Origin of the sequence: Frankia sp. Mgl5 (genome assembly GCF_023242985.1) — a bacterium.
Lineage (GTDB): Bacteria > Actinomycetota > Actinomycetes > Frankiales > Frankiaceae > Parafrankia > Parafrankia soli.
Genome location: NZ_JALKFY010000685.1, coordinates 1 through 55,107 on the forward strand (window position 1 = coordinate 1; position 55,107 = coordinate 55,107).

Genomic DNA, 55,107 nt, shown 5'->3' on the forward strand with positions numbered 1-55,107 from the left:
CGGCCGGCGGCGGCTGAGCGGCGGCGGACGCCCAGCCGCCGCCCAGCCGCCGGTGCCGGCCGGCGGCCGCTGGCCGTCAGTCAGCCGCGTAGGACGGCGCCCGTCCGGCTGGTGGCCTCGGCGACGGCCGCGTCACGGGCATCGTTGGCCTCGGCCGCCGTCAGTGTCCGGTCCGGGGCTCGCAGGCGCAGGCCGAAGGCCAGCGAGCGGCGGTCGGGGCCGACCTGGTCCCCCTCGTAGACGTCGAACAGCGACAGCGCCTCCAGCAGGTCCCCGGCCCCCGCCCGCAGCGCCTCGGTCACCGTGGCGACGGGGACGTCCACCGCGGTGACCAACGCGACGTCGCGGTCGGCCGGCGGGAAGGTGGAGATCGCGGGAGCCACGACCGGCGGCCGCTCGAGCGCGGCGCCGATCAGCGCGTCCAGGTCCAGCTCCATCGCGCAGGTACGGGCCGGCAGCCCGGCGGACCCGAGGACCCGCGGGTGCAGCTCGCCGGCGTACCCGACGACCCGGCCGTCGACCGACAGCTCGGCGCAGCGGCCGGGGTGCCAGGGCATGGCGTCCCCGGCGGCGACGGCCAGCTCGACGCCGACCGCGGCGGCGGTGGCCTGCGCGGCGGCCAGGGCGTCACCCCAGTCGGCGGCCCGCCCCGGACCCCACCAGCCGGCGGGCTCGCGCAGGCCGGTGAGCACCACCGCGACATGGCGCGGCTGACGGGGCAGGGCCGCGTTCAGCGCGCTGACCTCGTCCTCGCTGGGACGGCGGTCGACCGGCGGCGTGACCACCGCGGCCGGCACGTCAGCCGGCTCCCGGAAGACCAGCCCGCTCTCGAACAGCGCGAGATCGGTCTGGCCGCGGCCGAGGTTGCGCACGGCCGCGGCGATCAGCCCGGACAGCAGCGTGGTGCGCAGGTAGGAGGCGTCCTGGGCGATCGGGTTCGCCACCCGCACCGCCGCCCGGCGCTCGTCGCCGGCGGGCAGGCCGAGCGCGTCGGCGGCGTCCTCGGCGACGAACGGGAGGGTGAGCACCTCGACGTATCCGTCCGCGGCGAGCGCCCGCCCGACGGCCCGCCGCAGCTGCTGGGCGGCGGTGAGACCGCGCCCGGCCGGCAGCAGCGGCAGCGTCACCGGGATGGTGTCGTACCCCTCGAGCCGCACGATCTCCTCGACCAGATCCGCGGGGCGGAGCAGGTCGGGCCGCCAGGACGGCGCCGTCACCAGGAGCTCGCCCGGCTCGCCCGGACTACCCGCCGCCTCGGCGGGCTTCGGGTCGCGCAGCAGGCAGCCGACGTCGGTGAGGCGGCGGCGGATCGCATCCACCGGGTAGGGACGGCCGGCCAGCCGCTCGGGCTCGCCGAGCGGGAACACGATCGGCTCCGGCGCCGCGCGGTGGTCGACGTCGGTGACGCCGGGCTCGGCGGTGGCTCCGGCCAGCTCGCGCAGCAGGTCGACGGCCCGCTGCGCGGCGACCGGCGCGAGCGCCGGGTCGACCCCGCGCTCGAAGCGGCGCGACGCCTCGGAGCCGAGGCGGTGCCGGCGGGCCGTCCGGGCGACGGTCACCGCGTCGAAGTGCGCGGACTCCAGCACGATGTCGGTGGTCGCCGCGGAGATCTCCGTCGCGGCGCCGCCCATCACCCCGGCGAGCGCGATCGGCCCGGAGTCGTCGGCGATGACGAGGTCCTCGGGGTCGAGCTCTCGGTCGACGCCGTCCAGGGTGAGCAGCCGCTCCCCCGCCCGGGCGCGGCGGACGACGATCGGGCCGGTGAGCTTCGCCCGGTCGAACGCGTGCAGGGGCTGCCCCAGACCGAGCATGATGATGTTGGTGACGTCGACCGGCGCGGAGATCGGCCGCATACCGGCCAGCGACAGCCGCCGCGACCAGTCCAGCGGGGTGCGCGCGGCGGGGTCGACACCGCTGACCGTCCGGGCGACGTAGCGATCGCAGGCGGCGGTGTCCTCGACCCGCACCGGGTATCCGGCCGCGTCCCCGGTCCCGGCCCCAGCCCCGGTCGCGGCGGGCTCGTCGGAGCCCCAGGCACCGGGGTCGTCGAACGGCAGGCCGAAGGCCGTCGCCGCTTCCCGGGCGATGCCACGCACCGACAGGCCGTAGCCCCGGTCCGGGGTGACGGCGATGTCGAGCACCTCGTCGCCGAGGCCGAGCAGCTCGGCGACGTCCGTCCCGATCCGGGAGCCCGCGGGCAGGACGAGGATCCCGTTGTGGTCCTCCCCGAGGCCCAGCTCCCGGGCCGAGCAGATCATCCCGTCACTGACGTGCCCGTACGTCTTGCGGGAGCTGATCTCGAACCCGCCGGGCAGCACCGAGCCGGGCAGCGCGACCGGCACCCGGTCGCCGACCTCGAAGTTGAACGCGCCGCAGACGATCCCGCGCACACCGGGCTCCGCCTCCCCCGGCCCGGACGCTACGGGCCCGCCCGGCTCACCGAGCTCGGCGACCCGCACCCGGCAGAAGCGGACGTCCTTCTTCTTCGCCGCGACGACCTCGATCGAGAGCACCTCGCCGACCACCACGCCGGCCAGGTCGCCGCCGACGGTCTCCAGGCCCTCGACCTCGAAACCGGCGCGGATCAGCGCGTCGGCCACGGCCTTCGCCGGCGGCAGGCCGCCGACCTGCTCACGCAGCCACGACATCACGATTCTCACCGGGTCAGCCCTCGCTTCCGAACGGCAGGCCGAAGCGGACGTCCCCGTCGACGAAGTCGCGGATCTCGCGGACGTCGTGCCGGGTCATCGCGGCCCGTTCCAGGCCCATCCCGAAGGCGAAACCGCTGTAGCGCGCAGGGTCGACCCCGCAGGCCCGCAGCACGTTCGGGTCGACCATCCCGCAGCCGCCGGCCTCGATCCAGCCCTCGTCGGAGCAGACCCGACACGGCTGGCGGGCGGCGTCGCCACGGCAGGCGAAACACTGGACGTCCAGCTCGGCGGACGGCTCGGTGAACGGGAAGAACGACGGCCGCAGCCGGGTGGACAGTCCGGAACCGAACAGCGCCTGAGCGAACACCTCGAGGGTGCCGCGCAGGTCGGCCATGGTGATGCCCTCGTCGACGGCGAGGCACTCGAGCTGGCCGAACACCGGCGAGTGCGTCGCGTCGATCGTGTCGTTGCGGTAGGTGCGCCCGGGGCAGACCACGTAGACCGGCAGCGGACGGGACAGCAGCGAGCGGATCTGCACCGGCGAGGTGTGCGTGCGCAGCAGCCGGCCGGACGCGGCCGGCTCGACGTAGAGCGTGTCGTGCTCGCTGCGCGCGGGGTGGTCGGGCGCCATGTTGAGCGCCTCGAAGTTGAACCAGTCGTGCTCCACCTCGGGGCCCTCGGCGACCTCGTAGCCCATGGCCACGAAGACGTCGGTGAGCCGGTCGGAGAGCAGGCTCAGCGGGTGGCGGGCGCCGCGGCGGCGGCGGTCGACCGGCAGGGTCACGTCGACCCGCTCGGCGACCAGGATCTCGGCGTCACGCCGGGCGGTGAGCTCGACCAGCCGGGCCTCGTAGGCGGCCCGGACCTTCGCGGTCGCGGCGTTGTGCGCGCGGCCGGCCTCCGCCCGGTGCTCGCGGGGCAGGGCGCCGAGCTCGCGACGGGCGAGCATCAGCGGCGCCTGCTGTCCGTCCACGTGGGCGGTGCGCACGGCGGACAGCGCGGCCAGGTCGTCGGCCCCGGCGATCGCGGCGAGTGCAGCGGCCGCGGCGCCGTCGAGCCGTCCGGGATCCAGGGCACCGAGATCCACGGGATCAGCGGTCTCGTTGGGGGCGGGCACGATGATCATCCTCATCGACGGTGGGCGGGCTGGCACAGCCCGCCCGAATGGATGGGTCGGTTCTCCGGGGCGCCCGCCGGTGGTTCGTCGTACGCGGCCTCAGCCGAACACGGGCCCACCGGCGGGCACGAAAAATCGGAACTCCGCCCCGCCGCCCGACGCCTTGCCGACCGAGATCGTCCCACCGTGCGCGTCGATCAGCGCCTTGGCGATATACAGCCCGAGACCGGTGCCGTTCCCGCGGCTCGCGCCGCGCCAGAACTTGGCGAACACCCGGGTGGCGTTGGCCTCCGGGACTCCCTCGCCCTCGTCGCCGACCGTCACCTCGGCGCCTGTCCCCGTACCGCTGAGCACGACGGTCACAGTACCCGCGCCGTGGCGCAACGCGTTGTCGACGAGGTTGTGGAGCACCTGTTCGATCTTGTCGGGGTCGACCCACATCTCGGGCAGGTCGCCCTCCATCCGGACGGCGAACCGCTCCGCCGGCGCGGAGCCGGCCGCGATCTTGCCCTCGACCACCCGGCGGACGGCGGTGCGCATGTCCACGATCTGCTTGCGGATCTGCACCCGGCCGGCGTCGATGCGGGAGACGTCGAGCAGCTCGGTCAGCAGCCTGGTGACCCGGTCGGCGTCGGTGTTGACGGTGTTGAGCATGAGCTTCTTCTGCTCGTCGGTGAATCTGTCCCACCGGGCGAGCAGGGTCGCCGTGAACCCCTTCACGCTGGTCAGCGGCGAGCGCAGCTCGTGCGCGACCGTGGCGATGAGATCGGCGCGGTTGCGCTCGATCCGTTCCCGGCTGACCGTGTCACGCAGGCAGACGGCGACCCGCACGAGGGCGCCCTCGACGCGGGTGAACCGCGTGGTGACGTTGAAGTCATGGTCTGAGGCGGGGCCGGCGTACGTCAGCCGGCGCTCGGGCTGGCCGGTGACCCGCGGCAGCTCGCGGCTCGGCTGCGAGCACTCCCACCAGTCGTTGCCCCGCTCGTCGAGCAGCGGCAGGACGTCGGTGACGTGCCGACCGACCGCGTACCCGGCGGACAGCCCGGTCATCTTCGTCGCGGCGGCGTTGAAGAGCTCCACAGTGCCCGTCGCGTCGGTGACGACCACCGGGTCGGGCAGCAGGTCGAGGGCCGCCGGAGAAAGCACGTCCACCGACTCCTCCGCGGTCTCGGTCTCGGTCTCACCAGCCCCGTGCGCCGTGGCGCCGACGTCGGGGACACCGGCGGTTACGGCGTCACCCTCCGTGACACCGACGTCCGGTACACCGACGACCTGGTCGTCGTCCGCGACGTAATGCCCGGAAGTGGACGCGACGATGCGCGTCAATGCGCCCCACCTCCCCCGGCGCCGGACGTAGCGGACCCGACCATTCTCTGCGCCCGCGCCGACGCATACAGACACAGCGCTGACGCAACCGCAAGATTCAGCGACTCGGCCTGACCGTACACCGGTACCCGCACCGCCGCGTCCGCGGACGCCGCCGTCGCCGGCGTGAGGCCTCTCGCCTCGTTGCCGAAGACCCAGGCCGTCGGCCCCGCCAGCGTGCCCACGCCGGCCAGGTCGTCGAGGTCGCGGGCCGCGTGGCCCGAGGCCGCCAGCACCAGGCACCCGGCCCGGCGCAGCGCCCCGACGACCGCGGGGCCGTCCTCTGCGACCACGACCGGCAGGTGGAACAGGCTCCCCGCGGACGCCCGGACGCATTTCCCCCCGAAGGGGTCGACGCTGTTCCCGGTGAACACGACCGCGTCGGCGCCGGCCGCGTCGGCCGAGCGAATCACGGTACCGGCGTTCCCCGGGTCGTTCGCGCCCTCGCAGACCGCGACCAGGCGCGGCCGGCCCAGATCCGCCAGCTCGTGGCGGGGCAGCTCGGCGACGCCGACCAGGCCCTGCGGGGTCACCGTCTCCGACAGCGCCGCGGCGGCGGCGTCCGTCACGAGCCGGACCGGCAGGTCGGCCGCGGCCAGCAGGTCCGCGTGCCGCTCCGCCGCCGACTCGCCGACGAAGAGCTCCACCAGGGCACCCACGGCGAGCGCCGCGGTGACCGCCTGCGCGCCCTCGACGAGGAACAACCCCTCGCCGCGGCGATCCGCCGGCCGCCGCAGCCGGCGGGCGGCGGCGACCCGGGCCGAGCGCAGCCCGTCCACCCGCCCGGGCGACGGGCGGGCGGCCCGGCCGCCGGTCGCCGGCCCGGACCGGCCGCCGGCGAGGGCTGTCGGCCGGCCCGCGGAGCGGCCCTGCGGGTGGCGAGGCGACACCGGTGGAAGCCCGCGGTGCCTCAGGCGGCCGAGGTCTCGGCCGCCGCGGGCAGCGCCGCGCGGGCGACCTCGACGAGGGCGGCGAACGCGGCCGCGTCGTTGACGGCGAGATCGGCGAGGATCTTGCGGTCCACCTCGACACCGGCCAGCCGCAGGCCCTGGACGAAGCGGTTGTAGGTCAGACCGTTCGCCCGCGCCGCGGCGTTGATACGAGTGATCCACAGCTGCCGGAAGTCGCCCTTGCGCGCGCGACGGTCCCGGTAGGAGTAGGTCATCGAGTGGAGCATCTGCTCCTTGGCCTTGCGGTAGAGCCGGGAGCGCTGGCCCCGGTAACCGCTGGCGGCCTCGAGAACCTCGCGGCGCTTCTTCTGGGCGTTGACCGCCCGCTTCACGCGTGCCATGAGGGCACCTGTCTCCTTCGTTCGTTCACTTCCGGCCCCCGGACCCCGCCAGGGAGCGTCGGCGGAGGCGGAACTGTCAGCGAGCCAGCAGGCGCTTGATACGCCGGTTGTCCGCGGAGCTCAGCGGGACCTCGTCGTACAGCCGGCGGGTGCGGCGGCTCGTCTTGTGCTCGAGCAGGTGGGCGCGGTTGGCGCGCCGACGCATGATCTTCCCGGTGCCGGTGACGCGGAACCGCTTCCCGGTACCGGTGTGGGTCTTCATCTTGGGCATGATCGGTCCCTGTGGGTGGATTGCGGGCACGCGCCGCTGGCGCGCCTGTTCGGAGTACCCGTGCTGTGTGCACGTCGTTGCGACTTCGCCCGGTCGTGACCTACACCTGGCTGGCGGACTCCGGGGTCCGCTGGGGCTTGGCGCCCGCCTTGTGCGGGGCCATGACCATCGTCATGTTCCGGCCGTCCTGCTTGGGCTGGGCCTCGACGTAGCCGAGGTCGGCCACGTCGGTGGACAGCCGCTGCAGCAGGCGGATGCCGAGCTCGGGACGGGACTGCTCCCGACCTCGGAACATGATGGTGATCTTGACCTTGTCGCCGGCCTTGAGGAACCGCACTACGTGACCCTTCTTGGTCTCGTAGTCGTGCGGATCGATCTTCGGTCGGAGCTTCATCTCCTTGATGACCGTCTGGACCTGGTTCTTACGAGCCTCGCGACGCTTCTGGTCGGACTCGTACTTGAACTTTCCATAGTCCATCAGCTTGCAGACCGGCGGACGGGCAGTGGGTGCCACCTCGACGAGGTCGAGGTCGGACTCCTGCGCCAGGCGCATGGCCTCCCCGATGGAGACGATGCCGATCTGCTCGCCCTCCGCACCTACGAGGCGAACCTCCGGAACGCGGATCCGGTCATTGATACGTGACTCTGTGCTGATGTGCTTTCCTCCGTGGCTCGACGCGCGGGCACGACCTCACCGCAGCGGAGCACCAAGCCCGGGACATCCCGGGCTCCCGGCCGACAACGCCGTGGGAACGGCTCGGCCGACCGGCGACCCGGCCACCGCGTGCGAGCCGGTCGAATTAACGACCAGCCGGCTGACTGTTCCGCGGCGACGACGGGTGGAGGGCGAACCCCCGCTTTGACCCGATCACGGGCCCGAGCGACGTGCCGTCGGGACGCCTGCCACCGCAGTGACCTTGCCACCTTGGTGACCCTGCCACGTCAGTGGCCTTGCCAACCAAGTGACCTTGCCACCTCAGTGACATGTCGCGCCCAAGCACGACGCCAAGACCCGCCATCAGGCGGTCTACGGTCCAGCGTAGCAGAGATGCCCGGCAGGACCGATCAACGCCGACCCAGGTGGCACGGCCCGACCCCGGCGCCGCGGCCGGCCGGGCACCGCGGCGGAGCGGGTCCGGGCCCGCGGGATGTCCACTCGGACCCGACCGACCTGCGCCGGCCACGCGGCCACAGGTCAGGTGCGGTCGTCCCGACGGCGGAACAGCGAACGCCGCGGGGGGCGCACCCCGCGGCCGAGATGGGCGCGCACCGCTGGCACCTCGGTGGGGTCGACGACGAGCACGGCGGCCTCCGCGCTCCCGCCGCCCGCCGCGGATCCGCCGGACCCGTCCTCGATCAGCAGGCGGAGCCGGCGCACGATCTCGGTGATCATGTCGTCACCCCCGGGAGCGGCGCCCCCGGCCGCCCCGGTGTCCCCGAAATCCCCCGCACCCCCGAAATCGCCGGGGGCGTCCGGATTCTCCGTGTCGCCTGGATTCTCGAGGTGCCCGCGGTCGACGGCGGCAGCGGCGGTGCCGGCGGCGCCGTTCACCGCGACGGCGAGGACCGGGCGGGCCGGCCAGCGCTGCCCGATCGACTCCGCCAGCTCCGCCGGCCAGACCTCCGTCTCCGGCGGCAGGCCGGCGAGCGCGGCGCGGATCCGCCGACGGCCCCGCGCGCCGAGCGGCACCGGGCGCGGGCGGAGCAGACCACCCCCGGAGTCTGCCGCGACGATCAGCTCGTCCGCGTGGCCGTCGGCGCCGGCGGCCGCCGGGCCCGCCGCGCCCCGCACGGCGGCGGACGTCCCCGGCTCGCCCGACGAGATCCACATGCCCTCGCCGCCACCGAAGGGCCGCGGGCCACGCCGGCCGACCCCGCCGCCGACATCCCCGGCGGCGGGCCGGACGTCCAGGGTGACCGGGGCCGGGCCGCCGAGGTCGATCACGACGGCGGCCAGGCCCATCCGGACGGCCTCCGCGCACGCGTCGGGCAGCGTCACGGGAACGGGGCGCACCGAGGGGCGCCAGGCCGCCATCACGTCCACCGCACTGAACACCGGCAGCGCACCGGAGCCGGACGGCGTACGCAAGGTGACCAGGACCATGTCGCTCTTCTTGTCCGCGCCGGTCAGCGCGTCGGTGGCGAGAGCCCGGGCCTCGACCCCGACGAACACCCGGGCGCCAGGAAGCGCCGCGGTGAGCGCGGCACGGTCGCCTGAGCGCAGGGCCGCCAGCAACGCGGAGTCGGCACGGCCGTGGTCACCCTGCCCGGGTGGCGTCAGCAGGTCGGGGGACACCCCATCGACTGTAGTGCGTGAAAGTGGCGCTCCGGGACCACACCCGTCGCCTTTGGAGGGGTAGGCGGCCAGGTGTCCGGCGCCTGCGGCCACGCGGTCGGGGCCGGCTCGGCCGGTCCCACCCCACCCCGCGCGGCCGGCTCAGCCGGTGCCCGGCGGACGGCCGCCCGGACCCGCCACGGACGCCGGGTCGACGGCCGTGGCGAGATCGTCGAACGCGGCCCGGGTGCGCTTGCGCAGGCTCCGCCAGGAGAACGGACGGCTGTCCGTCAGCGCCGGGTCGAACGGGACGACCACCACGAGACGGGCACGGCCGGCCAGGTCGTCCAGGCGCTGCCGGGCGGCGCGGGTCAGCCGGGTGGGGTAGGTCTCGACCACGGCCACAAGCGCCGAGGCTGCGAGGTCGCGGCGGCCGGCCCCGCCGAGCGCGGTGAGCGCGTCGTCCGTCGCGGCCAGTTCGGCCTCGCCGGCCCGGGTGGTGACCACAACGAGATCACTGCGCGCGAGCAGGGTCGCCGGCACCGGCTGACTCCATCCCGACGGCCCGTCCGCGATGACCACCGGGAACCACCGGGCAAGCAGGTCCAGGGCCGCGGCCAGCTCGTCGCCGGCCAGGCCGGGCGCGGTGAGATCGTGCACGCCGGGCAGCACCTCGAGCCCGCCCGGACCGTCGGCGGCCAGGTAGCGCCGCAGCTCGGTCAGCGACGCGACCGGGGGCCGGACCCCCGCCAGCTCGCGCAGCCCGACCCGGCGCGGCCGCAGGCCGACCCGCTGGGTCAGCATGCCGTACTGGTCCGGGCAGGCATCGACGGCGGCGATGCGGGAGTGGGCGCGCGCGGCGAGCGCCATGCCCAGGCCGGCCGCCACCGTCGTGCGGCCGCAGCCGCCACCGAACCCACCGACCAGGACCCGCAGGGCGCGTACCGCCGGACGCCGGTCCGTAGCGGGAACGACTTCGGCCGACGGCCGGGGCGTCTCGGACGCGGCCGGCAGCGGCGCGGCCGGCCGGGGCACGGCGGGTGCCGGAGCCACCCGTTCCACCGCTCGCGACGGCACGGGTACTCGAGGGGCCGGATTCGGCGGCGGCGGCGGTGGTGCCGGGGATGGCGGTGGCGGCGGAGCGGGCGGCAGCGGGACCGACGGCGGCAGGGTGGGCAGTGATCCGAAGGACGCCGCGCGCTCCCACTGGGCCGGGGTCCGCTCGCCGGGCGGTGTGGCGGCGGTCCCGACGTCGGGCGTCCACCCGCCCGCGGACGGCGCCGGGGCGGGACTGGGCAGAGGAGCGGTGGCCTCGCCCTCGATCACCGCCCGCCCGGGCGCCGGAGACCGCGTCGGCGGCGGCTGGGCCGGCGGTAGCTGGGCCGGCGGCGGCGCAGACGGCGGCCGGACAGACGGCGGCGCAGGCGGCGGGACGGCCTGCTGACCGGATGACGGCGCGGGAGCGGGCGCGCCCGGCGGCACCTGCCGGTCGGACGGTGTCTGCCGGTCAGGCGGGGGCGCCTGGTGCCGGTCAGGTGGGGCGGCCGCGGGCGGAGGGACCGCGGGCGGGCCGGCCGGAGCGGGCGAAGCGGGCGTCCGCCGGACGGCCGGCGGAGTCGACGGCGGTGCGCCGCGCCCAGGCTCGGGCCGCGGCGGGCGCGGGCGGCTGCGGGTCTGCCGGCGGCTGACGGTCGCCCGGCCGGGCTGGGTCTCCTGCGACATCCGCATGCCCAGCAGGGAGACCGGGCGGGCGTCGCCCTCGGAGTCGCTCTCGCCGCCCGCCTCGGGCGTCACCGGCTCCGGTTCGGCACCGAACGGGTCGCGGCCCGCTCCCGGGTAGTCGGACCCCTCGGATCCCGAATCGCGCGAGGACGGCCCACCGGCCGCGTCACGTTCAGACCCGTGGCCCGTCACCTGCATGTCCCCACCTCATGTGTGTCGACCGTCCGAAAGGTCGGCACCGGTGGTGAGCCCCCCGCCCACCGCCGGTTCCGACCTGTCGCACCGGAACCTCGCCATGAGGTGACACGGACGCGGCGATCCCCCTCAGACCCGCTCCCGCAACCACCACCGTGCGGCAACCGTACGCCCCGACGGCGACGCACCTGACCAGCCCCTGCCGCACCAGACCCTGCCGCGCGAGGTCACCGATACGGTTCGAAACCACAGTCTCGCGGAACGTGTGACATCACAAGTACGCCGGGCCGTCACCGCCCCGGTGACGACGGCCCGGCGACCGACGGCCCACCGGGGGCCCACACTGGTGGCCGGGCCCCGGCGAGGGCACGGTCGGCGGCTACCCGCGGCCGGCCGCGCCGCGGCGGCCCGTCAGGTGAGGGCGCCGATGCCACGCAGGATGACGGCGGTGTCGAGCGCGGCGAGGGTGGCCTCGCGGCCCTTATCCTCCGCCGAGCCCGGCAGGCCGGCACGGTCCCTGGCCTGCTCGACGGTGTCGCAGGTCAGCAGGCCGAAGCCGACCGGCACCCCGGCGTCGAGGGTGATCCGCACCAGGCCGTCCGTCACGAAGCGGCAGACGTACTCGAAGTGCGGGGTGCCGCCGCGGATCACCGCGCCCAGCGCCACCACCGCGTCGTGGCGCGCCGCCAGGGCGGCGACGACCACGGGCAGCTCGACGGCCCCGGAGACCCGCACGACGGTTGGCGTGGCCGTGACGCCCGAGTCCTTCGCCGCGCGCAGCGCGCCGGCGAGCAGCGCGTCGGTGATCTCCACATGCCACCGGGTGGCCACGATCGCCAGGCGCACCCCGCTGGCGTCGGGCAGCTCCTCGGCGGGTGCTCCGGCGCCGCTCATCGGGCCTCCTCGCAGGCCCGGTCCGCGCGGTCGGCGACCGGGGCCGCCGTCACCGGCCAGCGGTGGGCCTCGTGCGCGCCGACGGTCTCGTCCCCGCCGACGACCTTCGGCAGGTCAGGCAGGTCAGGCAGATCAGGCAGATCAGGCAGGCCGGGGAGGCCGGGGAGGCCGGGGAGGTCGTGGCCCATCCGGTCCCGCTTGGTCGTGAGGTAGCGCAGGTTCTCCGGGGTGTGGGTCACCGGCAGCCCCACCTGCTCGACGATGCGCAGCCCGTAGCCCTCCAGGCCCGCGCGCTTCGTCGGGTTGTTGGACAGCAGCCGCAGCCCGCGCACGCCCAGGTCCACCAGAATCTGGGCGCCGGTGCCGTAGTCGCGGGCGTCGGCCGGCAGCCCGAGGGCGAGGTTCGCGTCGACGGTGTCGTGCCCGGCGTCCTGGAGCTGGTAGGCCTGCAGCTTGTGCATGAGGCCGATGCCGCGGCCCTCGTGACCGCGCACGTAGAGCACCACACCCCGGCCCTCGGCCGCCACCGCGCGCAGCGCCGCGTCGAGCTGGTTGCCGCAGTCGCAGCGCTGGGAGCCGAAGACGTCCCCGGTCAGGCATTCGCTGTGCACCCTGACCAGGACGTTCTCCCCGTCACCGACCTCGCCGCGGATCAGCGCGATGTGCTCGACGCCGTCCAGGGTGCCCCGGTATCCGACGGCCCGGAAGGAGCCGTAGCGGGTCGGGATGCGGGCCTCGGCGACCCGCACGACCTGCTTCTCCGTCCGGCGGCGGTAGGCGATGAGGTCCGCGATCGAGATCAGGGCCAGGCCGTGTTCCCGGGCGAAGGCGGTCAGCTCCGGCAGCCGGGCCATGGAGCCGTCCTCGTTGACGATCTCGCAGATCGCCCCGGCCGGGCGCAGGCCCGCCAGCCGGGCGAGGTCGACGGCGGCCTCGGTGTGGCCGGGCCGGCGCAGCACGCCGCCCTCCTTCGCCCGGAGCGGGAAGATGTGCCCGGGCCGGGTCAGGTCGCCGGGCTGGGTGGCCGGGTCGGCGAGCAGCCGGATGGTCCGGGCACGGTCGGCGGCGGAGATCCCGGTGGTGACGCCGGAGCGGGCGTCCACCGAGATCGTGAACGCGGTGCCCATCCGGTCGGTGTTCTGCGGGACCATCTGGTCGAGGTCGAGCCGGTCGACCTCCGCGGGGTCGAGCGGTACGCAGACGACCCCCGCCGTGTGCCGGACCATGAAGGCGAGCAGCTCCGGCGTTGCCGCCTCGGCCGCGAAGATCAGGTCGCCCTCGTTCTCGCGGTCCGCGTCGTCGACCACGACGACCGGCCGGCCGGCGGCGATCTCGGCGATGGCGGTCTCGATCGTCGCGAAGCTCACCGACGCCTCGGCGGATGCCGTCGGGTGGGAGGTGGCCGAGGAGTCGCCGGCCGGGTTCGTGGTCACCGGGTTCGTGGTCATCAGTGTGATCCGTTCAGGTCGGCGTGGAGCTTCTCGACATACTTGGCCACGACGTCCACCTCGATGTTGACCTTGTCGCCGACGGCGCGGGTGCCCAGCGTCGTCACGGCGAGGGTGGTCGGGATGAGGCTGACGGAGAAACTGGCCGGTTCACCGCCGGCCGCGGCGCGGACGTCGACGACGGTCAGGCTGACCCCGTCCACGGTCACCGAGCCCTTCTCGACGAGGTAGCGGTCCAGCCCCGGCGGCAGGCTGACGCGGACGACCTCCCAGTGCTCGGCCGGCACCCGCTCGAGGACGACGCCGACACCGTCGACGTGCCCCTGCACCAGATGCCCGCCGAGCCGGTCGGAGAGGCGGACGGGGCGCTCAAGGTTCACCCGGTCCCCGACCGAGAGGTCACCGAGGGCGGACCTGCGCAGCGTCTCGAGCATCACGTCCGCGGTGAAGCCGCCGGCCGCCGTCCCGGAGGAACCGGCCGGCCCGGATACGTCCCCGCCGGCGGCGCCGTCCGGGGGGTGGACGAACGAGGTCACCGTGAGACAGACCCCGTTCACGGCGACGGAAGCGCCGTGCGTCACGTCATCGAGTACGCCATGACACTCGACGGTCAGCGACGCGGCGTCATGCCGCGGCTCAATGGCGGTCACCACGCCGAGTTCTTCGACGATGCCGGTGAACATCCGACCCCGCACCTCCGGTCCCGGCACGTCCGGGACATCAGAAGGCGACGCGGGTCAGGGCCGACGCGCCCGCGCCGACCCACGCCGGGACGGCCACGCGCACGTGGCCGGCACAGCGGTGCCCCGCGCGCGTCCTCCCATCCGGACTTTCACCGTCGGTCCCGGAATTCCACCAGGTCAACCGGCCGCCACAAGGGCGGACGGGTCGCGGACTGTCACCGCCGGCTCGGAGTTTCACCGACCCCGGAGCGCGCGTGCTGTTGTTAGTACACGGTTAAGTCTGACATACGGGCGCCGCGAACGCGCGGGGCGCGGACAGTAATCCACGTCATCCCCACCGGGAAACCGCGCGGGACGCCCCCGGCGGTCACCGCAGCAGGTGGTCGTTCACCGCCCGCACACCGTCAGCGAGCTCGGCGAGCTCGAGCACCTCGACACCGGCGGCGGCCAGCCGCTCGGCACCGTCGCAGTCGACGAACAGGGCCGGCTCCCGCCAGGCGAAGACGACCCGGCGGACCCCGGCGGCGAGCAGCAGCTCGGTGCAGGTACGCGGCCGGGACGCGCGGGCGCTGCACGGCTCCAGCGAGCTGTACACGGTCGCGCCCGCGGGCAGGCCGCCCGGCGGCAGCCGGCGCAGCGCCACCTCCTCGGCATGGTCTGCCGGCTCCTCGGCCCGGGAGTAGCCCTCGGCGACCGGCGTCCCGTCCGCGGCGACGACGAGCGCGCCGACGGCGAACGCGGTGACCGACGGCGGGCAGCGCCGGCCCAGCTCGACGGCCCGGCCCAGCCAGTGCCGGTCGCCTTCCGGGGTACCGGGCAGTGGCGGCCCGCCGGCCGCGGCGCGCGCCTCGCTCACGCCGGCACCCCGCCGACGGCGGCCGCCCCGCCACCCGCCTCACGATCAGCGACGGGAGCCTGGGCCGGAGCAGGGGGCGAGACAAAAGCGGCGGCCGGGGCGGTGAGCCTCGGCGCGGCCGCCAGCGCGAGCGCGCGCAGGGACTCGACCGCCGCCGCCGGGTCGTCCAGGCCGAAGACCGCCGTGCCGGCGACGAAGACGTCCACCCCCGCCTCGGCGGAGCGCTCGATGGTCTCCCGGTTGACCCCGCCGTCGATCTGGAGCCACAGGTCAAGGCCGCGCTCGTCGATCAGGCGACGGGCCGCGGCGATCTTGGGCAGGACCTCGTCCATGAACTTCTGGCCGCCGAAGCCCGGCTCGATGGTCATCAGCAGCAGCAGGTCGAAGCGGTGCAGATCGTCCAGGTAGTGCTCGACGGGGGTAGCCGGCTTGACGGCCAGGCCGGTGCGGGCACCGGCCGCGCGGATCGCGTCGGTGGTGCGCGCGATGTCGCCGACCGCCTCGGCGTGGATCGTCACGTTCGCCGCGCCCCGCTCGGCGAAGCCGGGCGCCCAGCGGTCGGGGTTCTCGATCATCAGGTGGCAGTCGAGCGGGGTGTCGGTGACCCGGCGCAGAGCGTCCACCGTGTCCGGGGAGAACGCCAGGTTGGGCACGAAGTGGTAGTCCATGACATCGACGTGCAGCCAGTCCGCGTGCCCGGCCACGGCGCGCGCCGCGTCCGCGATCCGGCCGAAGTCGGCGGCCAGCATGCTGGGATATATCTGCGCGGTTGCCACGCGGCGAGCGTATACAGCCTCGCCGGTCAGCGGTCCGCCCGGCGCAGCAGCGCCAGGAACATCGCGTCGGTGCCGTGCAGGTGCGGCCAGAGCTGGACGAACGGACCGTCCCCGAGGCCGCCCGGCGCACCGTCACCGAACGGCGGGCCGGCGAACGGCGGGCAGCGCCGCGCGTCGAGGATGGCGACGTCCCCCCGCTGCTGGGCGATCGCGGTGACCACCTCGGACGTCTCCTCCGGGTGCGGCGAGCAGGTGACATAGGCCACCGCCCCGCCCGGACGCACCAGATCCAGCGCGGCGACGAGGAGCTGGCGCTGCAGCGGCACCAGCGCGGCGACGTCCGCGGGCGTGCGCCGCCACCGGGCCTCGGGCCGGCGCCGAAGCGCGCCGAGGCCGGAGCACGGGACGTCCACCAGCACCCGGTCCGCCATGCCGGGGCGCACCGGCGGGAACCGCCCGTCGGCGCGCACCGCCAGGGCGGCTGGGAACCCGGCGAGCGAGGCGGCGACCAGGCCGGCGCGAGCCGCGCGCGGTTCGAGCGCGAGCAACCGACCGGCCTGCGCCGGATCGCCGGCGGCCTGCAGCGCGGCCAGCAGGGCGGCCTTGCCACCCGGCCCGGCGCACAGGTCCACGGTCAGCCCGGTGTCCCGGCCGATGGTGGGGACCGAGGCGAGGGCCAGGGTGACCAGCTGGCTGCCCTCGTCCTGCACCGACGCGTCGCCGGCCGCGACGGCCGGCAGCGACCCCGGGTCTCCCCCGTCCAGGTGGACGGCGTAGGGCGAACCGGCGCCGCGCCGCGCCCCCAGGCCGACCGAGGCGGCCTGGGCCACCAGCGCCTCGGCGTCGATCCGGCCGGGCCTGGCGACCAGGTGCACCGCGGGCCGGGTGTCGTTGGCGGCCAGCGCGGCGTGCGCGCCGGCGACGTCCCCGCCCAGGGCGTCGAGCACGACGTCGACGATCCAGCGCGGGTGGGCGGTTACCACCGCGAGGTGGCCGGCCGGGTCCTCGGCGATGTCCGGGGCCGAGAGCAGGACCGCGATGTCACCGGCCGCCGCCTCGATCCGCGCGGCGACCCGGCGCAGCACCGCGTTCGCGAACCGCACCGGGCGTTCCCCGCAGGTGGCGCGGACCAGGTCGACCGTGGACGCGACCGCCGCGCGGGGCGGCACCCGGGTCGACAGGAGCTGGTAGGCGCCCAGCCGCAGCGCGTCGCGCACCGGCGGGTCGACGCTGGCGACGGGGCGGCTGGTCACCGTGTCGAGGACCCCGTCCAGGGTGCCCTGGGCCCGCAGCGATCCGTAGGTCAGCTCGGTGGCGAAGCCGCGGTCGCGCGGGGAGAGCCGGCGCCCGGACAGCAGCGCGGGCAGCAGCAGGTTGGCGTAGGCGCCGCGCTCGTCGACAGCGCGCAGCACCTCCCAGGCGAGCAGGCGCGCCGGGTCTGTCGTGCCGCCCCGGCGGGGCGCGGAGACGCTCACGCGAACGCCTCGTCCGTGCCGGGCCGCAGGCCGCGGATCCAGTCGGCCGCCGGCATCGGCGCCTTTCCCTCGGGACGGACCTCGTCAAGGACCACCGGCGTGGTCGCCGTCCCCACCAGTACGAGCCCGCGCTCGGGCACCGCGAGCCGCCCGGGGGGCAGCGGCGGGTGGCCCGCGGGCGCCGGCCGCACGGGACCGAGCTTGACGCGCCGGTCACGGAAGGTCGTCCAGGCGCCGGGCGCCGGGGTGGCAGCCCGCACCAGCCGGTCAACCGCGGCGGCCGGGGCCGACCAGTCGACGCGGACGTCCTCGACGGTGAGCTTCGGGGCCAGCGAGACACCGTCGGACGGCTGCGGGCGGGCCTGCAGGGTGCCGTCCTCGATGCCGTCCATGACGGCCTCCAGCAGCCGCGCGCCGGCGACGGCGAGGCGGTCGAGGAGATCTCCGGACGTGTCCGTGGGACGGATCCGCTCGGTGAGGACCCCGTAGACCGGGCCGGAGTCCAGGGCGGGCTCGATCTCGAACACGCTGGCGCCGGTCATGTCCTCCCCGGCGAGGACGGCGTGCTGCACGGGCGCCGCGCCCCGGTAGGCCGGCAGCAGCGAGAAGTGCAGGTTGACCCAGCCGTGCTTCGGGATGCCCAGGGCCGGCCGGGGCAGCAGCGCGCCGTAGGCGACCACCGGGCAGCAGTCGGGGGCGATCTCACCGAGCCGGGCGAGGAAGTCGGGGTCACCGGCGCGGGCCGGGGCCAGCACCTCGAGACCACGCTCGTCCGCCAGCTCCCGCACCGGCGAGGACCGCTGGTGCCGGCCCCGGCCGGCGGGCCGGTCGGGACGGGTCACCACCGCGACCACCTGGTGGCGGGGACTGTCGAGCAGCGCGCGCAGGCTGGGCAGCGCGACCGCCGGCGTGCCGGCGAAGACAAGACGCATGACCACAGCTCCCTCAGCGCCGATCCCGGGCCGGATCCCCGGCCGCGGATCCGATCGTCCCGGCCATCATCACGATCATCGACCCGGCGGCGGACCCGATCGCCGACCCTACCGCCGTGCCGATCACCGTTCCGATGGCCATCGTGGCGAGGACGGCCGACGCGATGATCTTTCCCTGGAGGCTCAGCGCCCGCGGCCGAACAGCGGGTGCGGCGATACCTTGACCGCGGGCTTGGGCTCGTTCGACCACTCCGCCTCGCGGATCGCCTTCATGGCCGCCCGCTTCGTCTCCTTGTCGAGACGGTCGATGAACAGGATCCCGTCGAGGTGATCGGTCTCGTGTTGCAGGCATCGGGACAGGATGCCACTGCCCTCGACCGTGACCGGGTCACCGTGGGAGTTCTGGCCGACGGCGAGGACGCGTTCCGGACGGCGCAGGTCGAATGCCAGCCCCGGCAACGACAGGCAGCCCTCCTCGCCGTCCATCATCTCCTCGCTGAAGGGCCCCAGGACCGGGTTGATCAGGTGCCCGACCTCGTCCGAGTCGTCGAGGTAGGTGAAGACACGCAGCGACACCCCCAACTGCGGCGCGGCGAGGCCGACGCCGCTGGCGTCGCGCATGGTGTCGGCGAGATCGTCAACGAGGCGGCGCAGCTCCCGGTCGAAGGTCGCCACCGGGTCGGCGACCGTACGCAGCACCGGATCCCCGAGAAGGCGGATATCACGGACGGACACGGTCACTCCCAGAATGTCGTCACCTGACCGACCTCGGTCCGGCGAGATCGGACGCTTTCATGCTACGGGTCGCGCGGGAACCGGCGCCGGATTGGACCGACGGCCCCGCCCCGGTCCGCCGGCTGACGATCGGCCGGCGGCCGTCAGCCGATCGTCAGCGGGTCGAGCTGGACGCGCACCCGACCCGCACGGCGGGCGTCGAGCACCCCACGGGCGGCCCGCAGCGCGGCGGCGAGGTCCGCGCCCTGCTCCCGGCGCACCCGGATGATCAGACGCTCGGGCTCCTCCGCCGGCTCCGGTGGCTTCACCTGCTCAGGCGGCCCCCGGCGCCCCGGCTCGTTCGGATCTCCGGACCCCGCCCGCACCCGGCCCAGCCCTCTGCCCTGCTCACGCCCCTGCGCGCGGCCCGACCCACGGCCCGGTGCGTGGCCCGGCTCGGGAGCCGGCTCCCCGCCGGCCCCGCGACCCGGTTCCTGCCTCGGGACCGCCTCCCGTCTCGGGACCGGCACCGGGCCCAGGACCTCCGCGCCGGCCGGCAGCGTGGCGGCCGCCAGCAGGTCGTCGAGCGCCGCGGGGGTGCCATCCACCGCCGCCACCCGGCTCACCGGAGGGAAGCCGAGCTCGGCGCGCTCGTCCGACTCCCGGGCGACGAACAGCCCGGGATCCCAGCGCACCAGCGCCTGCACGGGCCCGAGCCCGAGATCCGCCGCCACGACCACCAGCCCACCGGCCGGGGCCGGCCGGGCCAGCGCGGACGCGGCCATCCACCGGCGCAGCGTCTCCTCGCCGGCCCGCAGATCGGGACGCCCGAGCAGCGCCCAGCCGTCGAGGAGCAGTACCGCCCCGTAGCCGGCCTCGGCGACCGGCTCCGCGCCCGGTGTCGCGATCACGAGCGCCGCCTCGGCCGGCACCGTGGCCAGCACCGTGTCGCGCCCGGATGTCCGCACAGGGATGCCGGGAAACGCCCGCCCCAGTTCCTCGGCGGTGCGGCGGTCACCGGTCACCGACGCACGCAGGCGCGTTCCGCCGCAGCCCGTGCACCGCCACCCGCCCACGCCGCCCCCGGAGACCGCGGAACGACCGGAGCCCACACCAGCGCCGAAAGCCCCGACTCGCCCCGGGACGGGCTCCTGCCCAGGCGCCGTCGGATGGCCGGCGGGTCGCGGTACCGGGCGCCCGCACCAGCGGCAGGCCAGCGCGGCCCCGGCGGCGGACCGGCCGAGCGGGCCGGCGCAGCTCCGGCACCGGGCCGGGCGGCGGCAGTCCGCGCAGGCGATGGACGGGTGATATCCCCGCCGCGGCACCTGGACCAGCACCGGCGCGCCACCGGCCAGCGCGGCGCGCGCGGCACGCACGGCGAGCGAGGGCAGCCGGGCCGCCCGCGCGGCCGGGTCGATGGACGCCTCGAAGTCGGAGCCGACCGCCTCCACCCGGGGTGCGAGCCGCCGCACGGCGTCCCGGCCGGCCGCCAGCCGGCCGGCCCAGCCCACCCGGGCCAGGGCCTCGGCGTCCACCGACGGAGAGAACCCGCCGACCAGCACCGCGCAGCCCTCCTCCCGGGCCCGCAGGACCGCCACGTCGCGCGTGTGCGGGTAGGGCGCCCGAGGTTCGGAGTGCAGGTCGTCCCCGTCGTCCCAGACGACGAGCAGGCCGAGGTCGGCCACGGGCGCGAACACCGCGGCGCGGGTCCCCACGACCACCCGTGTCTGCCCGCGGCGGACCGTCAGGAAGCGCCGGTACCGCTCCGCCGGGCCGAGATCGGCCCGCAGCACGGCCGGGACGCCACCCGCCGCCGGCCCGGCCTCGGTCCCGGTCTCGGGAGGTGTCAGCGCCGCGGCGACCCGGTCGGCGTCCCGGTGGTCGGGAACGACGACGAGCGCGCCGCGCCCGGAGGCCACCGTGGCCGCGACCGCCACGGCGATCATCGCCGGCCAGGAGGGCCCCGGCGGCGCCCACCAGACCGCCCGCGGCGAGCGCCCGCTCGACAGCGCCGCCAGGAAGTCGGGGCCGTCGGGATAGATCGACCACCCCGCGCGGCCAGGATCACCGGACCGGCCGCCGCCCAGCTCGGCCGCGCCACCGCTCGCGGTAGCCGTCGGCGCCGCGCCGACGCCGGGACCGGTGACAACCGGCTCAGCCTCGGCGCGGGCATGGCGCGGCGGGACGGCCAGGCGCAGCACGTCGGCCATCGTCCCGGCGTATCTGTCGGCGACGGCGCGGGCGAGGCGGGCGACCGGCTCGGAGAGCACCGGCTCCGCCGACACCGACCTGGCCAGCGGCGCGAGACGCCCGGTGTGATCGGACCGCTCGGACCTCTCGAGGACGAACCCGTCCACCAGGCGCCCGCCGAAGCGGACGCGCACCCGCGAGCCGGGAACCGCGGCGGCGGCCATGGCGGCCGGCACGAGGTAGTCGAACGGGCGGTCAAGGTGGACGAGCGGGGTGTCGACCACGACCCGGGCCACCGGCAGCTCCTCAGCCGGAACCACCGCGCCGGGCTTCTCGGAGCCACCCGGCTTCGCGGCGACGGCACCTCGCTTCGCCGGGGCGACGCCAGACTTCGCCGCGCCGGCGGCGGGCCGCGCCGGGCGCCCGGCCGGTGCCGCGGAGGGCACACCGCCCGCGGGCGTCGGCCCCCCGGTGGAGCGGGAGCCCGCGGCCACCACGGCACCGGCGAGGCCCGGAATCACCGCGCTCTCGTCGTCCATGCCGCATTCGTACCAGTCGCGGCGGACAGGATCGGCCCCCACTGCGCCCGCCCGGCGAACCGGATCACCGAACGGCCACGGACCGCCGGAAAGCAGATCACCGAAAACAAACCGCCCAAAAATGCGCAGGGGCGGAGCCGTCCCCGGTGGGGGGTCGGCTCCGCCCCTGCGGGCGGATCAGGTGGCGTCAGCCCTTGACGGCGGCCGTCAGGGCGTCGGCGCGGGAGGTCGCCTCCCAGGTGAAGTCCAGCTCCGGGCGGCCGAAGTGCCCGTAGGCGGCCGTCTGCGCGTAGATCGGGCGCAGCAGGTCGAGGTCCCGCACGATCGCGGCCGGGCGGAGGTCGAAGACCTGGGTGACGGCGTCCTGGATCTGCGCGTCCGGCACCTTGCCCGTGCCGAAGGTCTCGACGAACAGGCCGACCGGGTGGGCCTTGCCGATCGCGTAGGCGACCTGGACCTCACAGCGGCTGGCCAGGCCCGCGGCCACGACGTTCTTGGCGACCCAGCGCATGGCGTAGGCAGCCGAGCGGTCGACCTTGGACGGGTCCTTACCCGAGAAGGCGCCGCCGCCGTGCCGGGCGTACCCGCCGTAGGTGTCCACGATGATCTTGCGCCCGGTGAGGCCGGCGTCGCCCATCGGGCCACCGATCTCGAAGCGACCGGTCGGGTTCACCAGCAGGCGGCGCCCCTCGGTGCTGATCTCGAGGAGGGCGAGCTCCGGCTCCACGACGTACTCGGCGACGTCGGGCGCGAGCAGGGTGTCGAGGTCGATGTCGGCCGCGTGCTGCGAGGAGACCACAACGGTGTCCAGGCGGACCGGCTTGCCGTCCTCGTACTCGATGGTGACCTGCGTCTTGCCGTCGGGGCGCAGGTAGCCGACCTGGCCGTCCTTGCGGACGGCGGACAGCCGCCGGGCGAGCCGGTGTGCCAGGGCGATCGGCAGCGGCATGAGCTCGGGGGTCTCGTCGCAGGCGAACCCGAACATCAGGCCCTGGTCGCCGGCGCCCTGACGGTCGAGGTCGTCCTCGGTGGAGCCCTCGACGCGCGCCTCGTGGGCGGTGTCGACACCCTGGGCGATGTCGGGCGACTGCGAGCCGATCGAGACGCTCACGCCGCAGGAGGCGCCGTCGAAGCCCTTCTTGGAGGAGTCGTAACCGATCTCCAGGATCCGCTCGCGGACCACCGAGGCGATGTCGACGTAGGTCTTGGTGGTCACCTCGCCGGCCACGTGCACCTGACCAGTGGTGATCATGGTCTCGACGGCGACCCGGCTCTTCGGGTCGTCCTTGAGCATGGCATCGAGGATGGAGTCGCTGACCTGGTCAGCGATCTTGTCCGGGTGTCCTTCCGTGACGGACTCGGACGTGAAAAGGCGCGTCGCCACTGGACTACCCCCTGGGGAGATCAGGACTGATACCGACGCAGTTTACCGAGGTTCACTCAGGGGTATGCGCACCGGCCGGCTTCCGGTCGTGCAGCGCGTCGACGATCCGGTCGAGCACCTGGTGGGCAAGAAGATCCTTACTGGTCAGGGGGATCTCCGCGGCCCCACCCGCACGGTCAAGGAGGACGGCGCTGTTCTGCTCCACCTCGAACCCCAGGCCGGACCCGACCCGGTTCACCACCAGCAGGTCCACCGGCTTGCGGGCGAGCTTCGCCCGGGCGAGGTCGAGGACCCCGGCGTCGGGTCCGCCCGTCTCCGCCGCGAACCCGACCAGCACCTGCCCGGGACGGCGGTTCGCGACAAGCTCGGCCAGGACGTCCGGGTTGCGGATCAGCTCGATCGCGTCCGGCGCCGCGGACTCTTTCTTGATCTTGTACTTGTGCTCGGTGGCGGGCCGGAAATCGGCCACCGCCGCCGCCATGACCACGACGTCGGCGCGGGGGGCCGCGTCGTGCACGGCCGCCCGCAGCTGTTCGGCCGAGCCCACCGGCACCGTGGTCGCGCCGGCCACGTCGGGCAGGGCGACGTTGGCGGCCACGACGGTGACCGCCGCGCCGCGGGCCACCGCCGCGCGGGCCAGCGCGTATCCCTGCCGGCCACTGGAGGCGTTACCGAGGAACCGCACCGGGTCGAGGTACTCGCGGGTGCCACCGGCGCTGACGAGCACGTGGCGGCCGGCGAGGTCGGGCCGCATGCCGTCACGCCCGCGGGCGAGAACCGCCCGGGCGACCGAGGCGATCTCGGTGGGCTCCGGCAGCCGGCCCGGCCCGGAGTCGACGCCGGTCAGCCGGCCGACGGCCGGTTCCAGCACGAGGGCGCCCCGCTCGCGGAGCAGGGCGACGTTGGCGCGGGTCGCCGGGTGCTGCCACATCTCGGTGTGCATGGCTGGGGCGAACAGCACCGGGCAGGTGGCTGTGAGCAACGTGCCGGTGAGCAGGTCGTCCGCCCGGCCCGCCGCGGCCCGCGCCATCAGGTCCGCGGTGGCGGGCACGATCAGCACCAGGTCGGCCTCGCGCCCGACCCGGACGTGCGCCACGTCCTCGGCGTCGGTGAACAGGTCGGTCACCACCGGCTGGCCGGACAGCGCCGCCCAGGTGACCTCGCCGACGAAACGCAGCGCCGCGGCCGTCGGCACGACGCGGACGTCGTGGCCGGACTCGGTCAGCTGGCGCAGCACCTCGACGGCCTTGTACGAGGCGATGCCGCCGGACACGCCGAGCACGACCCGCGGCCGCCGCGCCGCCCCGGCCGAACCACCGCCGCGCATCCCCGCCCCGCCGCCTGTCACGCGGAACAACCGAGGCGGGCAGGACGGGCAGGGCCGGCGAGACGGACGCGAGCCGCGGAGGCCGCGTGGGTCAGGAGATCGGCGGCAGCGGGTCGGTGATCGTCTCGTGCGTGAGCAGACCGGAGTTGATCTCGCGGAGCGCGATCGACAGCGGCTTCTCCTGGGCGCTGGTCGTCTCCACCAGCGGGCCGACGTACTCCAGCAGGCCCTCGCCGAGCTGGGAGTAGTAGGCGTTGATCTGGCGGGCCCGCTTCGCCGCGTAGATGACGAGGCTGTACTTCGAGTCGGTGGCCTCGAGCAGCTCGTCGATCGGCGGGTTCGTGATGCCCTCGGGCTGGGCGACAGTACCGGACACGGTGTCCTTCCGGGGTGGGGCGGTCGGGCGGCTCCAGGCGCGCCGTGGGCGGCCTGGGCCGAGCCCTGTCCCGGACAACAGTACAGCCGCAACCGGTACAGCCCGTCACCGAGCCGTTCACCGCCGGGCCGTGGGTGCCCCGGAGACCGCGCGTCCCCGGGAGGTGGAGCGCCGAGCCGCCGGTCATGGGACGTCCGCAGCGCGGTGCGCGTCCCGCGGGCGACCGGTCATCAGCCCCACCAGCTTCGCGGCGGCGGCCGTGACCTCGTCGTTCACGACGACCTCGTCGAACTCCGTCTCGGCCGCCAGCTCGATGCGGGCCCGGTCGAGGCGCCGGCGGATCACATCAGGTGCCTCCGTGCCCCGACCGGTCAGGCGACGGACGAGCTCGTCCCAGGTAGGCGGGGCCAGGAAGACGAACCGGGCGCCCGGCATTGCCGACCGGACCTGCCGGGCGCCCTGCAGCTCGATCTCCAGCAGGCAGGGAACGCCCTGTGCCAGCCGCTCCTCGAGCGGTCCCCGAGGAGTGCCGTAGGCGTGCCCCGCGAACATCGCGTGCTCGACGAACTCCCCCACTTTGACCATGTGGGCGAACTCCTCCGCGTCGGCGAAGTGGTACTCGACGCCGTCCGTCTCGCCCGGCCGCGGCGCTCGCGTCGTCACGCTCACCGACACCCACACCTCGGGGTGCAGCCGGCGGACGGCGGCGACGACCGTGCCCTTCCCCACTCCGGACGGCCCCGACAACACGGTCAGTCCCATCCCGACACCTTAGAGCCCCTCCACGGGGTCACGCAGGTTCAGGCGGGGCGGGCGGGCCACGCCGGCGACGGCCGGCCCGGCGCCCCCCGGCGCCCGCCGTCCCCTACCGTCAGCCAACGGACCATCGTCATCAAGATGCCATCAAAGGACGGGTTCCCCCGTTCACCCCGATGGTATGCGGCCGTCAATGGGAACCCGGTCGGGTGACCACACGGGTGGCCCCGGCCGGTGCACGCCAAACGGATCGGGATCGCCATCACCGAACCCCTGGGACTTTAGTCCCAGGACATTCGGCGAGAACTCCTCACGGCCCGCCGGCGATTGATCGAGTGACGCGAATCCGCGACGCAATGAACGCCGACGGCACCGGAACGTGTCGACGCCTCGCGGCCTCAACACCTTCCGGCGGCGCCCGTTACGGGCCGTTACCAACGACCCGGCAATCGGAACACCTATGCATCACGCCACACTCAGGCGCTCGCGCCGAACTCCTCGAGGAGCGCGGCACGCTGCTTGGCCCCGAGCCCGCGCAAACGGCGGGTCGGGCTGATACCGAGACGCTCCCGGATCTTCTGGGCCCGAACACGGCCCACTCCGGGAAGCGACTCCAAGACCGCGGAAACCTTCATCTTGCCGACGACCTCATCGCTGTCCGCCAGCTCGAGAACGGCGGTAAGACTGATCTCCCCCTTCTTCAACCGCTCCTTGAGTTCGGCGCGCTGCTTACGGGCCAGCGCGGCTTTCTCGAGGGCGGCGGCCCTCTGCTCGGGCGTCAGGGGCGGCAGGGTCACGGGTACGCCTCCTCAATTCGGTGATCGCGCCGCGCAAACTAGCGAGGAAGAGGCTCCTCGGTCCAGCCGGAGCTGCATCACGGGGGTACCCCGCATTGTCCCCACAAGACACAGCCTTTGCCCGGATGAATGACCTGCGTCGCACGCGCCGGACGCATTCGGTCCGTAGCGGCCCCACCGTACCGGTACTCGGGCACCCAGAGCGGCCCAGATCCACCCGTAGTGGCGTTTGCGCAGGTCAAGGGCCTACCGGAGTGGAGTAACCCTGGTGGCGATAGTGGCGGCGGCCACGGCCCGATCGGCCGCGGAGGTGATCGGACGGCCGATCACGAGGAGGTCCGAACCGTCGGCGAGCGCCCGTTCCGGGGTGGCGACCCGGGCCTGGTCAGCCCGCTCAGACCCCTCTGGACGCACTCCAGGCGTGACCAGAGTCACAGTTTCACCAAGCTCCGCGCGGACCATAGAGACCTCTTTCGGGCTGCAGACGAGCGCCCGCGCACCGGCCTCCACAGCGAGCACCGCGAGCCTGCGGACGGCGTCCGAGGGCGGTCCGGACAGCCCGACGGCGGCGAGCGTGGCGGCGTCCAGCGACGTCAGCACCGTGACCGCGGTTACATGAACATCGGGCCCGGCGTCGACCGCGGCGCGCACCATGGCCGCACCGCCGGCCGCATGCACGGTCACGAAGCGAGGTGCCAGCGTGGCCAGCGAGCGCATCCCGCCGGCCACGGTCGCCGGGATGTCGTGGAGCTTCAGGTCGAGGAAGAGCTCGGGCGCCGCGGAGCCGTGCGGCTCACCCCAGCCGTCCGCCACATCACCCCCCGTGACGGAACTCACCACCCGAGCGGGCGCCGCGGGCGCCGCCGACCGAGCCGGAGCGAGCAGCCCTTCGTCACGCAGCGCAGTCACGATCGTCGGCCCGGCCCGACAGAAGAGCTCCAGACCGATCTTCAGCACGGCGACGTGCGGCGCCACCTCGCGGGCCCAGCCCAGTGCGGTGGCGGCGTCCGGAGCGTCGAGCGCGACCGCGATCGGGGCGCGGCCCGCCGGTGGCGTCCACCGGCGGGGGGCGCCCGATGAGGTCACCGGTCCGCCACGGTCGAGGCGGGCGCCCCGCCGGCCGAGCCGGATCCCGACCCGGCGCCCGGCGCGGGTCCCGGCCGCGCCCCCGGCGCCCGGTAGCCCGAGCCGGAGGTCGCACCCGGCAGTCCCTCGGGGGTCGTCCCCCAGGTCGACCGCAGGGCCGCGTGGTACTCCTGCAGCGGCCGCACCCCCAGTTCGCCCCTTACGAGCGACTCGATACCCTGCACGCACGCGGCGGCGCCCTGAATGGTGGTGATGCAGGGCACCCCGGCGCTGACACAGGCGGTGCGGATCTCGTATCCGTCCAGCCGTGGCCCGACACCCCACGGCGTGTTGATGACCAGGTCGATCTGGCCAGACATGATCATTTCGACGCAGTCGATGAGGTTCTCGCTGGGAGCCCGATGCTTGCCGAGAACCACGGCCTTGACCCCGTTGCGGCGCAGCACGTCGGCGGTGCCCTCGGTCGCGTAGACGACGAAGCCGAGGTCCGCCAGCCGCTTGATCGGGAAGATCATCGCACGCTTGTCGCGGTTGGCGACGGAGACGAACACCCGTCCGTAGGTCGGCAGCGACGCGTAGGCCGCGGCCTGCGACTTGGCGTACGCGGTGCCGAAGCCGTCGTCGATGCCCATCACCTCGCCGGTGGAGCGCATCTCCGGGCCGAGCACCGTGTCCACCCCGCGCCCGCCCGCGTCCCGGAACCGACCGAAGGGCAGCACGGCCTCCTTGACCGAGATGTGCGAGTCCAGCGGCAGGGTGGCGCCGTCGCCGTACTCCGGCAGCAGGCCCTCGGCCCGCAGCTCGGGCACGGTGGCGCCGAGCATCACCCGGGCCGCGGCCTTGGCCAGCGGCACGGCCGTCGCCTTGGAGACGAACGGCACCGTGCGCGACGCGCGCGGGTTGGCCTCCAGCACGTAGAGCACGTCGGACTGCAGCGCGTACTGCACGTTGAGCAGCCCGCGCACACCCACCCCCTCGGCGATCAGCCGGGTGGACTCGCGGATCCGGTCGAGCTCCGAGCGCCCGAGGGTGATCGGCGGCAGCGCGCAGGCGGAGTCGCCGGAGTGCACCCCGGCCTCCTCGATGTGCTCCATCACGCCCGCGAGGTAGAGCTCGGAGCCGTCGTAGAGCGCGTCCACGTCGATCTCGACCGCGTCGTCGAGGAAGCGGTCCACCAGCACCGGGTGCTCCGGCGAGATCTGCGTGGCGCGCTCGATGTAGTCCCGCAGCATCGGATCGTCGTAGACGATCTCCATGCCACGCCCCCCGAGCACATAGGACGGCCGCACCAGCACCGGGTAGCCGATCCGGTCCGCGACCGTGCGCGCCTCGGCGTAGGAGGTGGCCACCCCGTGCGGCGGCGAGGGCAGGCCGGCGGCGGCGAGCACCTGCCCGAACTGGCCGCGGTCCTCCGCGAGGTGGATGGCCTTCGGTGGCGTGCCGACGAGCGGGACGCCGGCGTCGGCGAGCGCGGCGGCGATGCCCAGCGGGGTCTGGCCGCCCAGCGACACGATCACCCCGGCCAGCGGCCCCGCCTGCGACTCGGCGTGCACGACCTCCAGGACGTCCTCGACGGTCAGCGGCTCGACGTAGAGGCGGTCCGCGGTGTCGTAGTCGGTGGAGACCGTCTCCGGGTTGCAGTTGACCATCACGGTCTCGTAGCCGGCCTCGGAGAGCGCCATCACCGCGTGGCAACAGGCGTAGTCGAACTCGATGCCCTGCCCGATCCGGTTCGGCCCGCTGCCGAGCACGATCACCCGGGGCTTCTCGCTCGGCGCGACCTCGGTCTCGGAGTCGTAGGACGAGTAGTGGTACGGCGTCGCGGAGGCGAACTCGGCGGCGCAGGTGTCGACCGTCTTGTAGACGGGACGGATGCCCGCCCGGTGCCGGAACGACCGGACCACGTCCTCCTTGGTGCCGAGCAGGCCCGCGAGCTGGGCGTCGGAGAACCCGGCGCGCTTGGCGCGGCGGATGCCGTCCGGGTTGCGGACCAGCGACGCGGCGACCTCGTTGATGAACACGATCTGGTCGACGAACCAGGGGTCGATGCCGGTGGCATCGGTCACCTCGGCGGGCGTCGCGCCGGCCAGCAGCGCCTGCTGGACGGTGTGCAGCCGCCCGTCGTGCGGGGTGCGGGCCGCGTCGAGCAGCTCCGCCGCGGACCGGCCCGGCGGGTCGAAGGTGAACGCCAGGCCCGACTGCTCCATCGAGCGCAGCGCCTTCTGCAGGGCCTCGGCGAAGCTGCGCCCGACCCCCATCGCCTCCCCGACGGACTTCATCGTCGTGGTCAGCATCGTGTCGGCGCCCGGGAACTTCTCGAACGCGAAGCGCGGCACCTTCACCACGACGTAGTCGAGGGTCGGCTCGAAGGCCGCCGGGGTGGTGCGGGTGATGTCGTTGGGGATCTCGTCGAGGGTGTAACCCAGCGCCAGCTTGGCCGAGATCTTCGCGATCGGGAAGCCGGTCGCCTTCGAGGCCAGCGCGGACGAACGGGACACCCGCGGGTTCATCTCGATGACGACGAGACGTCCGGTGGCCGGGTCGACCGCGAACTGGATGTTGCAGCCGCCCGCGTCGACCCCGACGGCGCGCATGACGGCGATCGACATGTCCCGCATGCGCTGGTACTCGCGGTCGGTCAGGGTCATCGCCGGGGCGACGGTCACCGAGTCACCGGTGTGCACGCCCATCGGGTCGATGTTCTCGATCGAACACACGACGACCACGTTGTCGGCGCGGTCCCGCATGAGCTCGAGCTCGAACTCCTTCCAGCCGAGCACCGACTCCTCGACGAGCACCTCGGTGGTCGGGCTGGCCGCCAGCCCGTCCGCGGACATCCGGCGCAGCTCGTCGGGATCGTGGGCGAACCCGCTGCCGGCACCGCCGAGGGTGTAGCTCGGCCGCACCACGACCGGGTAGGAGAACTCCTCGGCCGCGGCCAGGCACTCCGCCACGGTCGTGCAGATCGCGCTGCGGGCCGTCTCGCCGTCGACGGAGGCGACGATGTCCTTGAAGGCCTGCCGGTCCTCACCGGAGCGGATCGCGTCGATGTTGGCGCCGATGAGCCGGACGCCGAAGCGCTCGAGCACCCCGGCGTCGTGCAGGGCGACCGCCGTGTTCAGCGCCGTCTGCCCGCCCATCGTGGCCAGGATGGCGTCCGGCCGCTCCCGCTCGATGATCTTCGTGACGATGTCCGGTGTGATCGGCTCGACGTAGGTCGCGTCGGCGATCTCCGGGTCCGTCATGATCGTGGCCGGGTTGCTGTTGACCAGGATCACCCGCAGGCCCTCGGCCCGCAGCACCCGGCACGCCTGCGTCCCGGAATAGTCGAACTCGCACGCCTGGCCGATGACGATCGGCCCGGAGCCGATCACCAGCACGGAGCGCAGATCCTCGCGCCTGGGCATCAGCCTTCTCCCCGCTTCCGCCGGCCGGCCGCCATCAGGCCGCAGAACCGGTCGAACAGTCCCTGGGCGTCGTGCGGGCCAGGCGCCGCCTCGGGATGGAACTGGACACTGAACGCGGGCACGTCCAGGCAGGTCAGGCCCTCGACCACGTCGTCGTTGAGCGCCACGTGGCTCACCTCGACCCGCCCATAGGGGGTGTCGGTCGTACCGGTCAGCGGCGCGCGCACCGCGAAGCCGTGGTTGTGGCTGGTGACCGCGATCCGGCCGGTCCGGGTGTCGGCGACCGGCTGGTTCACGCCGCGGTGGCCGTAGGTCAGCTTGTACGTCTCGAAGCCCAGCGCCCGGGCGAGGACCTGGTTGCCGAAACAGATCCCGAAGACCGGGACACCGGCCTCCAGCACCCCGGTGAGCGTCTCGACCGCGTAGTCCGCGCGGGCCGGGTCACCCGGGCCGTTCGAGAGGAAGACCCCGTCGGGCGAGAGGGCCAGCAGCTCGGCGGCCGTGCTGCGGGCCGGCAGCACGTGCACCTCGCAGCCCAGCGCGGCCATGGAGAGCGGGGTGTTCCGCTTGATGCCCAGGTCCAGCGCGGCGACGGTGAAGACCGGCAGGCCCGACCGCGCCTCGACGACATAGGGCTTGTCCGTGCTGACCTCCGGGGCGAGATCCGCGCCGACCATCTCCGGCGACTCCCGCACCCGGTCGAGCAGCGAGTCGAGATCGGTGTCGGTGCTGCTGACCCCGCACCGCATCGCGCCGCGCTCGCGCAGGTGACGGGTCAGCGCGCGGGTGTCGACCCCGCTGATCCCGACCACGCCGGCGTTCTCGAGCTCGTCGTCCAGGGTGCGTTGGGCGCGCCAGTTCGACGCCAGCCGGCTCGGGTCCCGCACGACGAAGCCGGCCACCTGGATGCGGTCGGACTCGTAGTCGGTGTCGTTCACCCCGGTGTTGCCGATGTGCGGCGCCGTCATGATCACGACCTGACGGTGGAACGACGGGTCGGTGAGGGTCTCCTGGTAGCCGGTCATCCCGGTGGAGAAGACCGCTTCTCCGAACGCCTCGCCGACCGAGCCGAACGCGTCCCCGACGAAGCTCCGGCCGTCCTCGAGCATGAGTACCGCCCGCCGGGGAGCTCCCGGCCCGCGCCGCGCCTGCTCCCGCTCCGGCGGAGCCGGCTGCCTGTCCAAGCCGGTCACCGGCTCACCCCCGCATCGATCCGTCGTGCCCGGCCGCCGGCCGGGGCCCCACCACGCCTGGCCCGCCGCCAGGACGCCGCTGTCACGGGTGTTCCTCCCGCCGGTACAAGACCTCACCGGACGGCGAGATGTACAAGCTGGTCTCTGGGTCACGCGGCCGCTGCGCCGGGTCGGCGCCGGTCCGCCAGTAGTGGCCTTCGCCGTCTGGCCCGCCGGTGGCCGGCGGCGTCCCGGTCCGACCGCGGGCGGTGCCGTACGCCGCATCCCGGTCGTATCCACCCTGGTCACGTCCGCCCGGGTCGCGCCGGCCCTGGTCGTATGCGTCCTGGCCGTATCCACGCGAATCGTGGGCACCCGTGCCGTTGGCACCGGAGTTGTAGGCACCCGAGTTGTAGGCGCCGGTGTCGCCGGCACCCAGGTGGTACGCGGCCGAGTCGAGCGCCCCCTGGTCGGGAGCGGCCGGCCCGGGGGCGCCGGGGCGCCCGTACCCGCCGGTGGCGTAGCCGCGTGCGTCCGGCCCGCCGGTACCCTGGCGTCGCGGGTCGTAGCTGTCAGTCCCGTACCCGCCCGTGTCGTACCCGGCCGTGTCATAGCCGGCCGTGTCATAGCCGGCCGTGCTGTACCCGGCTGTGTCGTAGCCGGCCGTCCCGCCGCTCACGGCCTGGGAGCCCTGGGTGCCCACGTCGTGGGCACCTGGCCGGTAACCGCCGGTGTCATACGCACCTGTCCGGTGCGAGCCCGTCCCGTACCCGCCAGCGCGGTGGGCGCCGGTGCCGTGGGCGCCGGTGCCGTCGGTACTGATGCTGTGCGCGCCGGTGACGTGGGCGCCGGTGCCGTGGGCGCCGGTGCCGTCGGTACTGATGCTGTGCGCGCCGGTGACGTGGGCGCGGATGTCGTAGGCGGCCGTGTCCTGGCCACCCGTCGCAAGGGCACCCGTCCCGTGGGCAGCGGTGTCGTAGCCACCGGTGCCGGCTCCGGCGGAGCCGCCGGAGGCCACGCCGTAAGCGCCCGTGCCGGGGTCCACGCCGTGTCCGCGCTGACCACGCTCGACCGCGGGGGTCTCGACGGCGGCGCCCTGGCCGGCCGCGGCACCGCCGCGGCGCCACCCGGCCCGCTCCGACCGGGGCTGGCGGCCGTTGACCGGGATCGGCATCGTCGCGGGCCCGCCCGGGGCCACCGCGGCGAGATCAGGACGCTGCCCGCGGGCGGGGGCCGCGGCGGCCGGCGCGCCGGGCTCGGCCGGGCGTGCCGGCGCCGGCACGCGGGGCCGCAGCCGGTTGCGCGGCCGGGGCAGGGCGTGCGGCGAGGTGATGTCGCCGGACATCGGCTGGGCGGGCGCCGGCCCGATGAGGTCGTGCACGGAGCGGACGACCTTCGGCTGGCGGGCCCGGTCCTCGCCGCGGAAGCCGGCCTCCAGCTCCCGGCCCTCGAACGACCACGCGACCACGATCAGCCGGCTCGGCGCGGCGACCTTCCCGGCGTGCGCCCGCTCGAGACGGGCGCCCCGCACGGCCTCCCGGGGGATCCAGAACGCCTCGCCGTCCCGGTCGACCCGCACTCCAAGCTCGTAGACGGCGATGTAGTCGCCGTCGTGCCCGGCCAGGCCGCGCGCGGCGATCCACTCCCGCCAGTGGCCGGCGTCCACCGTGCCGAGGTAGCGCCCACGCAGCGGGGCGGCCAGCACGTTCCCGGTCTGCTCCGGCGGCTCGGGCAGGTCCGGCAGGTTCTCCTCCTGCTGTTGCGCACGGCCTCGCCAGGCCCGTCGCATCGCGCCCACGACTGCCACGACCAGCAGCAACAGGCCGAAGGCAAGGAGCAGGTGCAGGCCCGTCTGGTCCTTGCCACCGGCGGCCAGCACGGGGCCGGCCAGCGCGAACGGGGTAATCCCCGGCAGGGATGTGGATCGTGAGGCGGAGGTCATATGATCTTCCCGTCGAGCACGGTGGGCCGGCCTCGCAGGAACGTCGCCCGGATGGCACCGGGCAGCGTGCGGCCACCGTACGGAGTGTTGCTGCTCCGGCTGGCGACGGCGAGTGGATCGATCACCCGTCGCGCCTCCGGGTCGAGCAGGGTCAGGGTGGCGGGCGCGCCCACCTGGGCGAAGCTCGCCGGGTCACGCGGCGTGTCGGCGACGGCGCCGATCCGGGCCGGCGCCAGCGCCATCCGGTCGGCGACACCGGCCCAGTCGAGCCGGCCGGTTTCGACCATGGTCTGGATCACGATGGACAGCGCCGTCTCGAGGCCGAGCATCCCGGGCCGGGCGGCGGCCCACTCCGTCTCCTTGTCCTCGGAGGCGTGCGGGGCGTGATCGGTGGCCACACAGTCGATCGTGCCGTCCGCGAGCCCGGCTCGCAGTGCCTCTGTGTCGGCCTCGGTGCGCAGCGGCGGATTGACCTTGTACACCGGGTCGTACGAGGCGACGAGCTCCTCGGTGAGCAGCAGGTGGTGCGGGGTGACCTCCGCGGTCACCCGCCAGCCCTTCGCCTTGGCCCACCGGATGAGCTCGACCGAGCCCGCCGTGGACACGTGGCAGATGTGCAGGCGCGACCCGACGTGCCCGGTCAGCAGGGCGTCCCGGGCGATGATCGCTTCCTCTGCGACGGCCGGCCAGCCGGGCAGGCCCAGCCGCGCGGCCATGGCGCCCTCGTTCATCTGCGCCCCGGCGGTCAGCCTCGGCTCCTCCGCGTGCTGCGCGATCACGCCGTCGAAGGCCTTGACGTACTCGAGCGCGCGGCGCATGAGCAACGCGTCGGACACACAGTGACCGTCGTCGGAGAACATCCGGACCGCCGCCGCGGAGGAGGCCATGGCGCCCAGCTCGGCGAGCCGCTCGCCGGCGAGCCCCCTGGTCACCGCGCCGACCGGGCGCACGTCGCAGTGCCCGGCGTCCTGGCCGAGCCGCCACACCTGCTCGACCACCCCGGCGGTGTCCGCGACGGGGTCGGTGTTGGCCATCGCGAACACCGTCGTGTACCCGCCGAGCGCCGCCGCGCGGGTGCCGGAGTCGACCGTCTCGGCGTCCTCCCGGCCAGGCTCGCGCAGGTGGGTGTGCAGGTCGACGAGCCCGGGCAGCGCCACGAGCCCGGTGGCGTCGACGACCAGGGGGGCGGGGCGGGTGCCGTCGGCGGAGCCCGCGGTGGCCTCGGCCACGACGCCGGTGTGCTCGCCACCCCCGGCCGGCGCGACCGCGGCGATCGTCCCGTCGGCGATCACCAGATCCCGCGCGTCACCGCCCAGCGGACGGACGCCACGCACCACGATCACCGATGTCATGAGGACTCCCGTTCGGCGCCGCTGCCGCCGAGCAGCAGGTAGAGGACGGCCATGCGGACGCTCACGCCGTTCGCGACCTGCTCGACGACCGTCGAGCGCGGCGAGTCGGCCACCGAGGATGCGATCTCCATCCCACGGACCATCGGCCCGGGGTGCATGACCAGGGCGTGCTCGGGCATGAGCGCGGCCCGGTCCGCGTCGAGGCCGTAACGGCGGCTGTACTCCCGCTCGGTCGGGAAGAACGCCGCGGACATCCGCTCCCGCTGCACACGCAACATCATGACCACGTCGCTCTTGGGCAGGACCGACTCGAGGTCGTAGGACACCTCGACGGGCCACCCGGAGATACCGAGCGGCAGCAGCGTGGGCGGGGCGACCACGGTCACCCGCGCGCCGAGGGTCGTCAGCAGCCAGACGTTGGAGCGGGCCACCCGCGAGTGCAGGACGTCCCCGACGATCGTCACGGCCAGCCCGTCCAGCCGGCCGAGCCGGCGGCGGATGGTGAAGGCGTCGAGCAGCGCCTGGGTGGGGTGCTCGTGCGTACCGTCACCGGCGTTCACGACGCTGCCGCGTACCCAGCTGGCCAGCCGGTGCGGGGCGCCGCTCGCGGGATGACGGCAGACGACGGCGTCCGCGCCCATCGCCTCGAGGGTCTGCGCTGTGTCCTTCAGGCTCTCGCCCTTCGACACGCTTGACCCCCGGGCCGAAAAATTGATCACATCTGCCGACAGCCTCTTGGCGGCGACCTCGAAGGACGTGCGGGTACGGGTGGAGTCCTCGAAGAACAGATTGACCACGGTCCGGCCGCGCAGCGTCGGCAGCTTGCGGACCGGCGCGTCCGCGACCCGCGCCATGCGGTCCGCCGTGTCGAGCACCAGCAGCGCGTCGTCGAGCTTGAGATCCGCGGTGGAAAGCAGATGGTTCATCACACCCACCACCTCGGACGGCGGCGCGGGGCCGTGTGCGCGGTCACGGCGCGTCCGACGAGACGATGAGGACGGCGTCGGCGCCGTCGACCTCCCGGAGCCGGACGGCGACCGACTCGCGGCGCGAGGTGGGCATGTTCTTCCCCACGTAGTCGGCGCGGATGGGCAGCTCGCGGTGGCCCCGGTCGACCAGGACGGCGAGCTGCACAGCGCGGGGGCGGCCATAGGCGGACAGCGCGTCGAGCGCGGCCCGGACGGTGCGCCCGGAGTAGAGGACGTCGTCGACCAGGACGACGACCATCCCGTCGACCCCGCAGTCGGGGATCTCGGTCACCTCGAGCGGGCGCACGCCGCGCAGCCGCAGGTCGTCCCGGTACATCGTCGGGTCCAGGGAGCCCACTGGAAGGGTCACGCCCTCGACCGCGGCCACCCGGCGCGCCAGCCGCTCCGCGAGCGGCACGCCGCGGGTCGGGATGCCGAGCAGGACCACGCCGTCGCCGCCGGAGGTCTTCTCCAGAACCTGGTGCGCCATCCGGCTCACGACCCGGTTCATGTCGGCGGCGGAGAGCACGGTGCGGGTGATGCCGAGCCCCTCGGACCCGGTGAGCCCCTCGGACCCGGTGGGGGTGCTGCTCACATCGGCCGTTCCGGCACGGAGCTCGTCTCGTGGACGGGCGGTACGCCCGGTACGCCCGGTCATGTTCCGGGCAGGGTCGCCTTGCGCGGCCGAGGCCACGAGGTGTCCCTCCTTCCCCGCCTCACTGGACGGTCCTTAAAGGAGCGGTCCACGCGACGGTACCAGCCGCCTCCGGGCCCAAGGGACCGGTCGAGCAGGCCTGAGGGCCGGGGCCACGCAAGACGTCGGCCCGGTACGGACGGATTCCGCGGACGCTTCAACCAGCCCGCGAGAGCCGTTGCTGAGAGTGACACGGGTCACGATGCTCCGCATACCGAGCACCGAAATCGTCACTACACGTCACCGTAGATAGACGAAACGCACCAGCCGGCGCCCCATCCGGGAAGTACCAGCGGCGCTAATGCCAGCCGCAACCAGGAGGCTACAGAAAGTGGTACAAAGAAAGAGGCGACACGACCCCCCGGGTGTCGAGCCTCAACCTGGCGGGCACTACTATCGGTAACCGCCGGCGGCAAGAGCCCCGGTTCCAGCTGATCGACCACGACAGGAGTGGGCACTTCGATGTCCGACTATGCGAAGGCGCTCGGTGCTCGGCTGCGCGCGATACGCACCCAGCAGGGGCTCTCGCTTCATGGCGTCGAGGAGAAGTCGCACGGTCGCTGGAAGGCCGTCGTGGTGGGCTCCTACGAGCGTGGAGACCGCGCCGTCACCGTCCAGCGCCTGTCTGAACTGGCCGAGTTCTACGGCGTGCCGGTAGGGGAGCTGCTCCCCGAAGGCTCCACCGTGGCGCCCCTCGAGCAGTCCCCGCGCATCGTCCTCGACCTCGAACGTCTCGCGCAGGTTCCCAAGGAGCAGGGCGGTCCGCTCGCGCGGTACGCGGCCACCATCCAGAGCCAGCGCGGCGACTACAACGGCCGGGTGCTCTCAATCCGTTACGAGGACCTGCGTTCCCTCGCGGTCATCTACGACACCTCCCCGAGCAAGCTCACCGAGCAGCTCGTGTCCTGGGGTGTTCTCTCGCCGGAGCAGGGCAGCGAGCCGGCCGCGTCGGACGCCTAGTCCCGCCGCCGGCTGGTTCCACACTCGGATGCCCGGCCTGGGCATCCGGAAGCACCAGGCACCACGGGCGGACGGTCACCGGGGGGTACCGTCGCTCCGCTCCACCACCCAGCGGTGGCACGCACAGCACCAGCACCAGCACCAGGGATCTTCTGGGGGACGACCCGGTACGTCACATCCGTGACGTACCGGGACACCGCGCAGGCTCAGGCGCGAGCCCCGGTACGCGAGTTCAGGCCTCGGCCGACTCGCCGCCCACGGCCTCAGCCGCCCCGGCTGCCCGAGGGCTTCCCTCCGGCACCGGTTTCTCCTTGAGCAGGCTCGCCAGCAGGCCGTTGACGAATGCCGGCGACCGCTCGGTGGAGATCGTCTTGGCCAGCCGCACCGCCTCGTCGATCACGACCCGGTCCGGCACGTCGGAACGCCAGAACAGCTCCAGCACCGCGATCCGGAGGATGTTCCGGTCCACCGGGGGCATCCGGTCCAGTGTCCAGCCCTGGGCGAACCGGGCGATGTGCGCGTCTATCTCGGCCAGGTGGGCCACCACGCCCTCGACGAGGTCCGAGGTGTAGTCCGGCACCGGCGGGTCGGCCTGCGCCCGGTGCGCGGCAAGGGTCTCCATCGCCCGCGCCGAGCGCATGTCCGCCTCGTAGAGGACGTCCAGCGCCCGCTTGCGGGCCTTGGACCTGGCGCTCAGCTCGTCACCCGGCCCAGGTACCGGCCGTCGCGGGTGTCGACCTTGACCTTCTCGCCGGTGGTGATGAACAGCGGCACCTGGATGTTCGCGCCGGTCTCGAGCGTCGCCGGCTTGGTGCCGCCGGTCGAGCGGTCGCCCTGGACGCCCGGGTCCGTCGCGGAGATGGTCAGCTCGACGCTCGCCGGAAGCTCGACGTACAGCGGCGCGTCGTCGTGCAGCGCGACGGTGGCAATCGTGTTCTCCAGCATGTAGTCGGCAACCCCGCCGACCACTCCCGGAGGGACCGGGATCTGGTCGTACGACTCGCTGTCCATGAACACGAAGTCGGCGCCGTCACGGTAGAGGTAGGTCATCTCGCGGCGGTCGACGGTCGCGACGTCCACCTTGATTCCGGCGTTGAACGTCCGGTCGACCACCTTGCCGGTGAGCACGTTCTTCAGCGTCGTCCGGACGAACGCCCCGCCCTTGCCCGGCTTGACGTGCTGGAATCCGACGACGTTCCACAACACCCCGTCGATGTCGAGCGTCATGCCGTTCTTCAGGTCGTTCGTTGTCGCCACTGCGCGTGTCTCTCCGTTCCGGTCGCCGTCCGGCCGATCGCCGTAGGCCTGATCGCCGTATGGCCGATCGCCGTGTTGTCGACCGACCGTCAGCTGGTCGATCGCCGGCCCGCCGCCCGTCACCGGGTCAGGCCGCGGCAAAGTCTACAGATCGAGGGCATCACCGCCTCGCAGCCCACGGCGGACCACGCGCGGTGCCAGCCGAACGGTCAGTTCCCGGTAGCGCTCACACCGCCCGCGGCGACCGAGTCGTACGCGGCCAGCAGCAGGCCGGGCTCGGGATCGTCGAATCCGCGCGGCCGGCCGAGCGCTTCGAGCACAACGAAACGCAACCGCCGGCCCCGGGTCTTCTTGTCCACCCGCATCGCGTCGAGCAGCGCCGGCCAGCGGTCCCCCCGGTACTCCACCGGCAGCCCGATGGCCCGCAGCAACTCGCGGTGGCGATCGGCGGTCGCGCGGTCGAGCCCGGCGACGAGCCGGGAGAGCTCGGCGGCGAAGACCATGCCGACCGAGACCGCCGCGCCGTGCCGCCAGGAGAAATTCTCGACCTTCTCGATCGCGTGGGCGAGGGTGTGCCCGTAGTTCAGGATCTCGCGCCGGCCGGCCTCGCGCGGGTCGCCGGACACCACCGCCGCCTTGACCCGGATCGACCGCTCGACGAGCTCGGGCAGCCGAGCCGACCCGGTCGGATCGGCCTCCAGCAGCTCGAGGATGCGCGGATCGGCGATGAACCCGGCCTTGACGACCTCGGCGAGCCCGGCCCGGACCTCGACCGCCGGCAGGCTGGCCAGGGTCGACAGGTCACAGAGCACCGCCAGCGGCTGGTGGAAGGCGCCGACGAGGTTCTTGCCCGCCTCGATGTCGATGCCCGTCTTGCCGCCGACCGCCGCATCGACCATCCCGAGCACGGTGGTGGGCACCTGGATGACGTCGACACCACGCAGCCAGCCCGCCGCGGCGAACCCGGCCAGGTCGGTCGTCGTCCCGCCGCCGAGCCCGACCACCAGGTCGTCGCGGGTGAAGCCGACACGGCCGAGGGCGTCCCAGCAGGCGCCCGCGACCCGCAGCTGCTTGGCCTCCTCGCCGTCCGGCACCTCGAACGCGTGCGTCTCGACGCCGGCACCGGCGCCGGCCCGCAGCTCGGCGATGACCGCCGCGGCGGTGGCCCGCAGCGCTCGCGGGTGAATGACCATGACCCGGGTGCGCCCCGCGGCCAGCGCCGGTAGCTCGCAGAGGGCGCCCTCGCCCAGCACCACGTCGTAGGCCCGGTCACCGGACGGGGTGACCTGGATGCGGACCATGTCGGAAACCTTCATCGCGCACATCAGTGCCCCGCCCTCCCGGCGAGCTCGATCAGGATCGCGGCGACGACGTCGTCGATCCCGAGGGCGGCGGTGTCCACGGTGATCGCGGCCACCTCCTCGTACAGCGGACGGCGGGCCTTCAGCAGCGCGGCCAGCCGGGTCCGCGGGCCCTCCACGAGCAGCGGCCGGTCGCGTGCGAGCCCGACCCGCTTCGCCGCGTCAGACGCGGTCACGTCGAGGTAGACGACCCAGTGCCGGGCCAGCTCCGCGCGGACGCCGGCGTCCAGCACGGCCCCGCCGCCCAGGGCGAGCACACCCGGGTGCTCGGCCAGGGCGGTCAGCACCGCCGCCCGCTCCGCCGCGCGGAAGTACTCCTCGCCGTGCTCCAGGAACACGTCCGAGACGCTCATTCCGAGGTTCGACTCGACATCGGCGTCGGTGTCACGGAAGGCCACCCCGAGGCGCGCCGCGACTGCCATACCGACGGTGCTCTTACCCGCCCCGGGCGCGCCGACCAGCACGGCGACCGGGCCGGACACAGCTGCCCCCGGCCCGTCGGCCCGCGCCCCGCTCTCCGCACGCATGGTCAGCGCACCGCCAGCGACTTCAGGTAGCCCTCGTAGTTGCGCCGGGTCTCCTCCACCGAGTCGCCGCCGAACTTCTCCAGCGCTGCGCCGGCGAGCACGAGGGCGACCATCGCCTCGGCGACCACGCCGGCCGCCGGCACCGCGCACACGTCCGACCGCTGGGCGATGGCGACCGCCGGGTCGCCGGTGGCGACGTCGATCGTGGCCAGCGGCTTCGACAGGGACGAGATCGGCTTCATCGCCGCGCGGACGCGCAGCGGCTCGCCCGTCGTCATCCCGCCCTCGACGCCGCCGGCGCGATCGCTGGCCCGCCGGACCCGCCGACCCGGCCCCTCGAGCGGCTCGATCTCGTCGTGGGCGACCGATCCGCGCCGGCGCGCGGTGCGGAAACCGTCACCGAACTCGACGCCCTTGATCGCCTGGATGCCCATCAGCTCGCCGGCGAGCCGCGCGTCGAGCCGGCGGTCGCCGTGGACGTAGCTCCCCAGCCCCGGCGGGCAGCCGTAGGCCAGCACCTCGACGATGCCGCCGAGGGTGTCCGCGTCGCGGTGGGCGGCGTCGATCTCGGCGACCATGAGCGCGCTGCTGGCCGGGTCGGCACAGCGCACCGGGTCGGCGTCGACGACGGCCAACGAGGTCGGCGGCGGCGTGCCGGGTGGCACCTCGACCGCGCCGATCGCGACGACGTGCGAGACCACCTCGATGCCGTACGCCTGGCGCAGCAGCGCCCTGGCGACCGTGCCCAGCGCGACCCGGGCGGCCGTCTCCCGGGCGCTCGCCCGCTCCAGCACCGGCCGCGCGTCGTCGAAGCCGTACTTCTGCATGCCGGCGAGGTCGGCGTGACCAGGGCGCGGGCGGGTGAGCGGGGCGTTGCGGCCCAGCCCCTCCAGCTCCGCCGGGTCGATCGGGTCGGGCGCCATCACCCGCTCCCACTTCGGCCACTCGGTGTTGCGCACGACGACGCTCACCGGGCCGCCCAGGCTGACCCCGTGCCGCAGGCCGCCGAGCAGCTCGATCTCATCCTGCTCGAACTTCATCCGGGCGCCGCGACCGTGGCCGAGACGGCGCCGGGCCAGCTCGGCGCCGATGTCCGTGCTGGACACCCGGATGCCCGCCGGCAACCCCTCGACCGTCGCAACCAGTGCGGGGCCGTGTGACTCCCCCGCTGTCAACCAACGCACCATGCCTGCCAGTCTTTCACGGCCGGTCCGGTACGAGTCCCCGTCACGGGCCGGAGATCGCTCAGCCGGCCGGCTCCCAGCCCACGCCGAGCACCGCGATCAGCGCCCCGACCAGCAGAAACGGGCCGTAGGCGATCGGATCACGGCGGGACACGCGGCGCAGCGCCAGCAGCACGAGGACCACCGCACCGGAGATCATGGTCGTCGCGACCAGCCACACCACGACGGCCGACCAGCCCAGCCAGCCCGTCGCCACGCCGAGCAGCCCGGCGAGCTTCACGTCCCCCCGTCCCAGCCCGGCCCCCGGCAGCAGGCGCAGACCCGCGTACAACAGCCAGGCCACGGCGCCGGCGAGCAGCGCCCGCGGCCAGCGGCCGGGCGCGCCCTCGGCCAGCGCGGGCACGGCGAGCAGCGCGGCCAGCACGGCGTACGAGGGCAGCACGATCACGTCCGGCAGGCGGTGCACCCGCAGGTCCACGGCGGCGAGCACGACCCCGACGACCGTCAGGTACAGGTACGCGGGCAGACGTCCCGGGTGCGGGTAGGTCGACGCGGCGACGGCGGCGATCAGGACGGCGGTGACGGTGCCGAGCACGGCCGGCGCGGGGGTCGCCCGGCGCGGCAAACGGCCGTCCACTGGATCGAAGGAGTCGACGACCCGGGGCAGCAGCGGGATCGGCAGCGCGGCGCAGACCGCGGCCGCCACGGTGGCGGCGACCACCACCGTGTTCACCTGACCACCCTGCTCATTTGACCATCGTGCTCATCCGACCGCCGGGCTCATCCGATCCGGCTCGCGACGCGGGCCGACAGCGCCGCGTGGCCGGCGGCGAGCAGGACCCGTTCGTCCACCGGGCGGCCGGTGAAGTGGCACACCTGGCCGACCGCCTGGCCGGCCAGCACCTCGAGGCCGCCGACCACCCGCGCACCGCCGCGGTAGGCGCAGGCCGCCAGCGCCGTGGGCCAGGGGTGGTAGAGGAGCTCCAGCAACGCGCAGGTCACCGGCCACGGGCGACGCGCGAGCTCGTCGGTCACCCCGGCGGGGGTCGTGGCGACCACCAGGTCCGGCCCGGCCGGCATCCCGCCGCTGAGGATGTCCCAGGGCAGCGCCGTGACCGAGACGCCGAGCCGGGCGCCGATGCCGACGAGCTCGGCGACCGCGTCGGGGCGGCGCGCCACGATCGCGACCCGGGTGGCACCGACCCGGGCGAGCGCGGCGACCACCGCCCGCGCTGTCCCGCCGGCCCCGAGCACCAGCGGCTGGACCGGGGCCGCGCCGCCGGTGAGCCGCCGCAGCGCGTACCCGACGCCGTCGACGTCGGTGTTGAACCCGGCGAGCCGCCCGTCCTCCCGGACGACCACGGTGTTCACCGCGCCGAGCAGGGCCGCGGTGGGCTCGACGTCGTCAAGCAGGTCGACCGCGGCGGTCTTGAGCGGCATCGTCAGCGACACCCCGGCCCAGCCGGGCTCGTCGCGCAGGCGGTCGAGCATGCCCGGCAGGCCGGCCTCGTCGCACTCGATCGCCGTGTAGGTCCAGTCCAGGCCGAGCCGCTCGTAGGCGGCCGCGTGCAGCACCGGGGAGAGGGAGTGCGCGATGGGCGAGCCGAGCACCGCCGCCCGCCTGGCGTCCGGAGCCGGCCCGGACGGCTCCGCACGGTCACGAGAGCTGATCACCACGGCTACTCGGCCCCTCCCTGGCGGTGGTATTCGTCCAGCGCGTCCTGGAACTCCGCGTCGGTGGTCGCGAAGACCGTCTCGTGCGTCTGGGGCATGGAGACGAAGTAGAACCACGAGCCCTGTGCCGGGCTGAGCGCGGACTTGATCGCCCAGGTACTCGGATTCGAGATCGCGCCGGGTGGCAGCCCCTCGACCGCGCGGGTGTTGTACGGGTTGTTCTGGCGCAGCTGGGCGTCGGTCAGCGGGCCCTCGTACTCGTCGAGGGCGTACCGGGTGGTCGAGTCCATGTCGATCCGCCGGAAGCGGCCCGAGGTGTCGTTCAGCCGGTTGTAGATGACCCGCGCCACCTTGGGCCCCTCGCCCTCGTTCGCCACCTCCTTCTCGATGATGGAGGCGATGATCACAACGTCCTGGGGCTTCACATGCCCGGCCTCGGCGCGTCCTACGAGGTCGATCTCCTCGGCGTTGGCCCGGAACCGGGCGACGGCCTCCTTGAGCACGTCCACCGGGTCCGTGCCGGGCGCGACGTCGTAGGTCGACGGGAAGAGGTAGCCCTCCAGCCCCGTGGCGTAGTCGGGCAGGCCCAGCGTCGACGGCTTGCGCGCGATCGCCTCCAGGTCGGCCACCGGCGTGCCCGTGCGTGTGGACAGCTCCTTGAACACCTGCCGGACCGTGTCCCCGGGGCTGATCGTGTAGCGGAACAGCGCGGAGGACGCGTCGTCGAGCAGCGCGTCGAGCGCCGCCGCCGCGCTCATCTTCGAGCGCAGCCGGTAGGTACCCGGCTGGATCGACAGCGCGCGCTGGTCCCGCGACGCGAGGTTGACGAAGGCCTGCCTGCTGGCGATCACGTCGGAGGCGGCCAGCCGGCCCGCGATCTCCGACGACGTGGCGCCGGCGGGAACCTGGACGACGACGATGCCCTCGCCGGACCCCGCGTAGTCGGCCGCGGGCTCCCCGCCGATCCGGCCGATGACCTTGCCGACGCCGAAGATCCCCGCGCCGACCAGGACGGCGACCACGACCAGCACACCGATCAGCTTCGGCAGGGCCGAGCCCGGCCGACGTCCACCGGGCCGCCCCCGGTCATCGTCACGCCCACGCCTCGGCGGGGCGGCCCCGTCGTCGGGGCCGCCGTCGGCGTCGTCGTCATAGGCGCCGCCGTAGGCCCCGTACGCGTCGGCCTCGTCCGGTTCGAAGCCGTCCCCGTAGCCGGCGGGCTCGCGCTCACCCGCGGCCAGGCCGGCCCGGTCGCGGCCGTCCACGCTCCCGGCGCGGCCGCGGCGGGAGCGCCGCGCACCTGCCGGGGCACGGCGTTGCTCCTCGTACGCCCGGTCGTCGTAGTCCCGGTCGTCGTAGTCGTCGTAGCCCGCGCCGTCGAGCAGCTCGTCGAATCCGTCCCCGTCCCGGATCACGCCGAATCCAGGGGCCGCCCAGTGCCGCCCGAGGCGGCGCCGCCGGATCCCCCGCGTGCCCGGCGGACGTCCAGGTGGTGCTGCAGGATCTGCACTGCTGCCTCCTGATCCACGAGATCACGGCGGGCCCGGGAACGCAGTCCGCGCTCAGCCATTCTGCGATGCGCCACGACCGTGGTCAGCCGCTCGTCGACGAGACGGACCGGCACGGGCGCGACACGCGCGGACAGCACCTCCGCGTACCGCCGCGCGAGCCGGACGGCCTCGCCCTCCCGGCCGGAGAGGTGACGCGGCAGACCGACGACAACTTCGACAGCGTGCCTGTCCCGGACGATGTCGGCAAGCTCGTCGACGTCCGCAAAGCCACGGCGGGACACATCTCGGCGCAGAGTTGTCACCGGCACGGCGAGCAGACCGTCGGGATCGCTCACCGCCACACCGACCCGCACCGACCCGACATCCACCCCGATCCGCACGCCGCGCCCCGCGTCCGGATCCGGGTCCACGTCGCAGGCCCCGGTGTCGTTCACGCGCCCTGGTCGGCGACCAGCTCGCGCAGCCGGGCGAAGACCTTCGGGATCATGTCCGCGTCACCGCGTCCGCCCTGGGCGACGTCAGGCTTGCCGCCGCCCTTGCCGCCGAGCGCGGCCCAGGAGTGCCGGACCAGGTCGCCGGCCCGCAGGCCGCGGGTCCGCGCGGTCTCGTCGGTCGCCACGACGACTGCCGCGCCGGCGGCCTCGACGACCGCGACCACCGCCGGCCGGCCGGCGAGCCGGCCGCGCACATCCAGGGCGAGCAGGCGGAGGTCGTCTGCCGGAGTGCCCGCGGGCACCTGCGCGGTGACCAGCGCCACGCCCCCCACGTCCTCGGCGCCGGCGGCGAGCGCCGCCGCGCCGGCCAGCACCGCCTGTGCCCGCAGCCGCTCCAGCTCCTTCTCCGCGTCGCGCAGCCGCCCGACGATGTCGGCGACCCGGTCGGCGAGCTCGTCCGGACGGGCCTTGAGCGCGCTGGAGAGCTGCGAGACAAGCACGTGCTCGCGGGCCAGGAACCGGAAGGCGTCCATGCCGACCAGCGCCTCCACCCGGCGCGTCCCGGCCGAGATCGACGACTCGGACAGCAGCTTGATCGCGCCAAGCTGGGCCGAGCTGGCCACATGGGTACCACCGCACAGCTCGCGGGCGTAGTCCCCGACGTCCACGACACGGACCCGGTCGCCGTACTTCTCGCCGAACAGCGCCATCGCGCCCAGCCGGCGCGCCTCCTCCTGGGAGGTGACGTACCAGCGGACCTCCAGATCACGCAGGGCGATCTCGTTGACCTCGTCCTCGACGTCGGCGAGGACGGAGTCGGGCACCGCGCCGAGCGCGTGGAAGTCGAAGCGCAGCCGGCCCGGCGAGTTCAGCGACCCGGCCTGCGTCGCCGACTCCCCGAGCGCCCGGCGGAACGCCGTGTGCACGAGGTGGGTGGCGGTGTGCGAGCGCGACACCGCGCGCCGGCGCTCGACGTCCACCTCGGCGAACACGTCCGCCCCGACCCGCAGCTCGCCGCCGAGAATCTTGACCCGGTGCATGACCAGGTCGGGCACCGGGCGCTGGACGTCGAGCACCTCGGCCTCGCCGCCGTCGAACCGGATCCGGCCCAGGTCGGCCTCCTGGCCACCGCTCTCGGCGTAGAAGGGGGTCGCGTCGAGCAGGATGCCGACCTCCTCCCCCTCGCCGGCCGCGGTCAGGCTGCCACCGTCGCCGATGCCGACGAGGCCGACGATGCCGGACTCGCGCCCGAGCTCGGTGTAGCCGGTGAACGTCGTCGGGCCGGAGGCCGCGAGGATCGGCCGGAAGGCGGAGAGGTCCAGGTTGCCGATGCGGCGGGACGCCCGGTCGGCCTTCGCAGCCTGGCGCTGGCGCTCCATCAGCCGGCGGAAGCCGGCCTCGTCCACGGTCAGGCCCGCCTCTGACGCCATGTCCATGGTCAGGTCGATCGGGAACCCGTAGGTGTCGTGCAGCCGGAACGCCGACTCGCCGCTGAGCTGGGACGACCCGCTGGACCGGGCCTGGGTGACCGCGGTGTCGAAGAGGCTGGTGCCCGTGCGCAGCGTCTCCAGGAAGGCCGTCTCCTCGGCGACCGCGACGGCCGTGATCGCCTCGGCCTGGTCGACGAGCTCCGGGTAGATCGGGCCCATCGCCGCGCGGACCACGCCGAACAGCTCGTCCATGACCGGCTCGCGGGCGCCGAGCAGCCGGGCGTCACGCACCGCCCGGCGCAGCATCCGCCGCAGCACGTACCCGCGGCCCTCGTTGGACGGCGAGACGCCGTCCGAGATCAGCATCGCCGCGGTCCGGGTGTGGTCGGCGACGACACGCAGCCGGACGTCGGCGGCCGGGTCGGCGCCGTAGCGGGTCCCGGTGAGCCGGCCGGCCGCGTCCAGCACGGGACGGGAGATGTCGATCTCGTACAGGTTCTCGACACCCTGCAGGATGGTGGCCATCCGCTCCAGGCCCATCCCGGTGTCGATGTTGCGGGCGGGCAGGTCGCCGACGATCTCGTAGCCGTACTCGCTGCCCTCGCCCCGGGCGAACTGCATGAAGACGAGGTTCCAGATCTCCAGGTAGCGGTCCTCGTCCGCCTCCGGGCCGCCCTCGCGCCCGTACGCCGGGCCGCGGTCGAAGTAGATCTCGCTGCACGGGCCGCACGGGCCCGGCACGCCCATCGACCAGAAGTTGTCCTTCTTGCCGCGCCGTTGGATGCGTTCGGCGGGCAGCAGGGTGCGCCAGATCGCCTCGGCCTCGTCGTCGTCCAGGTAGACGGTGGCCCACAGGTCGTCGGGGTTGAAGCCGTAGCCGTCGACGATCAGTTCGAAGGCGAACGGGATCGCCTCGGCCTTGAAGTAGTCACCGAAGGAGAAGTTCCCGCACATCTGGAAGAAGGAGGCGTGCCGGGCGGTGCGGCCGACGTTGTCGATGTCCACGGTCCGCACGCATTTCTGCACGCTGGTCGCGCGGTTCCACGGCGCCTTCAGGTCCCCGAGGAAGTAGGGCTTGAAGGGAACCATGCCGGCGTTCACCAGCAGCAGGGTCGGGTCCTGCGCCACCAGGGACGCACTCGGGACCACGGTGTGACCCCGCTCGGAGAAATGGTTCAGAAAGCGGCGGCGGATCTCGGCCGTGTCCATCGGTTCACGTCGTCCAGGGTCGTCGGGATAAGGCACCCGGCCACCCGGCCGACGCCGGGCGTGCACCCGGGATCGGCCGTGGCCGGTCGGAGGTCATGGCCGGCGCGCGCCGGGGACCAGACGCATCGTCCGTTCCGGGTCGAACTCGTCAGGACCCGGGGCAGCGGTGTCCTGGTCGCTCGCGGCAGCCCCTGTGCTCGTGGCGGCGCCTGTACGCTCGCCGTCGCCGGAGCCGTCCGCGTCGTCGAGGCCGAGCGCGGAGCGGATCTCCTCCTCCCGCTCGGCCATCGCCTCGCCGACGTCGGCGGCGAACTCCCGCACCGACTGTACGAAAGACCCGGCCAGACTCGTCGGCGACAGCGAGGAGACCGCGCGGGCGACCTGGCGCACCACCAGCACCCCGGTGGCCGCGCCGAGGGCGACGTAGAACATCCTCGTCCCCATCAGCGACGACCCCGGCCGCCCACGCCGGACGCGGTGACCTCGGGTGCGCGGCGCGCGGCCCGACGCTGCGACTTCTCCGCCTTCATCTCGGCCGACACGCGCGCGCTGACATCCGCCTTCGCCCGCTTCGCGACCGCCTGGCGCACGCCGTAGCTGAACGCGGCGACCCGCACGATCGGCCCGCCCAGCGTGGCGGCGAACAGCGACGTCAGCGACGAGACGTTCGTGGTCACCGTCTGCACGTTCGCCGTGATCGCGTCGATCCGGTCGAGCTCCTTGTTGACGTGGGCGAGCGCGACGTTGACCTCGTCCACGGTCGCCCCCGCCTGCCGGACCCGGGCAGTGCCCTCGTCGATCACGATCCCGGTCTGCCGTACCCGGGCCGCGGCCTCGTCGAAGATCTTGCCGAGCTTGTACAGGACGTAGCAGGCGAAGAGCACGAGCACCGCGAACGCCCCAGAGGCGATCAGGCCCGCGACCGCACCACCGGACATGTGCTTCGCCTCCATCGTTGTCGGTAACGCCAGTCGTAGGTAACGCCTGTCTCAGATAACGCCAGTCTCAGGTAACGCCAGTGCCGGGTAACGCCTGGTGACACCGGCCACCGAGGCCGGCCGGGCCGCCGGGGCCGCCCTGCGCGGGCCGGGGCAGTCCCGCCGGGACGCCGTTCCGCCCGTCATGCCGTTCCGTCCGTCACGCCGCACCGCCTGCCACGGCGGCCGTCACGCCGTCCGGCGCGGCGCCCTCGTGCGGCGGTCCGGGTGGCCTGCCGGTGCTGTTCGCCAGTGACCTTACCGACCGGTGTGCACGCACCACCGGTAACCCCCGGGGCGTCCGTGTCCGTCCCCGGCCGGACGGGCCGGCGCCAGGTGGTCAGCCGGAGGTGTCCGCCGGGGGGTCTGGCGGCTGTCCCCGCAGCACTCCGCGCAGCCGCAGGAGTCGCTCGCCCGCCCGCTGCTCGAACCCGTGCCCGGTCGGGTGGTAGTAGTCCGACCCGGCGAGGACGTCCGGTGCGTACTGCTGTCGGACCACCCCGTCCGGGTGATCGTGCGGATACCGGTACCGCTCACCGTGGCCCAGCCGCGCCGCGCCCCGGTAGTGCGCGTCACGCAGGTGCGGCGGCACCGGCCCGACCCGACCCGACCGGATGTCGGCCGTCGCCGCGTCCAGCGCGGTGATCACCGCGTTCGACTTCGGCGCCAGCGTCAGATGGATCACTGCCTGGGCCAGGGCGAGCCGTGCCTCCGGGAGCCCGACGAGCTCGAGGGCCTGGGCCGCCGACACGGCGACCCCGAGCGCCCCGGGATCGGCCATCCCGACGTCCTCGCTCGCCAGGATGATCATTCGGCGTGCGACGAAACGCGGGTCCTCGCCGGCCTCCAGCATCCTGGCCAGGTAGTGCAGTGCGGCGTCGACGTCACCGCCGCGCATCGACTTGATGAACGCGCTGACGACGTCGTAGTGCTGGTCGCCCTCCCGGTCGTAGCGGACGGCGGCGCGGTCCACCGCCCGCTCGAGGAGGTCGAGCTCGAGGCGGACGGGACCGGCCTCGTCCGGACCGGCCGCGTTCGGACCGGCCGCGTTCGGACCGGCCGCGTTCGGACCGGCCGCGTTCGGACCGGCCGCGTTCGGACCGGCCGCGGCGAGCGCCGCCTCCGCGCCCGCCTCGAGCGCGGTCAGCGCGCGCCGGGCGTCACCGCCGGCGACCCGGACCAGGTGCTCGCGGGCCTCCTCGGCCAACACGAGGCGCCCGCCGTAGCCGCGCGGATCGGTCACCGCGCGCTCCGCCAGCTCGGCGATGTCGGCGTCGGTCAACGGCTCGAGGGTCAGCAGCAGCGACCGGGAGAGCAACGGGGAGACAACACAGAAGAAAGGATTCTCCGTGGTCGCCGCGACCAGCGTCACCCACCCGCGTTCCACGGACGGGAGCAGCGCGTCCTGCTGGGTACGGGTGAACCGGTGCACCTCGTCGATGAACAGGACCGTCCGTACACCGGACATCGACAACGTCTCGCGGGCCTCGTCCACCACCGCGCGGACGTCCTTGACACCCGCGGTGACAGCCGAGAGCTCGCGGAACCGGCGCCGGGTGGCCCGGGACACGATGTGCGCCAGCGTGGTCTTCCCGGTACCGGGCGGCCCCCACAGCACCACCGAGGTCGTCCCGCCGCCCTCCACCAGCCGGCGCAGCGGGCTGCCCTCCGCCAGCAGGTGACGCTGCCCGACGACCTCGTCCAGGCCGCGTGGGCGTAACCGGGCCGCGAGCGGGCCGGAGGAGGCGAGCGTCTCGGCCAGCTCCGCGTCGAAGAGACTCACCCGACCACCGTACGGCCGGGGTCCGACACCGATCCGAGAGCAGGCGGACGGCGTCCGCGGGCGCTGGCGGAGGTCACCTCCGCCCATGGTGGGTGTCACCCGTCCAGCCGACCGGGTCGGCCGGGCCCCGCTGGTCCAGCGGATCGCGCCGGTCCGCGGCGTCCCAACGGTCCGCGGCATCCGGCCGGTTCGCCGGTCCGGCCGGGCCGGGCCGGTGCCCCCGGTCCCGCGGCGCGTTCGACGTGACCGCTTCGAGGGGACCGCTCCGCTGCGCCGCCCAGGCGGCCCGCTCGTCGGTCCCGGGCCGCTCGCCTCCGCCGACCCGATCGGCCTGCTCCGGCCGCTCGCCCCCACCGACCCGGCCGTCGCCACCGGGGCGCTCCCGGTGGGACGGGCCGCCCTCGACCCGCCCGGCGTCCGGCCGGGGCCCGCCGCGATGCCGGCTGCGCCCCTGGACCGAGGCGAACGGATCGGAATAGGTGACCCCGCCGAGCGCGGCGAAGATCACGACCGCGAGCACGGAGAAGGCGATCACGCACACCAGCATCGCCAGGGTGATCGGGTCCGCCCCGGTGACCGGGGACAGCACGGCGGCCGTCTGGACCTGCGTCGCGGCCATCGCCGTGTAGTGCATCCCGCAGACGGCCACGGCCATGACCAGCGAGGCCAGCACGACGTGCAGCCCGGTGAGCACGCGGAAGGCGATCCACAGCGCGGCCAGCGCGGCGACTACGGCAACGCCGACCGACAGGGCCACCAGCCCGTGCCGGTAGCTGATGTCACTTCCGACGTGCATCGCGGCCATGCCCGTGTAATGCATCGCGGCGACGCCGAGCCCGGCGACGACACCACCGGCGGCCAGCCGCACCGGGCTGTCCGGACGCCGGGCCACCAGCGACAGGCCCACCGCCGAGACGGCGATCGCGATGAGCAGGGACAGCCCGGTGAGCGGCAGGTCGTACCGCACGTCGCGGTCGTCGACCTGGTAACCGATCATTCCGATGAAGTGCATGGACCACACCGCGCCGCCACCGAGCGACACCGCGGCCAGCATCGTCCACCACAGCCGCGCCCGCCCCTCGGCGGAAGATATCCGCATCGCGCTCACCAGCGCCGCGAAGGAGCCGATCACAGCGAGCAGTACGGACACCGCGACGAACAGAAGATCCTGACTCGAATGTTGATGGGCCATCTGCACCGTGATCAATTTCCCCCCAGACCGGCCGAAAGACGCCCATTCCTAACACAAGTTCTCAGCTAACGAGAACTTGCGCGCCGAATTACACCGGAGGAAGTAACAGACGCCGCACCGAGCCGTGGCGGCCCCAGATCAGGACTTCGGTCCCTACGGTGACAGGCCAGAGACCCCTTGTGGCATGCGACGCTTACGTCACCGCGGAGCAATAACATCACTCTGAGCAACCATCCACTACTCGCTGCTCCGACGCGCGCCCGTCGGCCCCACACCCCGAGGCCCGTGCCCGACGGCCTCCCGAGGTCGCCCCGCTCTTTCCTCAACCCGTCGGCGGCAAACCGTCCGCGAATTCGGTCCGTCCCGGCGCGCAACCCGGCGAATGGTCGGCGAATACCGACGCGGGCGACCGGGGCACGGCACTCCGGAGTGGTTCACGAGCCGATAACGGGGGCAGGGCGCAACCACCACGTATCGGCGTCCCGGAAGTGCGTCGATTTTCCGCACGAACGGTCGAACAGGATGTAGGTGGCCTGTAAGTGCCGGTCACGGTGGATGGCATGGGACACACGTCCGGATGTCGAGAGCCCAGCCGCTCCACCACCGACGACACCGCCGCGCGCCGTGCCGACGGTGCGCGGGAAGCCGCCACGCAGTGGAAACGGCCGGGCTACGCGCATTCCCGGCCGGCCACGCATCCTCCGGTCACGCTTCCGGGCCACCGGGACACGAAGCGGCGGAGCTGCACAGATGCCAAACGGGCGCGCCCTTGGCCCACATGGGTAGCTGCAATCGGTTGACTGGAGCCCCTTATCTGGAACACGCTTCCGATGCCGGGGGGCAAACGCCGGTGCCGACTACCGGGAACTCACCGGAACGGCACGGAACACGTCCGGAAAGGAATCCGAGCACACTGTGGGCGTCATCGCGAACGCCGTCGACAGGTCGCCGGCGCGGCGATGACTGCCCGCCGTCGGAGCAGTCACGGCGACGTCGGAAAGTCCGGCGTCGGCCAACGAGTTCATCCGGAGGAAGAGCAGTGTCTGACGGGCTATCGCCGGCCGGCCGGAATACAGCGTCCGGCGCGTTCCACGGCGCAGCACGGACTTCTCCACGCGGCGCCGCGCCCGCTGTCGGCTCCGCCCTCGGCGGCGGGCACGCCGCGGGCCGCCGCGCCGGCGGCCATGCCGAGAACGGCGGGGCGATCGGCCTCGTCGTCGGCGAGCCGGAGGAACCGACCTCCCGCTTCGGGCAGCGCACCCTCGCCTCCCGACTGGCCCGCACCATCGAGCTGGAGATCATCCGGCGCGGGTGGCCGGTCGGAGAGGGGCTCGGGTCGGAAGCCCAGCTCATGGAGCGCTACCAGGTCGGGCGGTCGGTGCTGCGTGAGGCCGTCCGGCTGCTGGAGAGCCGATGGGTGGCTCGGCCGCGGCCCGGTCCCGGCGGCGGCCTTGTGGTGACCGCACCCGACCACGACGGCGTCCGCGACGTCGCGCGGGTGTACCTCGACTTCGCCCGTGCCCGGCCGGAGCACCTCTGCGAGACCTGGTCCGCCCTGGAGGCCGTGGCCGTCCGCAGGCTCGCCGAACGGATCGACACGGCCGGCCTGACCCGGCTGCGCGGTGCGCTGCAGCCGGCCACGCCGGGCGGACGGGCCGCGGGAGCGCGCTCGCGGACACGGTCAGCCGGCACCCGGCCGGCGCCGGTCGCGGCGGGCTCCACCGGGGAGGCCCCGGTGCTGCTGCACCTCGAGATCGCCCGGCTGGCGGGCAATCCGGCCGCCGAGCTGTTCATCCGGGTCCTGGCGGACCTCGCGCATCCCCGCGAGGAGACCGACCGGCTCGGGCAGTGGTGGCAGCACCCGCTGCACGCCGAGATCGTCGACGCGATCACCCGCGGCGAGGGCGCGCTCGCCGAGCACCTGGCCCGGTCCTGCATCCGGCGGCACGTCGAGGAGGCGACCGCCCACCGGCACTGACAACACCCGCGCTGACAACACCACCGGCACTGACGCGACCGGCACTGGCCCGCACTGGCACCGACCCCCGCTGGCACTCGACTCCCCTGGCCCCCGCGGTCCGCGGCCGCGGCCGCCCCCCGCCGCCCCCCCCGCGCCCCGGCCCCCCCGGGGGCCCCGGCCCGGGCCGCGGGGGCCCGTGCGGGGGCACCGGAGCTGACGGAGCTGACGCCATGACACCGGCGTCATGGCGCTGAAAACAGATTGCGCGGCGTCGAATGCACCGGCGATTGCGCGGGTATCCAGTCGACCACGACGGATCGCGGCGGCGCGGCGAACATGCTGGTACTCGCACCGCGGTTGGCGCCGCGGGGCCATACACGGACAACCGTACTCGGACAACCACTCGCACGACTTGTTACGCGCTCCGCGGTTGCCCACACAACCATGTCGGACAACAGCACCGGACAACGCCACTGGGCAACACCGGTAGGCAACGCCGCCGGACAACACCGCGAACGAACACCGCCGGACCGCGACGGCGGACAACAGCCACCGACTACGACGGCTGACTGCGGTGACCGAGAACGGCGGCGGACAACTGTCACGGACAACTGTGGTCGACATCAGTGTCGAAGACCGGGAGGACCACGCCAACAGGGTGCGCTCGGCAGTCTCCTCATTGCGGAACGTGTATCATTCTTCCGCCGGGCACCAAGCGGGCACCGGCAACGGGCGGGCATCTAGGCCGGCCGCACACCTGAACCGGCGGGAACGCGGAATGCCCGCGGCGTGATGAGCCGCGTCCGTCCGGAGAGGCACGGAAGAATGACATTAGCCGAGCACCAGCGTGGTGGCAGGATGGCAAAAGGCCCGAGCGGCCGTGCCGCGGCCGCTGGTGGCCCGCTCGGCGGTGGTCTCGGTCAGCAGGTCCGCGTGCCCAAGACCGCCGAGCTCGTCGCGGCCCAGCTCCGCCGCCAGATCGTCCGTGGTGAG

The 55,107-nt window shown here is 74.0% G+C and carries 46 protein-coding genes, 1 pseudogene and 1 riboswitch; of the genes and pseudogenes, 3 read left to right on the plus strand and 44 right to left on the minus strand.

Going from position 1 to position 55,107, the window contains the following annotated elements; translation table 11 throughout:
• Positions 1 to 80: 80 nt before the first annotated feature.
• From pheT to pyrR, 30 genes are all read right to left on the minus strand, one after another.
• Positions 81 to 2,648: a phenylalanine--tRNA ligase subunit beta gene (pheT, locus tag MXD62_RS25050; RefSeq protein WP_248831925.1), complete on the minus strand. Its 2,568-nt coding sequence runs from the start codon at positions 2,646 to 2,648 to the stop codon at positions 81 to 83.
• A gap of 16 nt (positions 2,649 to 2,664) precedes the next feature.
• Positions 2,665 to 3,768: a phenylalanine--tRNA ligase subunit alpha gene (pheS, locus tag MXD62_RS25055; RefSeq protein ID WP_020459343.1), complete on the minus strand. Its 1,104-nt coding sequence runs from the start codon at positions 3,766 to 3,768 to the stop codon at positions 2,665 to 2,667.
• Between the two features lie 99 nt (positions 3,769 to 3,867).
• Complete coding sequence (locus tag MXD62_RS25060) at positions 3,868 to 5,094, minus strand: PAS domain-containing sensor histidine kinase (RefSeq protein ID WP_248831902.1); 1,227 nt, start codon at positions 5,092 to 5,094, stop codon at positions 3,868 to 3,870.
• Positions 5,091 to 6,023, minus strand: a complete 933-nt coding sequence (locus MXD62_RS25065) for an RNA methyltransferase (protein WP_248831903.1) — start codon at positions 6,021 to 6,023, stop codon at positions 5,091 to 5,093. The genes MXD62_RS25060 and MXD62_RS25065 overlap by 4 nt, the downstream gene beginning before the upstream one ends.
• 20 nt (positions 6,024 to 6,043) lie before the next feature.
• On the minus strand, positions 6,044 to 6,424 hold the full coding sequence (rplT, locus tag MXD62_RS25070; protein ID WP_020459340.1) for a 50S ribosomal protein L20: 381 nt from the start codon (positions 6,422 to 6,424) through the stop codon (positions 6,044 to 6,046).
• A gap of 76 nt (positions 6,425 to 6,500) precedes the next feature.
• Positions 6,501 to 6,695, minus strand: a complete 195-nt coding sequence (rpmI, locus tag MXD62_RS25075) for a 50S ribosomal protein L35 (protein ID WP_020459339.1) — start codon at positions 6,693 to 6,695, stop codon at positions 6,501 to 6,503.
• Positions 6,696 to 6,795: 100 nt separating this feature from the next.
• Positions 6,796 to 7,350 (minus strand): translation initiation factor IF-3, encoded by a 555-nt coding sequence (gene infC / locus MXD62_RS25080; protein WP_248831926.1) that lies wholly within the window; start codon positions 7,348 to 7,350, stop codon positions 6,796 to 6,798.
• A gap of 540 nt (positions 7,351 to 7,890) precedes the next feature.
• On the minus strand, positions 7,891 to 8,991 hold the full coding sequence (locus MXD62_RS25085; protein ID WP_248831904.1) for an SseB family protein: 1,101 nt from the start codon (positions 8,989 to 8,991) through the stop codon (positions 7,891 to 7,893).
• A 141-nt stretch (positions 8,992 to 9,132) separates the two neighbouring features.
• On the minus strand, positions 9,133 to 10,890 hold the full coding sequence (locus MXD62_RS39380) for a hypothetical protein (protein ID WP_285224175.1): 1,758 nt from the start codon (positions 10,888 to 10,890) through the stop codon (positions 9,133 to 9,135).
• Between the two features lie 408 nt (positions 10,891 to 11,298).
• The gene (gene ribH, locus MXD62_RS25095; protein ID WP_071064863.1) at positions 11,299 to 11,781 is read right to left on the minus strand and encodes a 6,7-dimethyl-8-ribityllumazine synthase; all 483 of its coding nucleotides are present in this window, start codon (positions 11,779 to 11,781) and stop codon (positions 11,299 to 11,301) included.
• The gene (locus MXD62_RS25100) at positions 11,778 to 13,229 is read right to left on the minus strand and encodes a bifunctional 3,4-dihydroxy-2-butanone-4-phosphate synthase/GTP cyclohydrolase II (protein ID WP_248831905.1); all 1,452 of its coding nucleotides are present in this window, start codon (positions 13,227 to 13,229) and stop codon (positions 11,778 to 11,780) included. Before MXD62_RS25100 ends, ribH begins: the two co-directional genes overlap by 4 nt.
• Complete coding sequence (locus MXD62_RS25105; protein WP_020459333.1) at positions 13,229 to 13,912, minus strand: riboflavin synthase; 684 nt, start codon at positions 13,910 to 13,912, stop codon at positions 13,229 to 13,231. The genes MXD62_RS25100 and MXD62_RS25105 overlap by 1 nt, the downstream gene beginning before the upstream one ends.
• Positions 13,913 to 14,037: 125 nt before the next feature.
• A riboswitch (FMN riboswitch) is annotated at positions 14,038 to 14,168 on the minus strand.
• Between the two features lie 111 nt (positions 14,169 to 14,279).
• On the minus strand, positions 14,280 to 14,768 hold the full coding sequence (locus tag MXD62_RS25110; protein ID WP_020459332.1) for a dCMP deaminase: 489 nt from the start codon (positions 14,766 to 14,768) through the stop codon (positions 14,280 to 14,282).
• A complete protein-coding gene (rpe, locus tag MXD62_RS25115) occupies positions 14,765 to 15,544 on the minus strand; it encodes a ribulose-phosphate 3-epimerase (RefSeq protein ID WP_248831906.1) in 780 nt (259 codons plus the stop codon). The genes MXD62_RS25110 and rpe overlap by 4 nt, the downstream gene beginning before the upstream one ends.
• A 26-nt stretch (positions 15,545 to 15,570) precedes the next feature.
• Entirely contained in the window at positions 15,571 to 17,019 is a 1,449-nt protein-coding gene (locus tag MXD62_RS25120) for an RsmB/NOP family class I SAM-dependent RNA methyltransferase (RefSeq protein WP_248831907.1), read from the minus strand.
• On the minus strand, positions 17,016 to 17,951 hold the full coding sequence (gene fmt / locus MXD62_RS25125; protein WP_248831908.1) for a methionyl-tRNA formyltransferase: 936 nt from the start codon (positions 17,949 to 17,951) through the stop codon (positions 17,016 to 17,018). Before fmt ends, MXD62_RS25120 begins: the two co-directional genes overlap by 4 nt.
• Positions 17,952 to 18,134: 183 nt before the next feature.
• On the minus strand, positions 18,135 to 18,686 hold the full coding sequence (gene def / locus MXD62_RS25130) for a peptide deformylase (RefSeq protein ID WP_248831909.1): 552 nt from the start codon (positions 18,684 to 18,686) through the stop codon (positions 18,135 to 18,137).
• A 143-nt stretch (positions 18,687 to 18,829) separates the two neighbouring features.
• Entirely contained in the window at positions 18,830 to 21,394 is a 2,565-nt protein-coding gene (locus MXD62_RS25135) for a primosomal protein N' (protein ID WP_248831910.1), read from the minus strand.
• Positions 21,395 to 21,581: 187 nt separating this feature from the next.
• Entirely contained in the window at positions 21,582 to 22,778 is a 1,197-nt protein-coding gene (gene metK, locus MXD62_RS25140) for a methionine adenosyltransferase (RefSeq protein ID WP_020459326.1), read from the minus strand.
• Positions 22,779 to 22,830: 52 nt separating this feature from the next.
• A complete protein-coding gene (gene coaBC / locus MXD62_RS25145; protein ID WP_248831927.1) occupies positions 22,831 to 24,105 on the minus strand; it encodes a bifunctional phosphopantothenoylcysteine decarboxylase/phosphopantothenate--cysteine ligase CoaBC in 1,275 nt (424 codons plus the stop codon).
• Positions 24,106 to 24,196: 91 nt separating this feature from the next.
• Positions 24,197 to 24,481: a DNA-directed RNA polymerase subunit omega gene (gene rpoZ, locus MXD62_RS25150; protein ID WP_020459324.1), complete on the minus strand. Its 285-nt coding sequence runs from the start codon at positions 24,479 to 24,481 to the stop codon at positions 24,197 to 24,199.
• Positions 24,482 to 24,664: 183 nt separating this feature from the next.
• Positions 24,665 to 25,243, minus strand: a complete 579-nt coding sequence (gene gmk / locus MXD62_RS25155) for a guanylate kinase (RefSeq protein WP_020459323.1) — start codon at positions 25,241 to 25,243, stop codon at positions 24,665 to 24,667.
• A gap of 470 nt (positions 25,244 to 25,713) precedes the next feature.
• Complete coding sequence (gene mihF / locus MXD62_RS25160) at positions 25,714 to 26,034, minus strand: integration host factor, actinobacterial type (RefSeq protein WP_248831911.1); 321 nt, start codon at positions 26,032 to 26,034, stop codon at positions 25,714 to 25,716.
• 246 nt (positions 26,035 to 26,280) lie between these two features.
• Complete coding sequence (gene pyrF / locus MXD62_RS25165) at positions 26,281 to 27,120, minus strand: orotidine-5'-phosphate decarboxylase (protein ID WP_248831912.1); 840 nt, start codon at positions 27,118 to 27,120, stop codon at positions 26,281 to 26,283.
• Positions 27,117 to 30,527, minus strand: a complete 3,411-nt coding sequence (gene carB / locus MXD62_RS25170) for a carbamoyl-phosphate synthase large subunit (protein WP_248831913.1) — start codon at positions 30,525 to 30,527, stop codon at positions 27,117 to 27,119. The genes pyrF and carB overlap by 4 nt, the downstream gene beginning before the upstream one ends.
• Positions 30,527 to 31,720 carry a glutamine-hydrolyzing carbamoyl-phosphate synthase small subunit gene (gene carA, locus MXD62_RS25175; RefSeq protein WP_248831914.1) on the minus strand — a complete coding sequence of 398 codons (1,194 nt, stop codon included), beginning with the start codon at positions 31,718 to 31,720 and terminating at the stop codon, positions 30,527 to 30,529. The genes carB and carA overlap by 1 nt, the downstream gene beginning before the upstream one ends.
• An 82-nt stretch (positions 31,721 to 31,802) precedes the next feature.
• Positions 31,803 to 33,641, minus strand: coding sequence for a hypothetical protein (locus MXD62_RS25180; RefSeq protein ID WP_248831915.1), 1,839 nt, complete (start codon positions 33,639 to 33,641; stop codon positions 31,803 to 31,805).
• Positions 33,638 to 34,993, minus strand: coding sequence for a dihydroorotase (locus tag MXD62_RS25185; RefSeq protein ID WP_248831916.1), 1,356 nt, complete (start codon positions 34,991 to 34,993; stop codon positions 33,638 to 33,640). Before MXD62_RS25185 ends, MXD62_RS25180 begins: the two co-directional genes overlap by 4 nt.
• Positions 34,990 to 35,919 carry an aspartate carbamoyltransferase catalytic subunit gene (locus MXD62_RS25190; RefSeq protein ID WP_020459316.1) on the minus strand — a complete coding sequence of 310 codons (930 nt, stop codon included), beginning with the start codon at positions 35,917 to 35,919 and terminating at the stop codon, positions 34,990 to 34,992. Before MXD62_RS25190 ends, MXD62_RS25185 begins: the two co-directional genes overlap by 4 nt.
• 43 nt (positions 35,920 to 35,962) lie before the next feature.
• The gene (pyrR, locus tag MXD62_RS25195; RefSeq protein WP_071064888.1) at positions 35,963 to 36,556 is read right to left on the minus strand and encodes a bifunctional pyr operon transcriptional regulator/uracil phosphoribosyltransferase PyrR; all 594 of its coding nucleotides are present in this window, start codon (positions 36,554 to 36,556) and stop codon (positions 35,963 to 35,965) included.
• A 561-nt stretch (positions 36,557 to 37,117) separates the two neighbouring features.
• Here pyrR and MXD62_RS25200 point away from each other — a divergent pair.
• Positions 37,118 to 37,615: a transcriptional regulator gene (locus tag MXD62_RS25200; protein WP_006540108.1), complete on the plus strand. Its 498-nt coding sequence runs from the start codon at positions 37,118 to 37,120 to the stop codon at positions 37,613 to 37,615.
• Between the two features lie 232 nt (positions 37,616 to 37,847).
• Here the strand turns inward: MXD62_RS25200 and nusB are convergent, their stop codons facing one another.
• From nusB to MXD62_RS25270, 14 genes are all read right to left on the minus strand, one after another.
• Positions 37,848 to 38,312, minus strand: a complete 465-nt coding sequence (nusB, locus tag MXD62_RS25205) for a transcription antitermination factor NusB (RefSeq protein ID WP_083788184.1) — start codon at positions 38,310 to 38,312, stop codon at positions 37,848 to 37,850.
• The gene (efp, locus tag MXD62_RS25210; RefSeq protein ID WP_020459313.1) at positions 38,309 to 38,872 is read right to left on the minus strand and encodes an elongation factor P; all 564 of its coding nucleotides are present in this window, start codon (positions 38,870 to 38,872) and stop codon (positions 38,309 to 38,311) included. The genes nusB and efp overlap by 4 nt, the downstream gene beginning before the upstream one ends.
• Before the next feature lie 209 nt (positions 38,873 to 39,081).
• Entirely contained in the window at positions 39,082 to 40,197 is a 1,116-nt protein-coding gene (aroB, locus tag MXD62_RS25215; RefSeq protein ID WP_248831917.1) for a 3-dehydroquinate synthase, read from the minus strand.
• Complete coding sequence (locus tag MXD62_RS25220; RefSeq protein ID WP_071064874.1) at positions 40,197 to 40,760, minus strand: shikimate kinase; 564 nt, start codon at positions 40,758 to 40,760, stop codon at positions 40,197 to 40,199. The genes aroB and MXD62_RS25220 overlap by 1 nt, the downstream gene beginning before the upstream one ends.
• A 2-nt stretch (positions 40,761 to 40,762) precedes the next feature.
• Positions 40,763 to 41,947, minus strand: coding sequence for a chorismate synthase (aroC, locus tag MXD62_RS25225; RefSeq protein WP_020459310.1), 1,185 nt, complete (start codon positions 41,945 to 41,947; stop codon positions 40,763 to 40,765).
• Between the two features lie 58 nt (positions 41,948 to 42,005).
• Positions 42,006 to 42,668 (minus strand): A24 family peptidase, encoded by a 663-nt coding sequence (locus MXD62_RS25230; RefSeq protein WP_248831928.1) that lies wholly within the window; start codon positions 42,666 to 42,668, stop codon positions 42,006 to 42,008.
• Between the two features lie 56 nt (positions 42,669 to 42,724).
• Positions 42,725 to 43,621, minus strand: a complete 897-nt coding sequence (locus MXD62_RS25235; protein ID WP_248831918.1) for a shikimate dehydrogenase — start codon at positions 43,619 to 43,621, stop codon at positions 42,725 to 42,727.
• 2 nt (positions 43,622 to 43,623) lie between these two features.
• Complete coding sequence (mltG, locus tag MXD62_RS25240; RefSeq protein ID WP_248831919.1) at positions 43,624 to 45,033, minus strand: endolytic transglycosylase MltG; 1,410 nt, start codon at positions 45,031 to 45,033, stop codon at positions 43,624 to 43,626.
• Positions 45,030 to 45,563, minus strand: coding sequence for a Holliday junction resolvase RuvX (ruvX, locus tag MXD62_RS25245; RefSeq protein WP_248831920.1), 534 nt, complete (start codon positions 45,561 to 45,563; stop codon positions 45,030 to 45,032). The genes mltG and ruvX overlap by 4 nt, the downstream gene beginning before the upstream one ends.
• Positions 45,560 to 48,202 carry an alanine--tRNA ligase gene (gene alaS, locus MXD62_RS25250; RefSeq protein ID WP_248831921.1) on the minus strand — a complete coding sequence of 881 codons (2,643 nt, stop codon included), beginning with the start codon at positions 48,200 to 48,202 and terminating at the stop codon, positions 45,560 to 45,562. Before alaS ends, ruvX begins: the two co-directional genes overlap by 4 nt.
• Positions 48,203 to 48,295: 93 nt before the next feature.
• A complete protein-coding gene (locus tag MXD62_RS25255; protein WP_071064880.1) occupies positions 48,296 to 48,646 on the minus strand; it encodes a hypothetical protein in 351 nt (116 codons plus the stop codon).
• Complete coding sequence (locus MXD62_RS25260) at positions 48,646 to 49,140, minus strand: DUF948 domain-containing protein (RefSeq protein WP_248831922.1); 495 nt, start codon at positions 49,138 to 49,140, stop codon at positions 48,646 to 48,648. Before MXD62_RS25260 ends, MXD62_RS25255 begins: the two co-directional genes overlap by 1 nt.
• Positions 49,141 to 49,519: 379 nt before the next feature.
• On the minus strand, positions 49,520 to 50,962 hold the full coding sequence (locus MXD62_RS25265; RefSeq protein ID WP_248831923.1) for a replication-associated recombination protein A: 1,443 nt from the start codon (positions 50,960 to 50,962) through the stop codon (positions 49,520 to 49,522).
• Positions 50,963 to 51,035: 73 nt separating this feature from the next.
• Positions 51,036 to 52,154: an MHYT domain-containing protein gene (locus tag MXD62_RS25270; protein ID WP_248831924.1), complete on the minus strand. Its 1,119-nt coding sequence runs from the start codon at positions 52,152 to 52,154 to the stop codon at positions 51,036 to 51,038.
• Positions 52,155 to 53,193: 1,039 nt separating this feature from the next.
• Here MXD62_RS25270 and MXD62_RS25275 point away from each other — a divergent pair.
• Together MXD62_RS25275 and MXD62_RS25280 are read left to right on the plus strand one after the other, a co-directional pair.
• Positions 53,194 to 54,132, plus strand: a complete 939-nt coding sequence (locus MXD62_RS25275; RefSeq protein ID WP_020459299.1) for a FadR/GntR family transcriptional regulator — start codon at positions 53,194 to 53,196, stop codon at positions 54,130 to 54,132.
• Between the two features lie 840 nt (positions 54,133 to 54,972).
• Positions 54,973 to 55,107 (plus strand): annotated as a pseudogene (locus tag MXD62_RS25280) (FadR family transcriptional regulator); the annotation flags it as partial.

Bases quoted from the DNA above. Each gene is read 5' to 3' on its own strand.
- pheT (WP_248831925.1), bottom strand. From the start codon at position 2,648: ATGTCGTGGCTGCGTGAGCAGGTCGGCGGCCTGCCGCCGGCGAAGGCC.
- rplT (WP_020459340.1), bottom strand. From the start codon at position 6,424: ATGGCACGCGTGAAGCGGGCGGTCAACGCCCAGAAGAAGCGCCGCGAG.
- rpmI (WP_020459339.1), bottom strand. From the start codon at position 6,695: ATGCCCAAGATGAAGACCCACACCGGTACCGGGAAGCGGTTCCGCGTC.
- MXD62_RS39380 (WP_285224175.1), bottom strand. From the start codon at position 10,890: ATGCAGGTGACGGGCCACGGGTCTGAACGTGACGCGGCCGGTGGGCCG.
- ribH (WP_071064863.1), bottom strand. From the start codon at position 11,781: ATGAGCGGCGCCGGAGCACCCGCCGAGGAGCTGCCCGACGCCAGCGGG.
- MXD62_RS25100 (WP_248831905.1), bottom strand. From the start codon at position 13,229: ATGACCACGAACCCGGTGACCACGAACCCGGCCGGCGACTCCTCGGCC.
- MXD62_RS25105 (WP_020459333.1), bottom strand. From the start codon at position 13,912: ATGTTCACCGGCATCGTCGAAGAACTCGGCGTGGTGACCGCCATTGAG.
- fmt (WP_248831908.1), bottom strand. From the start codon at position 17,951: ATGCGTCTTGTCTTCGCCGGCACGCCGGCGGTCGCGCTGCCCAGCCTG.
- MXD62_RS25135 (WP_248831910.1), bottom strand. From the start codon at position 21,394: ATGGACGACGAGAGCGCGGTGATTCCGGGCCTCGCCGGTGCCGTGGTG.
- coaBC (WP_248831927.1), bottom strand. From the start codon at position 24,105: ATGCGCGGCGGTGGTTCGGCCGGGGCGGCGCGGCGGCCGCGGGTCGTG.
- gmk (WP_020459323.1), bottom strand. From the start codon at position 25,243: ATGGGACTGACCGTGTTGTCGGGGCCGTCCGGAGTGGGGAAGGGCACG.
- carB (WP_248831913.1), bottom strand. From the start codon at position 30,527: ATGCCCAGGCGCGAGGATCTGCGCTCCGTGCTGGTGATCGGCTCCGGG.
- MXD62_RS25180 (WP_248831915.1), bottom strand. From the start codon at position 33,641: ATGACCTCCGCCTCACGATCCACATCCCTGCCGGGGATTACCCCGTTC.
- MXD62_RS25185 (WP_248831916.1), bottom strand. From the start codon at position 34,993: ATGACATCGGTGATCGTGGTGCGTGGCGTCCGTCCGCTGGGCGGTGAC.
- MXD62_RS25190 (WP_020459316.1), bottom strand. From the start codon at position 35,919: ATGAACCATCTGCTTTCCACCGCGGATCTCAAGCTCGACGACGCGCTG.
- MXD62_RS25200 (WP_006540108.1), top strand. From the start codon at position 37,118: ATGTCCGACTATGCGAAGGCGCTCGGTGCTCGGCTGCGCGCGATACGC.
- aroB (WP_248831917.1), bottom strand. From the start codon at position 40,197: ATGTGCGCGATGAAGGTTTCCGACATGGTCCGCATCCAGGTCACCCCG.
- MXD62_RS25220 (WP_071064874.1), bottom strand. From the start codon at position 40,760: ATGCGTGCGGAGAGCGGGGCGCGGGCCGACGGGCCGGGGGCAGCTGTG.
- aroC (WP_020459310.1), bottom strand. From the start codon at position 41,947: ATGGTGCGTTGGTTGACAGCGGGGGAGTCACACGGCCCCGCACTGGTT.
- alaS (WP_248831921.1), bottom strand. From the start codon at position 48,202: ATGGACACGGCCGAGATCCGCCGCCGCTTTCTGAACCATTTCTCCGAG.
- MXD62_RS25255 (WP_071064880.1), bottom strand. From the start codon at position 48,646: ATGGGGACGAGGATGTTCTACGTCGCCCTCGGCGCGGCCACCGGGGTG.
- MXD62_RS25260 (WP_248831922.1), bottom strand. From the start codon at position 49,140: ATGTCCGGTGGTGCGGTCGCGGGCCTGATCGCCTCTGGGGCGTTCGCG.
- MXD62_RS25270 (WP_248831924.1), bottom strand. From the start codon at position 52,154: ATGGCCCATCAACATTCGAGTCAGGATCTTCTGTTCGTCGCGGTGTCC.